36 protein-coding genes and 1 pseudogene (1 of these 37 running past the window's edge) are annotated in these 57,671 nt (G+C 62.2%); 22 read left to right on the top strand and 15 right to left on the bottom strand.

Going from position 1 to position 57,671, the window contains the following annotated elements; all coding sequences use genetic code 11:
* Window positions 1-178 carry the end of a response regulator transcription factor gene (locus HX875_RS00650; protein ID WP_177040867.1) on the top strand. It extends 488 nt beyond the left edge of the window, so only the last 178 of its 666 coding nucleotides appear in the window; its start codon lies beyond the left edge, outside the window; its stop codon occupies window positions 176-178.
* 29 nt (window positions 179-207) lie between these two features.
* Here HX875_RS00650 and HX875_RS00645 read toward each other — a convergent pair whose 3' ends face one another.
* The 3 genes from HX875_RS00645 to HX875_RS00635 are packed head-to-tail and all read right to left on the bottom strand — an operon-like array spanning window position 208 to window position 2,665.
* Complete coding sequence (locus HX875_RS00645) at window positions 208-1,023, bottom strand: sulfite exporter TauE/SafE family protein (protein WP_177040866.1); 816 nt, start codon at window positions 1,021-1,023, stop codon at window positions 208-210.
* A 9-nt stretch (window positions 1,024-1,032) separates the two neighbouring features.
* On the bottom strand, window positions 1,033-2,277 hold the full coding sequence (locus HX875_RS00640) for an NAD(P)/FAD-dependent oxidoreductase (RefSeq protein WP_177040864.1): 1,245 nt from the start codon (window positions 2,275-2,277) through the stop codon (window positions 1,033-1,035).
* Between the two features lie 52 nt (window positions 2,278-2,329).
* Entirely contained in the window at window positions 2,330-2,665 is a 336-nt protein-coding gene (locus HX875_RS00635; RefSeq protein WP_010166774.1) for an ArsR/SmtB family transcription factor, read from the bottom strand.
* Window positions 2,666-2,751: 86 nt separating this feature from the next.
* Between HX875_RS00635 and HX875_RS00630 the strand changes: the two genes are divergently transcribed.
* Window positions 2,752-3,615, top strand: a complete 864-nt coding sequence (locus HX875_RS00630; protein WP_177040863.1) for an MBL fold metallo-hydrolase — start codon at window positions 2,752-2,754, stop codon at window positions 3,613-3,615.
* A gap of 141 nt (window positions 3,616-3,756) precedes the next feature.
* On the opposite strand, the gene bkdR is transcribed toward HX875_RS00630, so the two are convergent.
* Window positions 3,757-4,242: a Bkd operon transcriptional regulator BkdR gene (gene bkdR / locus HX875_RS00625; RefSeq protein WP_003212855.1), complete on the bottom strand. Its 486-nt coding sequence runs from the start codon at window positions 4,240-4,242 to the stop codon at window positions 3,757-3,759.
* A 195-nt stretch (window positions 4,243-4,437) separates the two neighbouring features.
* Between bkdR and HX875_RS00620 the strand changes: the two genes are divergently transcribed.
* The 5 genes from HX875_RS00620 to HX875_RS00600 all read left to right on the top strand — a co-directional run bounded on the left by HX875_RS00620 (window position 4,438) and on the right by HX875_RS00600 (window position 10,656).
* The gene (locus HX875_RS00620) at window positions 4,438-5,673 is read left to right on the top strand and encodes a 3-methyl-2-oxobutanoate dehydrogenase (2-methylpropanoyl-transferring) subunit alpha (protein ID WP_177040861.1); all 1,236 of its coding nucleotides are present in this window, start codon (window positions 4,438-4,440) and stop codon (window positions 5,671-5,673) included.
* A 1-nt stretch (window position 5,674) separates the two neighbouring features.
* Window positions 5,675-6,733 carry an alpha-ketoacid dehydrogenase subunit beta gene (locus HX875_RS00615; RefSeq protein ID WP_010166768.1) on the top strand — a complete coding sequence of 353 codons (1,059 nt, stop codon included), beginning with the start codon at window positions 5,675-5,677 and terminating at the stop codon, window positions 6,731-6,733.
* Window positions 6,734-8,011 (top strand): dihydrolipoamide acetyltransferase family protein, encoded by a 1,278-nt coding sequence (locus tag HX875_RS00610; RefSeq protein ID WP_177040859.1) that lies wholly within the window; start codon window positions 6,734-6,736, stop codon window positions 8,009-8,011.
* Between the two features lie 3 nt (window positions 8,012-8,014).
* The gene (gene lpdA / locus HX875_RS00605; protein ID WP_177040857.1) at window positions 8,015-9,394 is read left to right on the top strand and encodes a dihydrolipoyl dehydrogenase; all 1,380 of its coding nucleotides are present in this window, start codon (window positions 8,015-8,017) and stop codon (window positions 9,392-9,394) included.
* 242 nt (window positions 9,395-9,636) lie between these two features.
* Window positions 9,637-10,656, top strand: a complete 1,020-nt coding sequence (locus HX875_RS00600; RefSeq protein ID WP_177040856.1) for a branched-chain amino acid aminotransferase — start codon at window positions 9,637-9,639, stop codon at window positions 10,654-10,656.
* Window positions 10,657-10,820: 164 nt separating this feature from the next.
* Here HX875_RS00600 and HX875_RS00595 read toward each other — a convergent pair whose 3' ends face one another.
* Window positions 10,821-11,717 (bottom strand): GNAT family acetyltransferase, encoded by an 897-nt coding sequence (locus HX875_RS00595; RefSeq protein WP_177040854.1) that lies wholly within the window; start codon window positions 11,715-11,717, stop codon window positions 10,821-10,823.
* Between the two features lie 298 nt (window positions 11,718-12,015).
* Between HX875_RS00595 and ctlX the strand changes: the two genes are divergently transcribed.
* From ctlX to HX875_RS00560, 7 genes are all read left to right on the top strand, one after another.
* A complete protein-coding gene (gene ctlX, locus HX875_RS00590; protein ID WP_177040852.1) occupies window positions 12,016-12,942 on the top strand; it encodes a citrulline utilization hydrolase CtlX in 927 nt (308 codons plus the stop codon).
* Between the two features lie 11 nt (window positions 12,943-12,953).
* Window positions 12,954-14,000: an ornithine cyclodeaminase gene (locus HX875_RS00585; RefSeq protein WP_177040850.1), complete on the top strand. Its 1,047-nt coding sequence runs from the start codon at window positions 12,954-12,956 to the stop codon at window positions 13,998-14,000.
* A 291-nt stretch (window positions 14,001-14,291) separates the two neighbouring features.
* Complete coding sequence (locus tag HX875_RS00580) at window positions 14,292-15,071, top strand: ABC transporter substrate-binding protein (protein ID WP_010166754.1); 780 nt, start codon at window positions 14,292-14,294, stop codon at window positions 15,069-15,071.
* A gap of 178 nt (window positions 15,072-15,249) precedes the next feature.
* Window positions 15,250-15,951: an ABC transporter permease gene (locus HX875_RS00575; RefSeq protein WP_010166737.1), complete on the top strand. Its 702-nt coding sequence runs from the start codon at window positions 15,250-15,252 to the stop codon at window positions 15,949-15,951.
* Window positions 15,948-16,661, top strand: a complete 714-nt coding sequence (locus HX875_RS00570; RefSeq protein ID WP_177040848.1) for an ABC transporter permease — start codon at window positions 15,948-15,950, stop codon at window positions 16,659-16,661. Before HX875_RS00575 ends, HX875_RS00570 begins: the two co-directional genes overlap by 4 nt.
* A gap of 3 nt (window positions 16,662-16,664) precedes the next feature.
* Complete coding sequence (locus tag HX875_RS00565) at window positions 16,665-17,510, top strand: ABC transporter ATP-binding protein (protein ID WP_256348011.1); 846 nt, start codon at window positions 16,665-16,667, stop codon at window positions 17,508-17,510.
* Window positions 17,511-17,522: 12 nt separating this feature from the next.
* Window positions 17,523-18,020: an Lrp/AsnC family transcriptional regulator gene (locus HX875_RS00560; RefSeq protein WP_177040846.1), complete on the top strand. Its 498-nt coding sequence runs from the start codon at window positions 17,523-17,525 to the stop codon at window positions 18,018-18,020.
* Between the two features lie 114 nt (window positions 18,021-18,134).
* On the opposite strand, the gene HX875_RS00555 is transcribed toward HX875_RS00560, so the two are convergent.
* The 5 genes and pseudogenes from HX875_RS00555 to HX875_RS00540 all read right to left on the bottom strand — a co-directional run bounded on the left by HX875_RS00555 (window position 18,135) and on the right by HX875_RS00540 (window position 22,316).
* Entirely contained in the window at window positions 18,135-18,968 is an 834-nt protein-coding gene (locus HX875_RS00555) for a TIGR03915 family putative DNA repair protein (protein ID WP_177040844.1), read from the bottom strand.
* Window positions 18,965-20,185 carry a putative DNA modification/repair radical SAM protein gene (locus tag HX875_RS00550; RefSeq protein WP_177040842.1) on the bottom strand — a complete coding sequence of 407 codons (1,221 nt, stop codon included), beginning with the start codon at window positions 20,183-20,185 and terminating at the stop codon, window positions 18,965-18,967. The genes HX875_RS00555 and HX875_RS00550 overlap by 4 nt, the downstream gene beginning before the upstream one ends.
* A 65-nt stretch (window positions 20,186-20,250) precedes the next feature.
* Window positions 20,251-20,337, bottom strand: a pseudogene (locus HX875_RS32675) (outer membrane lipoprotein carrier protein LolA); the annotation flags it as partial.
* A 31-nt stretch (window positions 20,338-20,368) separates the two neighbouring features.
* Window positions 20,369-21,706: a lysine N(6)-hydroxylase/L-ornithine N(5)-oxygenase family protein gene (locus HX875_RS00545; RefSeq protein WP_177040840.1), complete on the bottom strand. Its 1,338-nt coding sequence runs from the start codon at window positions 21,704-21,706 to the stop codon at window positions 20,369-20,371.
* 127 nt (window positions 21,707-21,833) lie between these two features.
* Window positions 21,834-22,316, bottom strand: coding sequence for a sigma-70 family RNA polymerase sigma factor (locus HX875_RS00540; RefSeq protein ID WP_177040838.1), 483 nt, complete (start codon window positions 22,314-22,316; stop codon window positions 21,834-21,836).
* Between the two features lie 321 nt (window positions 22,317-22,637).
* On the opposite strand from HX875_RS00540, the gene HX875_RS00535 reads away from it, so the two are divergent.
* The 3 genes from HX875_RS00535 to HX875_RS00525 are packed head-to-tail and all read left to right on the top strand — an operon-like array spanning window position 22,638 to window position 27,180.
* On the top strand, window positions 22,638-23,810 hold the full coding sequence (locus HX875_RS00535; protein ID WP_177040836.1) for an efflux RND transporter periplasmic adaptor subunit: 1,173 nt from the start codon (window positions 22,638-22,640) through the stop codon (window positions 23,808-23,810).
* A complete protein-coding gene (locus HX875_RS00530) occupies window positions 23,811-25,781 on the top strand; it encodes a MacB family efflux pump subunit (RefSeq protein WP_177040834.1) in 1,971 nt (656 codons plus the stop codon).
* A 7-nt stretch (window positions 25,782-25,788) separates the two neighbouring features.
* A complete protein-coding gene (locus HX875_RS00525) occupies window positions 25,789-27,180 on the top strand; it encodes an efflux transporter outer membrane subunit (RefSeq protein WP_177040832.1) in 1,392 nt (463 codons plus the stop codon).
* 30 nt (window positions 27,181-27,210) lie between these two features.
* Here HX875_RS00525 and pvdP read toward each other — a convergent pair whose 3' ends face one another.
* Complete coding sequence (gene pvdP, locus HX875_RS00520; protein WP_177040830.1) at window positions 27,211-28,827, bottom strand: pyoverdine maturation tyrosinase PvdP; 1,617 nt, start codon at window positions 28,825-28,827, stop codon at window positions 27,211-27,213.
* 186 nt (window positions 28,828-29,013) lie between these two features.
* On the opposite strand from pvdP, the gene pvdM reads away from it, so the two are divergent.
* From pvdM to HX875_RS00495, 5 genes are all read left to right on the top strand, one after another.
* Window positions 29,014-30,378 (top strand): pyoverdine-tailoring dipeptidase-like protein PvdM, encoded by a 1,365-nt coding sequence (gene pvdM / locus HX875_RS00515; protein WP_177040828.1) that lies wholly within the window; start codon window positions 29,014-29,016, stop codon window positions 30,376-30,378.
* 2 nt (window positions 30,379-30,380) lie between these two features.
* Complete coding sequence (gene pvdN, locus HX875_RS00510) at window positions 30,381-31,670, top strand: pyoverdine-tailoring periplasmic protein PvdN (protein ID WP_177040826.1); 1,290 nt, start codon at window positions 30,381-30,383, stop codon at window positions 31,668-31,670.
* Window positions 31,671-31,719: 49 nt separating this feature from the next.
* Window positions 31,720-32,622: a dihydropyoverdine dehydrogenase gene (pvdO, locus tag HX875_RS00505; RefSeq protein WP_177040825.1), complete on the top strand. Its 903-nt coding sequence runs from the start codon at window positions 31,720-31,722 to the stop codon at window positions 32,620-32,622.
* Window positions 32,623-32,763: 141 nt separating this feature from the next.
* Window positions 32,764-34,413, top strand: a complete 1,650-nt coding sequence (locus tag HX875_RS00500) for a cyclic peptide export ABC transporter (protein WP_177040822.1) — start codon at window positions 32,764-32,766, stop codon at window positions 34,411-34,413.
* A gap of 98 nt (window positions 34,414-34,511) precedes the next feature.
* Complete coding sequence (locus HX875_RS00495) at window positions 34,512-36,959, top strand: TonB-dependent siderophore receptor (RefSeq protein WP_256348010.1); 2,448 nt, start codon at window positions 34,512-34,514, stop codon at window positions 36,957-36,959.
* Window positions 36,960-37,024: 65 nt separating this feature from the next.
* Here HX875_RS00495 and HX875_RS00490 read toward each other — a convergent pair whose 3' ends face one another.
* The 4 genes from HX875_RS00490 to HX875_RS00475 form a co-directional block, all read right to left on the bottom strand.
* The gene (locus tag HX875_RS00490) at window positions 37,025-37,975 is read right to left on the bottom strand and encodes an alpha/beta hydrolase (protein ID WP_177040820.1); all 951 of its coding nucleotides are present in this window, start codon (window positions 37,973-37,975) and stop codon (window positions 37,025-37,027) included.
* Between the two features lie 58 nt (window positions 37,976-38,033).
* On the bottom strand, window positions 38,034-49,838 hold the full coding sequence (locus tag HX875_RS00485) for a non-ribosomal peptide synthetase (protein WP_256348009.1): 11,805 nt from the start codon (window positions 49,836-49,838) through the stop codon (window positions 38,034-38,036).
* Window positions 49,835-56,359 carry a non-ribosomal peptide synthetase gene (locus tag HX875_RS00480; protein WP_177040818.1) on the bottom strand — a complete coding sequence of 2,175 codons (6,525 nt, stop codon included), beginning with the start codon at window positions 56,357-56,359 and terminating at the stop codon, window positions 49,835-49,837. The genes HX875_RS00485 and HX875_RS00480 overlap by 4 nt, the downstream gene beginning before the upstream one ends.
* Window positions 56,360-56,372: 13 nt before the next feature.
* A partial coding sequence (locus HX875_RS00475; RefSeq protein ID WP_177040815.1) for an AMP-binding protein occupies window positions 56,373-57,671 on the bottom strand: 1,299 nt, incomplete at its 5' end.

Raw genomic sequence — 57,671 nt, 5'->3', positions numbered from 1 at the left:
GCTGGAGCGGATGACCAAGGGCGACTCGAACAAGCAAATTGCCTATAGCCTGGAAATTGCCGAGACCACGGTGAAGGCCCATGTCTCGGCGATCTTGCGCAAGTTGAATGTGCACAATCGGGTGCAGGCGATTCTCAGTGCCGGGGATATCGACTTCAGCGCCTATCTGCGGCGCTGATACCGCAGTACCTGGAAGTTGAGCCTGTTTCAAGGCGCCTGGATGAGGGCCCGCACCAACATGCCCACCGCCACCAGCACACACAGGGTGGCGAAGCCCACCTGCAGGGTGCGCGCCTTGATCACCGAGCACAGGCGCCGGCCCGCCAACATGCCGACGATGCTCGAGCCGATAAACACCCAGCCCATCGGCTCGATACGGACCCCGGCATGAAACGCCCCGACCACGCCGACCAACGAGATCAGGCTGATCACCATCAGCGAGGTGGCGACGATGCCGCGCATCTGCACATCGGTCAGTTGCTTGAACGCCGGCACGATCAGAAAGCCGCCGCCCACGCCGAGCAGGCCCGACACCGCGCCGGTCACTGCGCCAAGGGCCGCCAGGGTGGCGGTGCACTTGGCGGTCCAGGAGAAGCGCCCGGTCTGCTGGTCGAGCATGCAGTTCTTCTGGCCCCAGGACGCGGTACCGTGGTCGCTTGGCCCGGCCTCAATCTTCTCCCGCTGCAGCATGCGCCAGGCCACCAGCACCATCAGCGCGCTGAACAGGCCCATCAGGACCTTCTCCGGCATCTGGTGGGCGAAGAACACCCCCAGCGGCGAAAACAGCGCGCCGAGCAGCGCAATCAGCAGCGCCGCGCGGTAACGCACCAGGCCATGGCGCAAGCCGTCGGCTGCACCCACGGCCGCAGCCGCACCCACGGCGAACAACGACACGGGCGCGGCCTGGGTCATGGTCAGACCCAGCCCCAACACCAGCGCCGGGACGCCAAGAATACCGCCTCCGGCACCGGTCAAGCCCATGACCAAGCCCATCAACACACCCAGCAAACTTGCCAGCAGCATAGGGTTGCCTCAATCCACCTTGGCCAAACGGGTCAGCCACTCGCGGCCCTTGAGCATGCCGTTCCAGTAGAACCACGGCAGGAAGCTCGCCTTGAGGAACCACGCCGAACGCCGCGCCACGGTCGGGTCGAGGGGAAAGGTCGGCAGCAGCTTGCCGCCGTAGCCGAACTCGGCCAGCACCACCTTGCCCTTCTCCACCGTCAGCGGGCAGGAACCATAGCCGTCGTACTTGAGAGGCAAAGGCGCCTGTTTGCGCAGGGCCAGCAGGTTTTCCGCCACCACCACGATTTGCTTGCGCACCGCCGCGGCGGTTTTCGCGTTGGTGGTGGAGCACACATCGCCCAGGCCGAAGATGTGCGGGTAACGCAGGTGTTGCAGGCTCTGGGGATTCACTTCGCACCAGCCGGCGGCATCGGCCAGGGGGCTGTTGCGGATAAAGTCCGGGGAGACCTGCGGCGGGACCACGTGCAGCAGGTCGAAGGTTTTCTCTTCGACGCGCACGTTGCCGTCGGCGTCCTTGATTTCAAACCAGGCCTTGCGCGCCGGGCCGTCGACTTTGACCAGGTTGGAGTTGAAGGCCAGTTGCGCCGAGTACTTTTCAACGTACTTCATCAGCGGCGGCACGAAGGTCGCCACGCCAAACAGGGCAGCGCCGGCCAGGTTGAATTCGACCTTGATGTTTTTCAGGTCACCCTGCCTGAGCCAGTGATCGCACGACAGGTACATGGCTTTTTGCGGGGCACCGGCGCATTTGATCGGCATGGCCGGCTGGGTAAAGATCGCCTTGCCCTGCTTGAGTTGCTGCACCAGTTGCCAGGTGTAGGCGGCATGTTGGTAGCTGTAGTTGGAGGTCACACCGTGCTGGCCGAGGGTCTCCGGCAGGCCTTCGATTTTTTCCCAGGCCAGGCGCAGGCCCGGGCACACGATGAGGTTTTTCCAGCTGACGCGCTGGCCGCTGTCGAGCACCAGGGTTTGCTCCTCGGGCAGCAATTCGCTGACCGCCGCCTGGATCCAGGTGACGCCGTTGGGCAGCACGTCGGCCATGGGGCGCACGGTCTTGGTAACGTCATAAGCGCCGCCGCCCACCAGGGTCCAGGCCGGCTGGTAGTAGTGATGGTCGCTGGGTTCGATCAGGATGAGGTTCAGGTGCGGGTCGCGCTTGAGCAGGCTGGCCAGCAGGCCGATGCCCGCCGAGCCGCCACCGATGACTACGATATCGCCACTGATGGTAGGGCCCCAGTGTTGGTCGTTCATGGTCTATGGCCTTTCTTTTAAAAGTGCACACAAGGGTCGTTGCCGTACGGCGTCACGCCCAGCTTTTTATCACTGCACCGCAATACAGCCCGGACAGCGTCTTCATCACTTGAATCACTTCGTGGCTGGCCAGCCCGTAGAAAATGTATTTGCCTTCCCGACGGGTGGCTACCAACCCTTCGTCCCGCAGGATGCCCAACTGTTGCGACAGCGTGGGCTGGCGCACGCCGGTCATGGTTTCCAGCTCGCCGACGTTGCGCTCGCCCTGGGTCAACTGGCAGAGAATCAGCAGCCGGTCTTCATTGGCCAGGGCCTTGAGCAAGGCGCAGGCCTTGGACGCGGAGGCACGCAATTGCGCGACTTCGCCTTCACTCAGGTTCGATTCCATTTGCGTGTGGCTCTCTCTGTCACTTAAGCTCAAAACATTATGTGTAAACGTAAAGTGATTGTAACTACTTATTTAGGACATCCGTCATGGCCGCGTTGATTCAATCCTTTCTGGACGAGGCGTCGTCGACCTACACCTACGTCGTCTATGAAACGGACGGTGGCCCCTGCGCCATCGTTGATTCGGTGCTCAACTACGACCCGGCCTCCGGGCGCACCGGCACCGGCCAGGCAGACCAGGTGATCGCGTTTGTGCGCGAGCATGGCTTGCAGGTGCAGTGGTTGCTGGAGACCCACGCCCATGCGGATCATTTGTCGGCTGCGCCGTATCTGCGTCGGCAGTTGGGCGGCAAGATCGCGATTGGCGAGTCCATCAGCAAGGTGCAGGGGGTGTTCAAGAACCTGTTCAACCTGGAGCCGGAATTTCGGGTGGACGGGTCGCAGTTCGATCATCTGTTTGCGCCGGATGAGGTTTTTCACATCGGCAAGCTGAAGGCCCAGGCGCTGCATGTGCCGGGGCATACGCCGGCGGATATGGCTTACCTGATTGAAGACTCGCTGATTCTGGTGGGCGATACGCTGTTCATGCCGGATGTGGGAACGGCACGTTGCGACTTTCCTGGTGGGGATGCGCGACAGCTCTTTGCGTCGATGCGCAAGTTGTTGGCCTTCCCGCCTGAAACCCGCCTTTATGTGTGCCATGACTATCCGCCTGAAGGCCGCGCGGCCAAGTGCCTGACCACGGTGGCGGAACAGCGGGCGGGGAATATTCATGTGCATGACGGGGTGGATGAGGCGGCGTTTGTAGCAATGCGCACTACGCGGGATGCCGGGTTGGGCATGCCGACGTTGTTGCTGCCGGCGATCCAGGTGAATGTGCGGGCCGGGGTGATGCCGCCGGCGGAAGAGAACGGTGTGGTGTATCTGAAGATTCCGCTCAACCAACTCTGAAATGCATTATTGACAACTGTGGGAGCTGGCTTGCCTGCGATGGCGGAGTACCAGCCGCCAGATGGGGTGTCTGACACACCGCTATCGCAGGCAAGCCAGCTCCCACAGTTGGGCTGTGTTGTTGTTTAGGAACAGGGCTCTTTAACCGAGGTTGATGCCGTTGGCCGGCAGCGGCAGCGCAGTTTTGTAGCGCACTTGCTTGAGGGCGAAGCTGGAGCGGATGTTGGCGACGCCCGGCACTTTGGTCAAAAAATCCATCATGAAACGCTCCAAAGACTGGATGGTCGGCACCAGCACCCGGATCAAATAATCCGGGTCGCCGGCCATCAGGTAGCACTCCATCACTTCGGGGCGATCCGAAATCGCCCCTTCAAATTGCTGCAATGCCAGTTCGTTCTGTTTTTCCAGGCTGACATGGATGAACACATTGACGTGCAACCCCAGCAGGTCGGCGTCCAGCAGCGTCACCTGGTCGCGAATCAGCCCCAGTTCTTCCATGGCCTTTACCCGGTTGAAACACGGGGTGGGCGACAGGTTGACCGAGCGGGCCAGGTCGGCGTTGGTGATGCGGGCGTTCTCCTGAAGAGCGTTCAGAATGCCGATATCGATACGGTCCAGTTTGCGCATGAGACAAAACCACCTGTTTATTATGTTTATGCAGTTTTTTTATCCCCAAATGATCTCCAACGCAACGAAACAGAGATAAATATTCTCCTGAGCCGAGCCTATGATTGTTGTAGGACAAGATTTCTTCTACCCGAAGAAGGACTGTCAGCTACCGCGCCCACTACAAGAAATTCACAAGATAGAGCGTAGAAAGCCATGACTCAGCAGTATGAACCACTGCGCCTGCACGTTCCCGAACCCTCGGGCCGCCCAGGCTGCAAGACCGACTTTACCTACCTGCGCCTGACTGACGCAGGCACCGTGCGCAAACCCCCTATCGACGTAGAACCGGCCGACACCGCCGACCTGGCCAAAGGCCTGATTCGCGTGCTCGACGATCAGGGCCAGGCCCTCGGCCCGTGGGCCGAAGGCGTACCGGTGGAGATTCTGCGCAAGGGCATGCGTGCCATGCTCAAGACGCGGATCTTCGACAACCGCATGGTGGTCGCCCAGCGTCAGAAGAAGATGTCGTTCTACATGCAAAGCCTCGGCGAGGAAGCCATCGGCAGCGCCCAGGCCCTGGCCTTGAACATCGACGACATGTGCTTCCCCACCTACCGCCAGCAAAGCATCCTGATGGCCCGGGAAGTGCCGCTGGTCGACCTGATCTGCCAACTGCTGTCCAACGAGCGTGATCCGCTCAAGGGTCGCCAGTTGCCGATCATGTACTCGGTAAAAGACTTCGGTTTCTTCACGATTTCCGGCAACCTCGCCACCCAATTCGTACAGGGCGTGGGCTGGGGCATGGCCTCGGCGATCAAGGGCGATACCAAGATTGCCTCGGCCTGGATCGGCGACGGCGCCACCGCCGAATCCGACTTCCACACCGCCCTCACCTTCGCCCACGTGTACCGGGCGCCGGTGATCCTTAACGTTGTGAACAACCAGTGGGCGATCTCCACCTTCCAGGCCATCGCCGGCGGTGAAGCCACGACCTTTGCCGGACGCGGCGTGGGTTGCGGAATCGCTTCCCTGCGGGTGGACGGCAACGACTTTGTCGCGGTGTACGCCGCCTCTGCCTGGGCCGCCGAACGCGCCCGCCGCAACCTGGGGCCGACCCTGATCGAGTGGGTGACCTACCGCGCCGGCCCGCACTCCACCTCCGATGACCCGTCCAAATACCGTCCCGCCGACGACTGGAGCCACTTCCCGCTGGGCGACCCGATTGCGCGCCTCAAGCAGCACCTGATCAAGATTGGCCAGTGGTCCGAAGAGGAACACGCGGCGGTCAGTGCCGAGCTTGAAGCCGAAGTGATCAAGGCGCAGAAAGAAGCCGAACAGTACGGCACCCTGGCCGGTGGCCAGATTCCAAGCGCCGCGACCATGTTCGAGGACGTTTATAAAGAGATGCCGGAGCACTTGAAGCGCCAGCGTCAAGAGTTGGGGATCTGACATGAACGATCACAACAACAATATCCAGCTGGAAACCGCCATGACCACCACGACCATGACCATGATCCAAGCCTTGCGCTCGGCCATGGATGTGATGCTTGAGCGAGACGACAACGTGGTGGTGTTCGGCCAGGACGTCGGTTACTTCGGCGGCGTGTTCCGTTGCACCGAAGGCTTGCAGAACAAGTACGGCACCTCGCGGGTGTTCGACGCACCGATCTCCGAAAGCGGGATCGTCGGCGTGGCGGTCGGCATGGGCGCCTACGGCCTGCGCCCGGTGGCCGAGATTCAGTTCGCCGACTACGTGTACCCGGCCACTGACCAGATCATTTCCGAAGCCGCCCGCCTGCGTTATCGCTCGGCCGGCCAGTTCACCGCACCGTTGACCATGCGCATGCCCTGCGGCGGCGGCATCTACGGCGGTCAGACCCACAGCCAGAGTATCGAAGCGGTGTTCACCCAGGTCTGCGGCCTGCGCACAGTGATGCCGTCCAACCCTTACGACGCCAAGGGCTTGCTGATCGCCTCCATCGAAAACGATGACCCGGTGATCTTCCTCGAACCCAAGCGCCTGTATAACGGCCCGTTCGACGGCCACCACGACCGCCCGGTAACCCCGTGGTCGAAACACCCCCAAGCGCAAGTGCCGGACGGTTATTACACCGTGCCGCTGGATGTGGCCGCCATCGCCCGCCCAGGCAAGGATGTGACCATTCTCACCTACGGCACCACGGTGTATGTGTCGCAAGTCGCCGCTGAAGAAACCGGCATCGATGCCGAAGTCATCGACCTGCGCAGCCTGTGGCCGCTGGACCTGGAAACCATCGTCAACTCCGTGAAGAAAACCCGTCGCTGCGTGATCGTTCACGAAGCCACCCGTACCTGCGGGTTCGGCGCCGAGCTGGTGGCGCTGGTGCAGGAGCATTGCTTCCACTACCTGGAGGCGCCGATCGAGCGCGTTACCGGTTGGGATACCCCGTATCCCCACGCGCAAGAGTGGGCGTATTTCCCTGGCCCGACCCGAGTGGGCGCGGCTTTGCATCGGGTTATGGAGGTCTGAATGGGCACGCACGTTATCAAGATGCCGGACATCGGCGAAGGCATCGCAGAAGTTGAATTGTCGGTGTGGCACGTCAAGGTCGGCGACCTGGTGGTAGAAGACCAGGTGCTGGCGGATGTGATGACCGACAAGGCCATGGTGGACATTCCTTCGCCGGTGCACGGCAAGGTGATTTCCCTCGGCGGCGAGCCCGGCGAAGTCATGGCAGTGGGCAGTATCCTGATCAGCATTGAAGTGGAAGGCGCCGGCAATACCCGGGAGTCGGCGTTGTCAGCGGTGGTTGAAGACGTCGCGCCCGCTCCTGCTGCGAAAGTTGAAGCCAAGGCCGCGCCAGTGGTTGAGCCCAAGCCGGCAGCCAAGCCCGCGGTGGCGGCTGCACAAGCCCCCGTGGCCCGCGAGGCCGATGACCGCCCACTGGCCTCCCCGGCCGTGCGCAAACATGCGCTGGATGCTGGCATCCAGCTACGACTGGTCCAGGGTTCCGGCCCGGCCGGCCGGATTCTGCATGAAGATCTGGACGCTTACTTGCTCCAGGGTCCGGCGAAAAATTCCGCTGCCTCCAACCCGTACGCCGAGCGCAACGACGAGCAACAAATTCCGGTGATCGGCATGCGCCGCAAGATCGCCCAGCGCATGCAGGACGCCACCCGGCGCGCCGCGCATTTCAGCTATGTGGAAGAGATCGACGTCACCGCCCTCGACGAGTTGCGCGTGCACCTCAACGAGAAGCACGGCGCCACCCGCGGCAAGCTGACCCTGTTGCCGTTCCTGGTACGGGCCATGGTCGTGGCGCTGCGGGACTTCCCGCAGATCAACGCGCGTTATGACGACGAAGCCCAGGTGATCACCCGCCTCGGCGCGGTGCATGTGGGCGTCGCCACCCAGAGCGATGTCGGCCTGATGGTGCCGGTGGTGCGGCATGCCGAAGCCCGCAACCTGTGGGGCACGGCGCAAGAAATCAACCGTTTGGCCAACGCTGCGCGCAATGGCAAGGCCAGTCGCGATGAGCTGTCGGGTTCGAGCATTACCCTGACCAGCCTGGGCGCCTTGGGCGGGATTGTCAGCACACCGGTGCTGAACCTGCCGGAAGTAGCCATCGTGGGGGTCAACCGGATTGTCGAGCGGCCGATGGTGATCAAGGGCCAGATCGTGATTCGCAAGATGATGAACCTCTCCAGCTCCTTCGATCACCGGGTGGTCGATGGCATGGACGCGGCGCAATTCATCCAGGCCATCCGTGGCCTGCTCGAACAACCCGCCAGCCTGTTCCTGGAGTAACCCATGTCTCAAACATTGCACACCACGCTGCTGATTATCGGCGGCGGGCCTGGCGGTTATGTGGCGGCGATTCGCGCTGGCCAACTGGGCATCCCGACCATCCTCGTGGAAGGCCAGTCCCTGGGCGGCACCTGCCTGAACATCGGCTGCATTCCCTCGAAAGCACTGATTCATGTGGCCGAACAGTTCCAGCAAACCGTGCACCACAGCCTGGGTTCACCGTTGGGCATCGAAGTTGATGTGCCGACCCTGAACATCGGCAAAAGCGTGGAATGGAAAGACGACATCGTCGACCGCCTGACCACCGGCGTTGCGGCGCTGCTGAAAAAGCACAAGGTGCAGGTCATTCAAGGCTGGGCCAAGGTCGTCGATGGCAAGACCGTCGACGTCGGCGACCAGCGCATCCAGTGCGAGCACCTGCTGCTGGCCACCGGTTCGAAAAGCGTCAACCTGCCGATGCTGCCGATTGGCGGGCCGATCATCTCCTCCACCGAAGCCCTGGCGCCGAAACGCATCCCTAAACGCCTGATCGTGGTGGGTGGCGGCTATATTGGCCTGGAGCTGGGGATTGCCTATCGCAAGCTCGGTGCCGAGGTCAGCGTGGTGGAGGCGCAGGACCGGATCCTGCCGGCCTACGACGCCGAACTGACCCAGCCGGTGGCCGAGTCCCTGAAACAGCTCGGGGTGAAGGTATTCCTGAAGCACAGCGTCACCGGCTTTGAGAACAGCACCCTGCAAGTGCGTGACCCCAGCGGGGATACGCTGTCGCTGGAAACCGACCAGGTATTGGTTGCCGTTGGTCGCAAACCCAACACCCAGGGCTGGAACCTCGAAGCGCTGAACCTGGACATGAACGGCTCTGCGATCAAAATCGACAGCCGTTGCCAGACAAGCATGCGCAATGTGTGGGCGATCGGCGACCTGAGTGGTGAACCGATGCTCGCCCACCGCGCCATGGCCCAGGGTGAAATGGTGGCCGAACTGATCAGCGGTAAAACCCGCGAATTCAACCCGGCAGCGATCCCGGCCGTGTGCTTCACCGACCCGGAACTGGTGGTGGTCGGCAAGACCCCGGACGAGGCCAAGGCCGCCGGGCTGGACTGCATCGTGTCGAGCTTCCCGTTCGCGGCCAATGGCCGGGCCATGACCCTGGAGTCGAAAACCGGCTTCGTTCGGGTGGTGGCGCGCCGCGACAATCACCTGATCGTCGGCTGGCAGGCGGTGGGCGTTGGCGTCTCGGAATTGTCCACGGCCTTCGGCCTGAGCCTGGAAATGGGCTCACGCCTGGAAGACGTGGCGGGCACCATCCACGCCCACCCGACCCTCGGCGAAGCGGTACAGGAAGCGGCGCTGCGGGCCCTGGGGCATGCATTGCACCTTTGAGACCGCGGTGGCGCCATCGCAGGCAAGCCAGCTCCCACAAGGGATCGACATTCGACAGGGCAACTCGGTCGAATGTGGGAGCCGGGCTTGCCCGCGATGACGGTGGATCGGCCAACCAGGATGTCGAATGGTCCACCTACCCCGCTCCCACACAAGCCAAGAATGAAGTATTGTTGCGCCCATCCAGAAATAAACCATAAGCCTGCCTTCGACCAGGCGGTTGACCAAAGATAGAGGGTGTCATGGGTAACGAAAGCATCAATTGGGACAAGCTGGGTTTTGACTACATCAAGACCGACAAGCGTTTCCTCCAGACCTGGAAAGACGGCGCCTGGCAAGAAGGCACCCTGACCGACGACAACGTGCTGCACATCAGCGAGGGCTCCACCGCCCTGCACTACGGCCAGCAATGCTTCGAAGGCCTTAAGGCCTACCGCTGCAAGGACGGCTCGATCAACCTGTTCCGCCCGGACCAGAACGCCGCGCGCATGCAGCGCAGCTGTGGCCGCCTGCTGATGCCACAAGTGCCGACCGATACCTTTATCGAAGCCTGCAAGGAAGTCGTCCGCGCCAACGAACGCTTCATCCCGCCGTACGGCACCGGCGGCGCGCTGTACCTGCGCCCGTTCGTGATCGGCACCGGTGACAACATCGGCGTGCGTACCGCGCCAGAGTTCATCTTCTCGATCTTCTGCATCCCGGTAGGCGCCTACTTCAAGGGCGGCCTGACCCCGCACAACTTCCTGATCTCCGGTTACGACCGTGCGGCGCCAAACGGCACCGGCGCAGCCAAGGTCGGTGGCAACTACGCCGCCAGCCTGATGCCCGGCTCCCTGGCCAAAAAAGCCAACTTCGCCGACTGCATCTACCTCGACCCGGCCACCCATTCGAAAATCGAAGAAGTCGGCTCGGCCAACTTCTTCGGGATCACCCACGACAACAAGTTCGTCACCCCGAACTCGCCGTCGGTGTTGCCAGGCATCACCCGCCTGTCGCTGATCGAGTTGGCCAAATCCCGCCTGGGCCTGGAAGTGGTTGAAGGCGACGTGCTGATCGACAAGTTGTCGGACTTCAAGGAAGCCGGCGCCTGCGGCACCGCGGCCGTGATCACCCCGATCGGCGGCATCGAATACAAAGACAAACTGCACGTGTTCTACAGCGAAAAAGAAGTCGGCCCGGTCACCCAGAAGCTCTACAAAGAGCTGACTGGCGTGCAATCCGGCGACGTCGAAGCGCCTGCAGGCTGGATCGTCAAAGTCTAAGCAACACCGCAACACCAGCAACACCAGCAACACCACAAAACCAATGTGGGAGCTGGCTTGCCTGCGATAGCGGAGTATCAGTCGACATGTTTATTGACTGACCCACCGCCATCGCAGGCAAGCCCGCTCCCACATCTAGTTTCCAGCGTTTGGAAAATCGGGCTTCAGGCCTTACCCGCCGGGATATTTTCCAGAATCTTCTTGCCCATGCTGATCCGCGGCTCGGCGCCATAACCCAGCGCCTCATAAAACCCCATCACCGCATCATTGCCGCTGGTGATCTGCAAATTGATCTTCATGCAACCCAACGCAGTCAACGCCTGCTCCGCATGCCGCACCAGCGAGGCGCCCAGGCCCTGACGGCGATAGTCGTTATGCACTGCCACCGAATACAGCCAGCCACGATGCCCGTCGTAGCCGGCGAGGATGGTGCCGATCACCGCCTTCTTATCGGTAGCCACGAAAAACAGCCCATCATTGACCGCCAGCTTCTTGTCGATCGCCAGGTTCGGCAGGTTGTGCGCCGCGTCATAACCAAACGCCGCCTGCCACAGCGCCACCACCTGTGCCCTATGCGCCCGGTCGCGATAGCCGCCGATGGGATGGCGGGACGACAACCCCTTCTCCATCACCAGCGTGCGCTCATTGCCATGGTAGACATCGCGCACCGTGTGAAAACCCAGCTTGGTGTAGAACGGCTCGGCCGTGAGTGAAGACGGCACATGCAGCGTCGTCACGCCTGCCTCCCGGGCGCGCAACTCGAGCTCAATCATCAGCAAGCGCCCAATGCCCTGCCCTTGCAGCGCCGGATTGACGAACACCGAGCGCACCACGTTGGCATCCAGCGCGGCAGTGGCAACGATCACCTCATCCTGGACGGCCACCAACACCGTTCGACGCGCCAGCAATCCCACCACCGCCTCAGGGGTAAAGTTGCTCGCCACCCGCGCAATCACATCCGCCGGGTAATCCCGCGCGTTGCTGTCATGCAGGGCCGCCAGGATGACCTGACTGATGCCCTCGGCATCGGTGGTTTGGGCGAGACGAACTTCAGTGGGCATGGGCACTCCTTAATGACGGACTCAATTCCTGCAGCCCCCCCATACTAATGTGGGAGCTGGCTTGCCTGCGATAGCGGTCTGTCAGTCGATACTTGATTGACTGACAGACCGCTATCGCAGGCAAGCCAGCTCCCACAGTTGATCAGCTTTGTTCCTTCAATCGCGCCCGACAGCCGATTCGGCTGCCCCACCCCACTTTTCAGCTTTCCCGGCTGAGCCGCCCCCTCACTTCAGCCGGGATTCTTCCTTCACACCGCACAAAATAGCCTCACTGCCCAACCCATGGACCCGTGCACCCATGCAAACCACCAACACCGTCCTGATGATCCGCCCGGCGCACTTCGCCTTCAACCCGGACACCGCGATCAACAACCGCTTCCAGCGCGCGCCCCTCGACCCGTTGGCCGCACAGCAGAAAGCGCTGGAAGAATTCGACGGCTACGTCGACACCCTGCGCCATCACGGCGTTGAAGTGCTGGTGGTCCAGGACACTCCCGCGCCCCACACCCCGGATTCAATCTTCCCCAACAACTGGTGGAGCAGCCACGCCGACGGCAGCCTGGTGCTGTACCCGATGGAAGGCCAGAACCGCCGCCTGGAGCGCGACAAAGGCGTGCTGCAAGTACTGGAGCAACGCTTCGCGATCCACAACACCATCGACTTCAGCCACCTCGAACAACAGAACATGTTCCTGGAAGGCACCGGCAGCATGGTCCTCGACCGCCAGCACCGCATCAGCTACGCCTGCCATTCCGGGCGTACCCATCAGGACGCCCTGCGCCAGTTCGCCGAACGCCTGGACTACCAGGTGTGCGTGTTCCACGCCGTCGACCGCCACCAAGCGCCGATCTACCACAGCAACGTGATGATGAGCGTCGGCTGCGACCTCTCCGTGGTGTGCCTGCAAGCCCTGCCCGACGACCACGAGCGCCAGGCCCTGGAACGCTCCCTGCGCGACACCGGCAAAGACATCGTCGCCCTGGACTTCGACCAGCTGGAAGCCTTCGCCGGCAACATGCTGGAAGTCCACGACCGCGACGGCCAGCCGCTGCTGGTGATGTCGGCCAGCGCCTGGGGCTCGCTCAAGCCGGCCCAGCGCCAGCACGTGGAACGCCACACCCGCCCGGTGGTGGTGAACATCGACAACATCGAACGAATCGGCGGCGGCAGTGCCCGCTGCATGTTGGCGGAAGTGCACCTGCCCGCCCGCCCCTCATTTCAATAAGGAGTCTTCCCATGACCCGCTATATCGACGTCAACGACTTGAGCTACCTGGTTTCGCAAAAAGGCCTGCAAACCTGCATCACCGAGATGGCCGAGTACATCCGCGCCGACTACCTGCGCTGGCAGGACTTTGAAAAATGCGCACGCCTGGCCAACCATTCCCCCGAGGGCGTGATCGAGCTGATGCCGGTGTCCGACGCGTCGCTGTACGCCTTCAAATACGTCAACGGCCACCCGAAAAATACCCAGAGCGGCATGCTCACCGTGATGGCCTTCGGCGCCCTGGGCGATGTGGACACCGGCAAACCGGTGCTGCTGGCGGAAATGACCCTGACCACCGCGATCCGCACCGCCGCCACCTCGGCCCTGGTGGCGCGCTACCTGGCCCGGGACAACAGTCGCAGCATGGCGCTGATCGGCAACGGCTCCCAGAGCGAATTCCAGGCCCTGGCCTTCCACGCGATGCTGGGCATCAATGAAATCCGCCTGTTCGACATCGACGCCAAGGCCACCGCCAAGCTGGCCGCCAACCTGAAAGCCTTCCCGGCGATCAAGGTGATCCTGGCCGGCAGCGTGGCCGAAGCCGTGAAAGGCGCCGACATCGTCACCACCGTGACCGCCGACAAGGCCTACGCCACCATCCTGACGGACGAGATGATCGAACCGGGCATGCACCTGAATGCCGTGGGCGGCGACTGCCCGGGCAAGACCGAGCTGGACCGACGAATCGTCGAACGTGCGCGGGTGATCGTCGAGTACGAACCGCAAAGCCGCATCGAAGGCGAGATCCAGCACATGCCGGAAGATTCGCCGGTCACCGAACTGTGGCGAGTGATCAACGGCCAGGCCCCGGGCCGCGAAAATGCGCGCCAGGTCACCCTGTTCGACTCGGTGGGTTTTGCCATCGAAGACTACTCCGCCCTGCGTTACGTGCTGGACGTGGCCAAGGCGCTGGACGTGGGCAGCGAACTGGAACTGGTGCCGGACCTCGCCGACCCCAAAGACCTGTTTGCCCGCCTGGCCCAAGCGCCGGCTGCACAGCAGAAAAAGCGCGCCTGAGACCGCTCTGGCCTGCCGCTTTGCGTGAGGGGCAGGCCGGAAAAAACCAATCGACAAGCCGATTTAGCGGGTGTCGCAGCCGTTTCCGCTGCCGCTCGCGTTTTAACAGCACATTCCGCGCGCCGCAGCGGGGGTAAACGACACAAAAAACGCACCATCTTGAAGCATTCTCTCTGCCAAGAAACAGCCCAATGTGGAGAGGGAGCTTGCTCCCTCTCCACAAAAGCCAGCTCGCCTTAGCTTTCAGCTTTCTACTGCCCTGACATCAATTACAAAATATAGGGAATACACATGACTCCGCTCCGATCACTTTTCGCTGCGCTGCTCCTGCCATTGGCCGCCACCGCTGCCCAGGCCCAGGAATGGAAAGAAATCCGCTTTGGGGTCTTCCCCGAATACCCACCGTTTGAATCGGTCGCCGCCGACGGCAGCCTGCAAGGCTTCGACATCGACCTGGGCAACGCCATCTGCGCCAAGCTTGAAGTCAAATGTGTGTGGGTCCACAACGAATTCGACGGCATGATCCCGGCCCTGCGCGCGCGCAAGTTCGACGCCATCATGTCCTCCATGGCCGTGACCCCGGCCCGCCAGAAAGTCATCGACTTCAGCGACCGCCTGTTCCTCAGCCCGACCTCGGTGATCACCCGCAAAAGCGCCGACTTCGGCGACACCCCCGAGTCCCTGAAAGGCAAACAGGTCGGGGTACTGCAAGGCTCGCTGCAGGAAGCCTACGCCCGTGCGCACCTGGCCAAGCTTGGCGCGCAGATCAAGGCGTACCAGTCCCAGGAACAGAACTACGCCGACCTGCAAAACGGCCGGCTCGACGCCACCCTGACCGACAAGCTCGAAGCCCAGCTCAACTTCCTGTCCAAGCCTGAAGGAGCCGACTTCAAGACCGGCCCGGCGTTCAAGGACCCGACCCTGCCGCTCGACATCGCCATGGGCCTGCGCAAGAACGACAAGGACCTGGTGGAGCTGATCAACAAAGGCATCGCCGCCGTCCAGGCCGATGGCACCTACGCACAGATCCAGAAGAAATACTTCGGCGATCAGGACATCTACAACGAGTAAAAACAACGCCCCCCCCGTAGCAGCTGTCGAGCGCCAGCGAGGCTGCGTTGGCCGCACTGCAGCCCTCGAGCCAAGCCAAGTACAGAGGCGCGCCTGACGCAGCCTCGCTGGCGCTCGACAGCTGCTACGGGGGGGTAGTTAGAGATGCGTTGTTTCACCCCACAGAGATCTCCCCTCCATGAATGAATTCCTCAACTTGCAAGGCTTCGGCCCGCTGCTGGCTCAGGGTGCCTGGATGACGGTCAAGCTGGCGTTCCTGGCACTGGTGCTGAGCCTGTCCCTGGGCCTGATCGCCGCCGGCGCCAAGCTGTCCAGCGTCAAGCTGCTGCGGGTTCCGGCCACGCTCTACACCACGCTGATTCGCAGCGTGCCGGACCTGGTGCTGATCCTGCTGATTTTCTACAGCCTGCAACTGTGGCTGAACGACCTGAGCGAAATGCTCGGCTGGGCCTACTTCGAAATCGACCCGTTCACCGCCGGCGTCATCACCCTCGGATTTATCTACGGGGCGTATTTCACCGAGAACTTTCGCGGGGCGATCCTCAGCGTGCCCGCCGGCCAGCTGGAAGCCGCCACCGCCTACGGTCTGAGCCGATGGCAGCGCTTTCGCCTGGTGCTGTTCCCGCAGTTGATGCGCTTTGCCCTGCCGGGCCTGGGCAATAACTGGCTGGTGCTGCTCAAGTCCACAGCCCTGGTGTCGATCATCGGCCTGTCGGACCTGGTCAAGGCCGCACAGAACGCCGGCAAGACCACCAACGACCCGTTGTATTTCCTGATCCTCGCGGGCCTGGTGTACCTGGTGATCACCACCCTCTCCAACCGCATCTTCAAGCGCCTGGAACGACGCTACAACGTGGGCATCAAGGGGATGGCGCGATGATCGAACTGATCCAGCAATACGGCCAGGCCTACCTGTTCACCGACGGCAACGGCTTTTCCGGGGTGGCCATGACCCTGTGGTTGTTCATTATCTCGGTTGTACTGGGCTTCTTCCTGTCGATCCCGCTGGCCATCGCGCGGGTGTCGGAGCACTTCTGGATTCGCTGGCCGGTGGAGGTCTACACCTACCTGTTTCGCGGCACGCCGCTGTATATCCAATTGCTGATTTGCTACACCGGCCTCTACGGCCTGGACGTGGTGCAGGACAACGCCCTGCTCAACCAGTTTTTCCGCAATGCGCTGAACTGCACACTGCTGGCGTTTGTGCTGAACACCTGCGCCTACACCGTGGAAATCTTCGCCGGGGCGATCCGCAACATCCCCCACGGCGAGATTGAAGCGGCCAAGGCCTACGGCCTGCACGGCTGGCGCCTGAACCTGTTCGTGGTGGTGCCCGCCGCGCTGCGTCGCGCATTACCGGCCTACAGCAACGAAATGATCCTGATGCTGCACGCCACCTCCCTGGCGTTCACCGCCACCATCGCCGACATCCTCAAGGTGGCCCGCGACGCCAACGCCGAGACGTTCCTGACGTTCCAGGCCTTCGGCATCGCGGCCCTGCTGTACATGCTGCTGTCCTTTGCACTGGTGGGCCTGTTTCGACTGGCCGAACGTCGCTGGATGCGTTTTCTTGTTCCTACCCGAGGCTAACCCATGACTCAGTCCGCGCAGGCCCTGGCCGCTTATCCCACCGATGTACGCCCTGCCGCCAAACCGGTGGCCGTGGCCGAAAACGCCAACGTCAAACTCCAGGTCGAAGGCCTGCACAAACGCTATGGCGACCATGAGGTGCTCAAGGGCGTCTCCCTCAACGCACGCAATGGCGATGTGATCAGCCTGATCGGCGCCAGCGGCTCCGGCAAAAGCACAATGCTGCGCTGCATCAACTTCCTCGAACAGCCGGACGCCGGGGTCATCACCCTGGACGGCATCAGCATCGAAATGCAGCAAGGCCGCGCCGGCACCCGCGCGCCGCACCAGGCGCAGCTGCAGAACCTGCGCACCCGCCTGGCCATGGTGTTCCAGCACTTCAACCTGTGGAGCCACATGACCGTGCTGGAAAACATCACCATGGCCCCGCGCCGGGTGCTGGGGGTGAGCGCCGCCGAAGCGGAAAAACGCGCGCGCCTGTACCTCGACAAGGTCGGCCTGCCGGGCCGCGTGGCGGATCAATACCCGGCCTTCCTGTCTGGCGGCCAGCAACAGCGGGTGGCCATCGCCCGGGCCCTGGCGATGGAACCGGAGATCATTCTGTTCGACGAACCCACCTCGGCTCTCGACCCTGAACTTGTAGGAGAAGTCCTTAAAGTCATACAGACGCTGGCTGAGGAAGGTCGTACCATGCTCATGGTCACCCACGAAATGGGCTTTGCCCGGCAGGTGTCCAGCCAGGTGCTGTTTCTGCACCAGGGCCGCGTCGAGGAACAAGGCGCAGCGGAAATCCTCGACCAGCCGAACAGCGAACGCCTGCAGCAATTTCTTTCCAACCGATTGAAGTGAACACCACACACCATGGATACCAAGGCCACCGGATCGAACGCCTCCCCTGTGCTGGACCGCATCGATGAAGCCATCATCGACGTATTGCGGCACCAGGGGCGCATCACCTACGAAAAACTCTCGTCGCTGGTGCACCTGACACCCAGGCCGTGCCTGGAACGGGTGCGTAAACTGGAGCGACGCGGGGTGATCCGGGGGTATGGGGCAATCATCGATGTACAGATGGTTTCGCCGGGGTTGTCACTGCTGGTGCTGGTGGCCCTCTCCAACCAGAGCGGGCGCTCGGCGCAGAAGGCCTTCGAGGCCTGCGTCAAAGCCTGCCCGCAAGTGTTCGAATGCCAGTTGATCAGCGGGCCGTTCGACTACAGCCTGCGCATGCGCTGCCGGGACATGGAGCACTATCGGGTGCTGACGGAAACCTGGTTGAACAACGACGAATTGCACATTGATAAATTGGTGGCACATCCGGAGTTGGCGGTCGTAAAAAACACCGCGACTGAACTGGCCTGAACCTACCCCGAAACACCGAAGATCAACTGTAGGAGCTGGCTTGCCGGCGATAGCATCACCTCGGTCTAACTGAAATACCGAGCCGCCTGCATCGCTGGCAAGCCAGCGCCTACATTAACCGTGCCCGCTTGAGATTCTCTTGCCCGGCCTGGCCCCAATCATCTTCGCCTGCCCATCCCGCTGCTTGCCCGTACGCGCTTCGCTGATCAACCCCGGAATCAGCTTGCCCTCCGGCAGATTCTTCCAGAACCGGCTCGGCAAGTGCCCTTCCATCACCTTGGGATTCAACCGCGCCGGGTTAAAGATATGGCTGTAATACGTCAGCCACATCGCACTGTGGGGATCCTCGACATTCTGCGCCAGTTGCTGCCACTCCACCGGGCATTGCCTCTGGTGAACCAACTGCTCCCCATCGTAATAAACCCCATCCAGCGGTGTAGCGATCATCCAGCGATGGCGCCCCATGCGCCCGACAAAATGCTGACTGGCCACCTTCAAGATATCGTGAGCCGGCTCATGCCAGGCCACATACTCCGGCAACTCCACCCCCGCCCCCGCCGGCAATGCGATAAACCGCACAAACGCATGCAGGTGATGGGCCTCGCGCTGCACCTGCTTGATCCGCCGCTGCAACTCGCTGCCCAGCTTGTCACCCGACATCATCGCCGTGCGATCACCATGGCTCACGCGCCATAACACCTCATACAGCAGGCTCCAGCGCTGCTCACCGTGATAACACGCGGCAGACTCCAGCAGCTCCAGCAGCGCCTTGGGAATCCGCGCCTGGAACGGCCCGCACTCGGCCGGGTACTGCTCGTCGGTAGCAAACAGGTCCGCCACCTCGGCCATGCCCCAACTCACATGGCTTGGGTCAATCTGATGGCTGAGCAACCAGCGCGCCTGTTCGCGCCAAGTGCTGAACAGGTTGTCGCACTCCAGGCTGATCATCCCCAAAGCCCCATCTGCTGCGGCTGCGGGCGATCCCGCAGTTGCTCACGCAGCAGCACGCTGGTGCTTTCCGCCTGCTGCGGGTGGTAGTCGCTGGTGATGAAAAACGGCTTGGCCTTGGTCAGCACACAACGCATGCGCGCCAGGTCTTCGAAGCGGATCTTGCGCTGGCGGCGCAGGTCCACCAGCCGCTGGGTGGTGCGCAGGCCGATCCCGGGAATACGCGCAATCAGCGTCGCCTCGGCGCGGTTCAGGTCCAGCGGGAACACCTCGCGGTGCTCCAGAGCCCAGGCCAGTTTCGGGTCGATATCCAGGGCCAGGTCACCTGGCCCTTCGAACAGTTCATTGGCGCTGAACCCGTAGCTGCGCAGCAGGAAGTCCGCCTGGTACAAGCGGTGCTCGCGCATCAACGGTGGCGCGGCCAGGGGCACGCTTTTCGGGCTGTTGGGAATCGGGCTGAACGCCGAGTAATACACCCGGCGCAACTTGAAGTTGCCGTACAACGCCTCGGCGCTGTGGAGGATGGTGCTGTCGTCGGTGTCATCGGCGCCGACGATCATCTGCGTGCTCTGCCCCGCCGGCGCAAAACGTGGTGCGCGGGGTTCGTTGAGTACGGTCTGTTCACCGGTGTAGATGGTTTGCATCGCCTGTTTGATCGAGAAAATCTGCTTCTCGGGCGCCAGGGTCTGCAGGCTCTTGTCGGTCGGCAACTCGATGTTCACGCTCAGGCGATCGGCATAGCGCCCCGCCTCGGCAATCAGCGCCGGGTCAGCTTCGGGAATGGTCTTGAGGTGGATATAGCCGCGAAAGTCATGCTCTTCGCGCAGCAGTTTGGCCACCCGCACCAACTGCTCCATGGTGTAGTCGGCCGAACGGATGATGCCGGAGCTGAGAAACAGCCCGCTGACGCAGTTGCGCCGGTAGAAATCGAGGGTCAGGGTCACCACCTCCTCCGGGCTGAAGCGTGCACGGGGCACGTCGCTGGAGCGGCGGTTGACGCAGTATTGGCAGTCGTAGAGGCAGAAGTTGGTCAGCAATACCTTGAGCAAGGATACGCAGCGACCGTCGGGCGTGTAGCTGTGGCAGATGCCCATGCCATCGGTGGAACCCAGCCCCGCCTTGCCCTCCGAGCTGCGCTTGGGCGCGCCGCTGCTGGCGCAGGACGCGTCGTACTTGGCGGCGTCGGCGAGGATGCTGAGCTTTTCGATCAACTGCATGGGGCTTCTACCGATACTGGTTTTTTGTACAGTATCAGCAGCTGCGCGCCAATTCCAGTGCCGTCTGTAGGAGCGAGCTTGCTCGCGAAAAACCTGAGAGCGCCGCGTTGAATCAGGATGCCAGCGTTATCGTTGGCGACCTTCGCGAGCAAGCTCGCTCCTACAGTGGGCAGTGGGCGGTCCTCAGCTAGCGGTCGCCAGTAAGAGGTCCTGCACCGAACGGCTCTTGCCGCGGTTGCGGTCGTGCTCGTACAGCGACGCGGCAATTTCGTCGGCACGGATCGGCAGGATCGACAGCAAGGTGTCGCTCAAACCATGGCTGGCCTGGCTGAAGCCCTGCATGTAGATGCCGGCCTTGCAGCGCTCGTCGGTGACGATGCGATAGTCGCGGCTGACTTCGAAGTCGCCCATGTAGTCTGCCAACGGTGCCAGCAACTGGCGATGCATCTGGCGTTCGTAACCGGTGGCCAGCACCACGGCATCGTAGTGGTTGAGGCTGGTTTCGCCGGTGGCGTTGTTGCGCAACGCCAACTCGACACCCAGCGGCCCGGCCGTGGCTTTTTCCACGGTGGTCAGGGTGCGGAACGCATGACGGGCGATGCCGGAGACTTTCTGGCGGTAGAAAATCCCGTAGATGCGCTCGATCAGGTCCAGGTCCACCACCGAATAGTTGGTGTTGTGGTACTCGTTGACCAGCCGCTCGCGCTCGCTGCCGTTCTGCTGGAACACCAGGTCGGTGAATTCCGGCGAGAACACTTCGTTGACGAATGGGCTGTCGTCCGCAGGCTTGAGGGCCGAGCCACGCAGGATCATGTCCACCTGCACCGACGGGAAGCTGTCGTTCAGATCAATGAAGGCCTCGGCCGCGCTCTGGCCGCCGCCGATGATCGCAATGCGCATCGGCTTGCCGTCCACACACGGCTGCTGGGCCATGCGCTCCAGGTACTGGGAGTGATGGAACACCCGCCCATCCTCCTTGAGCGCCTTGAAGGACTCGGGAATACGCGGCGTGCCACCGGCGCTGACCACCACCGAACGGGTGGTGCGCACATGCTGCTCACCCTGGGCATCCCGGGAAATCACCCGCAGCGCCTCGACCTGCTGCTGATGCAGGATCGGCTCGATGGCCAGCACTTCCTCGCCATAACGGCTCTGCGCCTGGAACTGCCCGGAAACCCAGCGCAGGTAGTCGTTGTACTCCATGCGGCACGGATAAAAGGTGCCCAGGTTGATGAAATCCACCAGGCGGCCGTGGGCTTTCAGGTAATTGACGAAGGAATACGGGCTGGTGGGGTTGCGCAGGGTCACCAGGTCCTTGAGGAAGGAAATCTGCAATTCGCTCTGGGTCACCAGGGTGTTGCCATGCCAGCGGTAGTCGGCCTGCTTGTCGAGAAACAGCACGTCCAGCTTGCCCTGGGCTTTCTCGCGTTCCTGCAGGGCGATGGCCAGCGCCAGGTTCGAGGGGCCGAACCCGATACCGATCAGGTCGTGAACGGCGGGCGATGCAATTGCCTGTGTCATTCCAGTGTCCTCTGGATAAGCCCCGTGGCAGTGGGGCGGGAAAGCCTCAGAGACCTGAAGGCACAGCAACAGGTCGTGTGTTGATAGGAGACGAGGACAATGAAAAAAAATTTAGCTGGCGCTGGAATCAGTGCGCATCCCACTCACGCATGCGCGCTCGGCAATGCTTCATGGCATTGACGATGTGTTTTTCCACCAGCGCGCGGGAAATACCCAGGCGCCCGGCGATTTGCAGGTGGGACAGACCATCGATCTTGCGCAGCAGGAAACTGTCACGGCAGAGCGCCGGCAGCTCGGCCAGCGCGCGCTCCAGCATCTCCAGGCGCTGGTCGTGGTCCAGGCAGTGATGGGGTGAAGAAAGCGCAAAGCGCTCCTCGCTGTCGAGTACTTCCAGAGGTTCATCCTGGCGCAGGGCGTTGCGTCGATGACCGTCGATCACCAGGTTCAGCGCCGTGCGATAGAGAAACGCCCGGGGCTGCTCGATCGGAACCTCACTGGCGCGCCCCAGCACCCGCACATAAGCGTCATGCACCACATCTTCGGCCACCTGGCGGTTGCCCAGCTTGGCGTTGAGGAAACACACCAGCTCGCGATAGTAGTTTTCCAACATGACTCCCGACCGCCTGGGGGCGGCATTAGGTCCTTTGAGTACGAAGATAACGGCCGATTCGGTGATGCAGCACGATGATGGCAGTTTGAGGCATGTGTAATTTATAGTAATTCTCATCTAGTTTTAAACAAGACTTGCATAAACGACCCAATAATTTATCTCCAGCACCTGTAACCGCATATGTAACAGCCTAAATTTCCGGGCAAATTCCTCGTTTACCTTGCAGCTTCCCGCACCTGTTGCTTGATCGGCGGCCCCAGGCTTGTGTCCTGAGGCTACCCGAGTGAGTGGCAGCCCGACCGTCCCTGGCTGGAACCCTGCATGAACCGTCCCCGACAAACCCGGCGCGCCCTGGTTGTGGCACTTTGCCTGATCCCGATGATGGCCGTCGCTGCCTGGCAATTCATACCGCCCGGGCGCGACAAATTCGCCACCCTTGAAGTGCGCCGCGGCGATATCGAAAGCAGCGTCACCGCCCTCGGTACCTTGCAGCCCCGGCGCTATGTCGACGTCGGCGCCCAGGCCTCCGGGCAGATCCGCAAGATTCATGTTGAAGCCGGCGCCCAAGTCAAGGAAGGCGACCTGCTGGTGGAGATCGACCCCTCCACCCAGCAAGCCAAGCTCGACGCCAGCCGCTTCTCCGTGGAAAACCTGCAAGCGCAATTGCAGGAGCAGCGCGCACAACATCAACTGGCCCGGCAGAAGTACCAGCGCCAGCAGCGACTGGCAGCCGGCGGTGCGACCCGCGAAGAGGACGTACAAACAGCCCAGGCGGAGCTCGACGCCACCCAGGCGCGCATCGACATGTTCCAGGCACAGATTCGCCAGGCCCAGGCCAGCCTGCGCAGCGACCAGGCCGAACTGGGCTATACACGCATTTACGCGCCTATGTCCGGTACCGTGGTCGCCCTTGATGCGCGCGAAGGCCAGACCCTCAACGCACAACAACAGACGCCACTGATCCTGCGGATTGCCAGGCTATCGCCAATGACCGTCTGGGCCGAAGTCTCGGAAGCCGATATTGGCCACGTCAAGCCGGGCATGACGGCCTACTTCACCACCCTCAGCGGCGGCAACCGGCGCTGGACCAGCACGGTGCGGCAGATCCTGCCGGTGCCGCCCAAACCACTCAACGAAACCAGCCAGGGTGGCGGCAGCCCGAGCAGTTCGAGCAAGAGTGGCAGTGGTCGCGTGGTGCTCTACACCGTGTTGCTGGATGTGGACAACGCCGATAACACGTTGATGGCCGAAATGACCGCCCAGGTATTTTTTGTCGCCAGCCAGGCCAGCGACGTGCTGACCGCGCCCGTTGCCGCACTGCAGGTAGGCGCCCACGCTGACAGGCAGCTCGCCCGGGTCGTGACCAGGGATGGCAGCATCCAGGAGCGCGAAGTGCGAGTCGGCATCAGCGACCGCCTGCGGGTGCAGATCCTCGACGGCCTCAATGAAGGTGACCACCTGCTTATCGGCCCCGCTGATGGCAGCGGAGGTTGAATGTTGCCCCCTCTGATCGAACTCAAGGACATCCGCAAATCCTACGGTGGCGGCGACAGCCCGCAAGTCGACGTGCTGCGAGGGGTCGACCTGTCGATCCACGCCGGTGAATTCGTGGCGATTGTCGGCGCCTCCGGCTCCGGCAAATCCACACTGATGAACATCCTCGGCTGCCTCGACCGCCCCACCGCTGGCGACTACCTGTTTGCCGGGGAAAACGTCGCCCACCTGGGCAGTGACGAACTCGCCTGGCTGCGCCGTGAAGCCTTTGGTTTCGTATTCCAGGGCTACCACCTGATTCCCTCAGGATCAGCCCAGGAGAACGTCGAAATGCCGGCGATTTATGCTGGCATCAGCGCCGCTGAACGCCACGCCCGCGCCAGCGCCCTGCTTACCCGGCTGGGGCTGGCAGAGCGCACAGGAAACCGCCCTCATCAGCTGTCGGGCGGCCAGCAGCAAAGGGTATCCATCGCCCGGGCACTGATGAACGGCGGCCATATCATCCTCGCCGACGAACCCACCGGCGCCCTCGACAGCCACAGCGGCGCCGAGGTCATGACCCTGCTGGACGAGCTAGCCAGCCAGGGCCATGTGGTTATCCTCATCACCCACGATCGTGAAGTGGCGGCACGGGCCAATCGCATCATCGAAATCCGCGACGGGCTGATCATCAGCGACAGCGCCGACACCTCGCACACCAAGCCCGCGCTCACCTCGGGCGCCTTGCAAGCGGTAGACCTGCGCCAGCGGCTGGCCAGCGGCGCCGAGCACAACGGTGCGTGGAAGGCCGAACTGCTGGACGCCGTGCAAGCGGCCTGGCGCGTGATGTGGATCAACCGCTTTCGCACCGCACTGACCCTGCTGGGCATCGTGATCGGTGTGGCCTCGGTGGTCGTGATGCTAGCGGTAGGCGAAGGCAGCAAGCGCCAGGTAATGGCACAGATGGGCGCCTTTGGCTCGAACATTTTGTATGTCAGCGGAGCGGCGCCCAACCCGCGCACCCCGCCTGGCATCATCACCCTTGGCGATGTCGCCGCCCTCGCCTCGCTGCCTCAGGTCAAACGCATCATGCCAGTCAATGGCGCCGAAGCCGGTGTACGGTTTGGCAACGTTGACCATATGGCCTATGTCGGCGGCAATGACACCAACTTCCCGGCGATTTTCAACTGGCCAGTGGTCGAGGGCAGTTACTTTACCGAGGCGGATGAGCACGCCGCCGCCACCGTGGCGGTCATCGGCAAAAAGGTCCGTGACAAATTGTTCGGTGACGCCCGCAACCCCATCGGGCAGTACATCCTGATTGAAAACGTACCCTTCCAGGTAGTGGGCGTGCTTGCCGAGAAAGGTGCCAGCTCCGGCGACAAGGACAGCGACGACCGCATCGCCATTCCCTACTCCGCCGCCAGCATTCGACTGTTCGGCAGCTACAACCCCGAGTACGTAGTGATCGCCGCGAGCGACGCGCGGATGGTCAAGGAAGCGGAGCAGGCGATTGACCAGCTACTGGTGCGGCTGCACAACGGCAAGCGTGATTTTCACCTGACCAACAATGCCGCGATGATCCAGGCCGAAGCCAGGACCCAGAACACCCTGTCATTGATGCTCGGCGCAATTGCCGCGATTTCGCTGCTGGTCGGTGGGATCGGCGTGATGAATATCATGCTGATGACGGTGCGCGAACGTACCCGTGAAATTGGTATCCGCATGGCTACCGGTGCACGCCAACGCGATATTTTGCGCCAGTTTCTGACCGAGGCAGTGATGCTGTCGGTGGTCGGGGGCATAACCGGGATTGGACTGGCGCTGCTGGTCGGCGGCGTGCTGATCCTCAGCGACGTGGCAGTCGCCTTCTCGCTGGTGTCGGCTGTCGGCGCCTTCGCCTGCGCCCTCGTCACCGGCGTCATCTTCGGCTTCATGCCGGCCCGCAAGGCGGCTCGACTTGACCCGGTCACGGCCCTTACCAGTGAATGAACGCCCTATGAAAGCACACTTGACGCTCCTCGCCGCCAGCCTGCTGCTCGCGGCCTGCAGCAACCCTGCACCACGCCCGGACAGTGGCTTGCAAGCACCCGTTGCCTGGAACGAAGCCGCCGACAGCCGGGTACGCGACAACCGGCAATGGTGGATGAGCTTCACCAGCCCTCAGCTCAACCGCCTGATCGAGCAGGCGCGAACCGGCAGCTACGACCTGGCGAGCGCCGCCGCCCGCGTGCGCCAGGCTCAGGCCAGTGCCGTGATCGCAGGCGCACCGTTGCTGCCTGAACTCAAGGGTGGGCTGAACGCCAGCCGCCAGAAACTGTTGCATGGCAAGGGCTACAGCCAACTGAGCGCCGACAGCGATGACAGGGCCGTGGATTACTTCGACGCCAGCCTGACCGCCACCTATGAGATCGACTTCTGGGGGGGCAAGCGCGCTGCCCGTGACAGCGCCTTACAAGAGGTGCGCGCCAGCGAGTTTGACCAGGCCACCGTGGAACTGACCCTGCTCAGTGGCGTCGCCACCCTTTACACCCAAGTGCTGGCACTCGGCGAACAGTTGCATATTGCCGAACTCAACCTGGCCAATGCACAAGACGTACTGGCGCTGGTGCAGACCCGCTATGACTCGGGGTCTGCAACGGCCCTGGAGTTGGCGCAGCAAAAGAGCCTGGTGGCTACCCAGCAGCGACAACTGCCGCTGGTGCGCCAGCAAGCGCAGGAAGCCCGGGTCAGCCTTGCCGTCTTGCTGGGCCAGCCGGTCCAGACGCTGACCCTGGACCCGCAACCCTTCAATCAACTGACCTGGCCAGACATCGCGGCCGGTGTTCCCAGCGAACTGTTGAGCCGACGCCCGGACATCGCCAGCGCCGAGGCGCGACTGGCAGCGGCCCAGGCCAATGTCACCGTCGCACGCGCTGCCATGCTGCCCAGTGTGACCCTCACCGCCAACCTGGGCTCGGGTGCCGACCGAGCCGCCGACATCCTGCGCAGTCCGTTTTACAACCTCACGGGCGGCCTGATTGCCCCGATCTTCAACAATGGACGCCTCAGTGCCGAGCGCGACAAGGCCAGCGCGCGCCAGGAAGAGCTGCTGCAAACCTATCGTGGCGCGATCATCAACGGCTTTGCCGACGTGGAAAAGGCCTTGAGCAACATTCGCGGACTGGACGAACAACGCCAATGGCAGGACGAGGAGTTGCGACAGGCCCAGACCGCCTTCCAGATTGCCCAGAGCCGCTATCAGGCCGGGGCCGAGGACCTGCTTACAGTGCTCGAAACCCAGCGCACGTTGTATGCCGCCCAGGACCTGAACGTGCAATTGCGCCAGTCACGGCTGACGGCCAGCATCGCCCTGTATAAGGCACTCGGTGGCGGCTGGCAGGTACGCTGAGACCTGCCAGACCTGCGCGAGCCTGCTGACCTAAAGGATCTTCAAGTGGCGCGCGTACCACGGACGGCGAGGCACCTTGCGAAACAGCTGCGCGAGTTTGTCTTCGTCGGCGCTGAAGGTGATACGCAGCGCAAGCTTCATGGTTTCCGGGTCCATCTCCATCGACTTTCCCACTTGCAACCCTGGCGTCGTGCTGCACCCGTGCGTCACCGGGCCCAGCCACGGGTCGTCGACTTCCACCCAGCGTCCCGGCGCAAACCAGGGCACACCATTGACGTGCAAGCGGCTGACTTCTCCCGGGTGAAAGCGCTCGTGAGCCCGGAACCAGTCTTCAATACGGTCGTCGATCCAGCCATGAAAATGCCAGAACACCGGATTGACGTGGGACGAGAACGGATCACCCAGAAAGTCATTTTCGGCGGCGTACCAACGCGGTGAGAAGTCGTCCAGTTCACGCGCCAATGGCACGGGTGCGCCATTGGAAGGATCACGCGGCACCGAGGCCCAGCGCATGTGCAGCCAGTCGTGCAAGCCCAATTCGATTTCAGAACCGAACTGACCCAGGGTCAGTCGCGACAGGTAACGAGGGTCGGTGTACCGCGATTCCCAGACCTGGAAATTGCCGTGAAAGGTATCCGCCTGCTTGATATCACTGATCCAGCGGGTGAACGCTGCATCCCCGGGGGCCGTCCAGGTCGGCGGCAAGGCGAAGCCATCATGATTATCAAAGTAACGCGCAAAGCCTTCACGGTCGCGGTCCAGCTCTGGCTGTGGCGTGGGAAAGCACGGCCACGACGGCAAGTCCTGCATGGACCTCGCCGTACCCAGCATGTGCCGGTGCATGAAAAAGAAGTCGACACCTGAGCCGTTACGGTCCTTGTGCACGCCCCGGGCGTCGCGCTCGGTGTCGCGGGGACCAGGCTGCCAGCCGATACCGCGCAACGCATTGCGTTTGTCTTCAGGCAGGGTGTGCCACTTGTCCCGGGACGCATGCCAGAGCTGATGGAACAGGCGATGTTCGGGCGAAACCAGCCAGGCGAGCAGGGGCGGGTTCAAACCAATGCGCTGGCGCGCCTCGGGGAACAGCCGCTTGGTGGCGACAAAACGATTGGCCAGTGCCGGCAAGGACAGCGGCCGATCCAGTGGCGCGATGTGCCCGCTGAGGGTACCGCTGCCCGCATTGCCGAACTCGGCCCACACCTCGTCGTGTTTCACGCTCAACTCATAGACCGGCACGGGTACCCCGGCCTCGGTACGCAGGAGTCGCCAGTACAGTTCAGGCGCGCCCGGCTCGGCCAGCTCGCCACGCACCTGGTAGCGCGGCGTTGCACCGCTGCGCAAGACCGCGGCAGTATCCAGCCAGCCGCTCAGGCCTCGGCCACGCGGGGCAACATCAAGAAACAGCTCCAGGCCTTCCAGGGGTAACCCCTGCAGCCCGGCATCCGCGCCGTCGAAACGAATGTCCCAGATGCCACGCAACTGATTGGCCAGGTGCTGGCCAGGGGCATCCGCCAACTCGACTGTCGCCTCGCCGGGCGTGATGGGTTCTTCCTCCCGGGTCAAATGCCGATGTGCATAGTAAGCCGCCGGCACTGCTGCACCCGTCACCGCCAGACCTGCAATAAATCCCCGCCGCGAAATCGTCATTGCCCTACCTGTTTCAGCCATGGAGCAGGCCTTATCCAAGCTAAAACGTTTAGCCGCCGGGCAAATTTACCGTTCACGCGCGCGCCGATGCGCCCGAGCTAAATTTCTGCCCGGGCCACTCGTTCTTCCCTGATAGCAAAGGCCCCCTGTGCCTGGACCTTGACCGCGAACCTGACAGAGATGGCAATGATAAAACGACGTTCGAAAAAAGCCCTGTTCATCGGCCTGCCCCTGGTATTTGCGATCAGTGCCGGCGCAGGTTTCCTGGCGTGGGAATACGGTTTTGGAACCGGCCCGGGCTACCCCCTCAAACTGATGAAGCAGGCTGACGAGCTGCAGGACCGGATCATTTCCTTCGACAGCCATATCACGGTGCCTCTCGACTTTGGCACCGAAGGGCACGAAGCCGACAAGGACGGTCCTGGCGAATTCGACCTGGCCAAGGCCGCACGCGGAAGACTCTCGGCGGCGGCCCTGACGATTTTCGGTTGGCCAGAGTTGTGGAACGGCCCCAACGCGCCCCACAAACCAACCGCCGGCTTCGTCGAAGAGGCCCGCAACCAGCAGGAAGTTCGCTACAAGATCATCAGCGCCATGGTGCGCGATTACCCAAACCAGGTGGCGATCGCCTACACCCCGGATGACATGCGGCGCCTGCATGGCGAGGGCAAGTTCGCGATTTTCATCAGCATGCTCAATGCCTACCCCTTGGGCCATGACCTCGACCTGCTGGATCAGTGGGCAGCCAGGGGCATGCGCATGTTCGGGTTCAGTTACGTCGGTAATAACGACTGGTCCGACTCCTCCCGCCCGCTGCCCTTTTTCAACGACTCGCCGGACGCCCTTGAAGGGCTTTCCGACATCGGCAAGCAGGCCGTACACCGCCTCAACGACCTGGGTGTGATCATCGATGTGTCGCAAATGTCGACCAAGGCCCTGATGCAAGTCGCTCAGTTGAGCCGCACCCCCATGGTGGCCTCGCACTCGGCCCCACGGGCCATGGTGGACATCCCGCGCAACCTCAGTGACAAGGAGCTGCAACTGATCAAAAACAGTGGCGGCGTGGTCCAGGTGGTGGGCTTTTCTGCCTATCTACGCCCATTGACCCAGGCCACCCAGGACAAGCTCAACGCCCTGCGCGCCCGCTTCGACCTGCCACCGCTGCCCAACCAGGCCGTGGCCCTGATGCCCGGCGACCCGATCATTGCTGCCTGGCCTGAACAGAAGTTCGGCCAGTATGCCCAGGCGCTGTACGCGATCCTGGACGAAGAACCGAAGGCAAGCCTCAAGGACCTTGGCGACGCCATCGATTACACCGTCCGCAAGATCGGCATTGACCACGTCGGCATCGCGTCCGACTTCAATGACGGCGGCGGCATCAAGGGCTGGAAGGATGTCAGTGAGGCGCGAAATGTCACCGCCGAACTGCTCCAGCGCGGCTATTCGGAAGCGGACGTTGCCAAATTGTGGGGCGGCAACTTCCTGCGGGTGTGGGACCAGGTGCAAAAAGCAGCCAAACCCGCCAGCCCCATTGCCGGGATAAGCCATTGATCATGAATGACCGTCGTCGCTTTCTGAAACAGGCCGGCCTGATCGCTGCTGCACTGCCTTTGGGCTGCACCCTTGCCCAGGCCAACCAGGGCGCCCCGGCCGCCAGCCCTGCGTCCACCGGACACGACCGCTGGAGCCAACTGCGCCAGCTGTTCCTGCTGGACCCGGATTACCTGCACTTCTCGAACTTCCTGATCACCTCCCATCCCACCCCGGTACGCGATGCGATCGCGCGGCACCGTGCCGACCTGGACCGCAACCCGGGCCTGGCGATGGACTGGGACCTCGAGGAAACCTGGAAACGCGAAGCCCAGGTTCGGCATTGGGCCGGACAGTACCTGGGGGCCAGGCCCGGGCAAATCGCCTTGACCGGCAGCACCACCCAGGGCCTGGCGATGATCTATGGCGGGATTCACGTACGCGCCGACCAAGAGATCCTCACTACCGAACACGAGCATTTCTGCACACAGAGCATTTTGGAATTTCGCACCCAAAAGGAAGGCACAGCGGTGCGCAAGATCAGGTTGTTCAAGGACCCTCACCAAGTGTCCACCGACGAGGTCATTGCCTCGATCGCCAGCAACATCCGCCCTAACACCCGCGTGCTGGGCATGACCTGGGTGCAATCAGGCAGCGGGGTGAAACTGCCACTTGCCGAAATCGGTGCCCTGGTGGATGAACATAACCGCAACCGCGACGACAAGGACCGCATTCTCTATGTGGTGGATGGCGTCCATGGGTTTGGCGTCGAAGACCTGAGCTTCAACGCCATGAACTGCGACTTTTTTATCGCAGGTACCCACAAGTGGATGTTCGGGCCCCGCGGCACCGGCATCGTCTGTTCACGCTGGGAGGAGGCAAAGTACGTGACGCCCAGTGAGCCGACCTTTTCCGAAGACACCAACTTTGCCACCTCAATGTCCCCTGGCGGCTATCACGCCTTCGAACATCGCTGGGCACTGGACGAGGCCTTCAAACTGCACCTGGGGCTTGGAAAACCCCAGGTGCAGGCACGCATTCACCAGCTCAACGACTATATCAAGCACCGTTTGCAAGAGCTGCCGGCCGTTGAACTGGTCACGCCGCTGAGCCCCGAGCACTCCGCCGGCTTCACGTTTTTTCGGGTCAAGGGCCGCAAAAGCGATGAAATCGCAGCGCGCCTGATGGCCCAGCGGGCCGTGGTGGACGCCGTGCACCGCGATGTCGGCCCGGTGATTCGAACCGCCCCCGGCCTGCTCAACAACGAAGACGAGATCGACCGTTTCATGGCGCTGCTGAACAAGCAGGTGTAAGCCATTACGCCGCCAGGATGATGCCCTTTTTTTTTCGACGAGGTGACCCATGAACAACAACCTGCCACGCCCCCACGGCCATTCTTCTGCCAGGGTGCTGCGCGCTGTGATCCTGGCTGCACTGTGCAGCTCTCTGCTACCGGGAATCGCACAGGCCGCCAGTGCCAGCCTGGCTCCGGGAAAAGTGTTCAAGGACTGCAAGGACTGCCCGGAAATGGTGGTGTTACCCACCGGCACCTTCACCATGGGCACACCGGAGGACGAAGCCGGCCGCCAGCCCGATGAAGGCCCGATGCATGAGGTGACCTTCAGCAAACCCTTTGCCATCAGCCGCTTTCAGGTTCTGCAGGGTGAATGGGATGCCTACATTCGCGATACCGGCTATGTAATGCCCGACGGCGACACTCGCCCCGGACGCGAATGCAAGGCGGGCAAGCCGCGCTACCCGCAGAGCCCGAAGCAACCGGCGGTGTGCATGGACTTTGCTGAAGCCAATGCTTATATCGCCTGGCTGTCAAAAAAGACGGGCAAGGCGTATCGCATGGTCAGCGAATCGGTTCGCGAGTACGCCGCCCGCGCGGGTAGCAGCGGACCGTTCCCGTTCCCGTTTGACGAGGGCAAGGAATACAGCATCGCCAAGCACGCCAACACCTACGGCGCGGCAGACGGTTACAACTACACCTCGCCAGCCGGCAGCTTCCCGCCTAACGCGTTCGGGGTATACGACATGCACGGCAACGTCTACGAGTGGGTAGCCGATTGCGCACACCGCAACTACATCGGCGCCCCTACCGACGGCAGTCCATGGCTGGAAGCCAATTGCACACTGCAGCAGATCCGCGGCAACGACTACGGCGAAGCGCCCATTTTCTCTCGCTCCGGCAACCGCAACGACCTGTTCCCCGCCGAGCGCGGCGACTGGATCGGCTTTCGCGTCGAACGTGATCTCTAAGCCATCAAGCCCTGGCGACCACCGTCTGGCGGTCGCCTTAAATTAGCGTGTGCCCTGGTCGTTCCTACAGGACAGGCATCGCCGCCAGGCACCGCCCCAACGCCTCCCTACCCCTCTTTTACCTGAAGCGGAACGACGCCCATGACCAGCACCTCACGCGGAGCCCTCAGTGAACTGTTTGCCCTGCTCAAGCCCTTTTGGCCCATCGTGGCGATTTCCATCGCCCTGGGCATGGTCGGTGGCCTGAGTGTCACCGCCCTGTTGGCCACCATCAATAATGCGCTGCACGCTGACGCCAACCTCACCCAGGGGGCAATGATGGGCTTTGCCGGCTTATGCCTGCTGGCGTTGATCAGCGCGATTTGCTCTGACATCGGTACCAACTATGTGGGGCAAAACATCATTGCCAGGTTGCGCAAGGAGCTGGGGGAGAAGGTGCTCGCCGCGCCCATCGACCAGATCGAGCGGTACCGCAGCCACCGGCTGATTCCGGTGCTGACCCACGACGTCGACACCATCAGCGACTTCGCCTTCGCCTTCGCCCCCCTGGCCATCTCCATGACCGTTACCCTCGGTTGCCTGGGTTACCTGGCCATGTTGTCCTGGCCGATGTTCTTGTTGATGCTGGTGGCGATTGTCATTGGCACCGTGGCCCAATTCATCGCCCAGGCCAGTGGCGGCCGGGGGTTTGAAGCCGCGCGCGCCTCCGAGGACGAGCTGCAGAAAAACTACAACGCCATCGCTGAAGGGGCCAAGGAGTTACGCATCCACCGCCCCCGCCGCCACCGGATGTTCGTCCACGGCATACAGGCCACCGCCGACTTCATCTGCAAGACACAAATCCGCGCAATCAATACTTTTGTCATCGCCAAGTCGTTTGGTTCGATGCTGTTCTTCGTGGTAATTGGCATGGCCCTGGTCATGCAGTCATTCTGGCCGAGCCAGGACAAGGCCGTGATGAGCGGTTTCGTGCTGATCCTGCTGTACATGAAAGGCCCGCTGGAACACCTGATCGGCACCCTGCCGATCGTCAGCCGCGCGCGCATCGCATTCCGCCGTATTGCCCAATTGTCGGAGCAGTTCTCTTCCCCCGAGCCACACTTGCTGCTCAGTGGCAGCGTAGAAAAACCGGCACCGGTACACACCCTGGAATTGTCCAACGTCGCCTACGGCTTCGCCCCGGTAGAAGGCAGCGAACCGTTCCACCTCGGGCCCGTCAACCTGCGTATCGAACAAGGGGACATCATCTTCATCGTCGGTGAAAACGGTTGTGGCAAAACCACCCTGATCAAGTTGCTCCTGGGCCTTTACCCACCGCAACAAGGCGAGATCCGCCTCAATGGCCAGCCGGTCAGTGCAGTGAACCGCGATGACTACCGACAGTTGTTCACGACCATTTTTGCCGACTACTACCTGTTCGACGACGTGGTCCAGGGCGACCAGCAGATTCCTGCCGACGCCAACAAGTACCTGCAACGCCTGGAAATTGCCCACAAGGTCAGCGTGCGCGATGGCGCCTTTACCACCACCGACCTGTCCACCGGTCAACGCAAGCGCCTGGCCCTGATCAACGCCTGGCTGGAAGACCGGCCAGTGCTGGTGTTCGACGAATGGGCCGCAGACCAGGACCCGACCTTCCGGCGGATCTTCTACACCGAGCTGCTGCCGGACCTGAAACGACTGGGCAAGACCATCATCGTGATCTCCCACGATGACCGTTACTTCGACGTGGCGGACCAGTTGGTGCGGATGAAAAACGGCAAAGTCACCGCGGAATTGGTGGGCGCCTGAAAAGCGCCCTGATTTTTTCCGGTTTTGGTTCTCAGGTGCGTCTCATTATCAATAACAACGAGAACACCTCCCAACCTTCATCACAATGAGCATTTCGGATGTCGCCACGTCACTCACTTACACCTCTGGCAACGCTGGTCATGCGCTGCACACTGAACCTCAAGACATTGCCTCGGCTGTCCTTGCTGATAGCGTTGCCTTTTGCCACACAGGCCCAGGCGCAAGACATCAGCTTTGCGATCCCCGCACAGCCGATGGCCAGCGCGCTGCAAGCATTTGGCCAACAGAGCAAGTTGCAGGTGCTGTACAACCCGCAGGACCTGCAAGGGTTGACCAGTAACGCATTGAACCAGCGCCTCTCACCGACCAACGCACTGGGGGTGTTGTTGAGCGGTTCGGGGCTTAGCTTCAACCAACAGGACAATGCGGTGGTCCTGGTTTCGAAAAGGTCAAACGGGGCCGGCCTGGAGCTGGGAGCAACCACCATCAGTGCCGCGGGTGCGAGCGAAAGCAGTGAGTCAACGCATTCGTATACCGTCGGCAAGACCACCACGGCCACGAAGCTGCCCATGTCGCTGCGCGAAACTCCGCAGTCCGTCACCGTGGTCACTCGTCAGCGCATGGACGACCAGGCCATGAAGAACCTGGACGATGTGATGCAGAACGCTACCGGCATCACCATCGTCAAAAACGGTGCTGAACGCTCGCTGTATCAGGCTCGGGGCCAACTGGTCGATACCCTGCAAATCGACGGTATCCCGACTAACGTCAGCAACGCCTATTCCATGGATGCCATTTCCAAACCGACGACCGATATTTATGACCGTGTAGAGATCGTACGCGGCGCAACCGGTTTGATGGAGGGCGCAGGCAACCCGTCAGCGGCCATCAACCTCGTGCGCAAACGCCCAACGGCAACGCCCCAGGCCCTGATCGAGACGTCCGTAGGCTCGTGGGATGACTACAAGACCATGGTCGATCTGTCTTCCCCACTGAACCAGGAAGGCACACTCCGTGGGCGTACCGTACTGACCTACAACAACGCCAACAGCTACATGGACACGGCGAAAAAAGAAAACCAGGTGTTCTACAGCATCCTGGAAGCCGACCTGGCGGAAAACACCATGGCGACCCTGGGGTTCACCTACCAGAAGGACCGCAACTCCGGTTATGACTGGTCGGGTTTGCCGACGCGAGCAGACGGTGGTTTCTATCCACTGTCGCGCTCCACGTCACTGACCGGTAAATGGAACCACCTGGACAAGCGCAACACCACGGTCTTTGCCGATATCCAGCACTACTTCGACAACGATTGGAAACTGGTAGTCTCGGCCAACCAGACCTGGGCCAAATCCGACTTCCTCGGCAACTTTACCCAGCGTGTGAGCGGGACGGATGACAGCTTCCGCCTGCAACCACGACACTTCCGCTACGACGACACCCAGACTGGGGTGGATACGTACCTGTCAGGCCCTTTCCAGTTCCTGGGCAAGCAGCATGACTTCGTCGTCGGGAGTAACGTGCGGGTCGATGATTTCGACTATCACGGCGGTAACGACACCACCTACAACTACGTCTTCGACATCAACAACCCGAATGCCTTCGACCCACCGAAGCCAACCGCGTTGAACGTCAGCAAATGGAAGTACAACCAGACCCAGAAACAGGCCGGTGTGTATGCGGCGAGCCGCTTCAGCCTGACCGACTCGACCAAATTGATCCTGGGCAGCCGGGCCAGTTGGTTCAAATCGGAAAGCCTGACCAATGTGACGCGCCCCATCCGCGGGGAATACACCAAGAAGGGCGAGATCACACCGTACGCCGGGCTCGTGCAGGAGCTGAATGAAAACTTCTCGGCCTATGCCAGCTACACCGAGATTTTCAAACCGCAGAGCAACCTCGACGCCAGCGGCAAGACGCTCAAGCCAATGACCGGTTCCAACTATGAGTTGGGCTTGAAGGGCGAGTTTCTCGACAAGCGCCTGACCACGGCCATTGCCTTGTTCCAGTCCGACCAGACCGGACGCGCAGAGGCCGTCAGCGAAAGCGAAGCAGAGATCATTTGCCCGAATGGCTGCTACCGCGCCTCGGAAAAAGTCCGCAACCGCGGGATCGACCTGGAGATCAACGGAGCCCTGACGTCAGACTGGAACGTATCGGGTGGCTACACGTACACCCAGTCCAAATACATCTCGGGCGAACAGAAAGGTGATGACTTCTCGGCCTCCTCCCCGCGCCATCTGTTCAAGATCGCCACGGACTACCGTCTGCCAGGCGTGCTGAACAAAACACGCGTGGGCGGCAGCATCTTTGCCCAAAGCAAGATGACCCAGACCGAAGTGGGCGAAACCTACAAAATCCAGCAAGGCGGCTACACCCTGACCAACCTGCACGCGATCTACGAGATCAACAAGAACCTGGAAGTGCAGTACAACCTGGACAACGTCTTCGACAAGAAGTACATCCAGACCACGGGCAACACCAACTACTGGAACTTCTACGGCGAACCCCGCAACTTCAACCTGGCGCTACGGGCCAAGTTCTAAGCAAAAAAAAGACAGGGTGCCCGGCACCCTGTCTTGTTTTCTCCCGCCTTTAAACCCTCCCCCGACTAACCCAGATAGCTCTTCAGCGCCTGAGCAATCAGCGCCTGTGCGTCTTGTGCCTCGTCCACCAGCGCATCCATGCGCAAGAAGTCATGGGTCATGCCTTCAAACACCTGCATATCCACGACCACCCCGGCCTCGCGCAAGCGTGCGGCATAAGCCACGCCCTCGTCGTGCAGCGGATCACACTCGGCGAGTACCAACAACACCGGTGCCGCCTGGGCGTTAGGGGCTCCCAGCAGAGGTGAAAAACGCGGGTCCAGGCGGTCCTGAGGGGTGCGCTCATAATGCTGGTAGAACCACTGCAAGGTTTGCGCTTCCAGCAGGTGGCCGGTGGCATAACGCGCCGTCGAGGCGGTGCTGGCACTGGCATCCGTCACCGGGTAGATAAGCACCTGCACCCTTGGCTGGTGCGCCCTGTCGCAACCGTTGGCCACCACCGTCGCCAGGCTGCCACCGACGCTGTCTCCGCCGATCGCCAGTCGCGCCGGGTCGATGCCCAGGGACGCAGCATGATGGCGCAACCAATGCCAGGCGTCCTGCGCATCCTCGACGGCAGTGGGAAATCGCCATTGCGGTGCCAACCGATACGCCACCGACAGCACCACGCAATCGGCCAGCTCAGCCAGTGTGCGGCACAACGCGTCATGGGAGTCGAGACTGCCCACGACGTAACCGCCCCCATGGAAATAGAGCAAGGCCGGCTGCGGCGCATCCAGGGTCGGTGAACGACGGCTGTAAAGACGCGCCGGCAACAGGCTGGCGTCACGTGTCGGTACTTGCAGTTCTTGAACATGCTCAAGCTCGTCACTGGCGATGCTCATCAACAAGGAAGACTGGTCGAAACCCACCCGGGCGTCTTCCGGAGTCGATGCGTGCATCGGCACGGTCTTGCCTTCGGCACGCGCATTGTTGACCAGCTGCAGGTAGGCCGAAATATCGGGATTTACAGACATGAATTACCACTCCAGGCCGGTCCCCCTATGGGACCGGCCGATTGACAATCAAAAAGGATCAGCAGGTCACTGCCGAGGTATCCAGCTCAGCCAGGGCACTTTCCAGAGCCAGGACAAACGCTTCGTCACGGGGGATTTCAAAGTGCCCGCAACGCAAGACAGTGCCCTCCAGCGGTTGACCAATCTGGGAAGCCAGCACCTGGCGCTCCGCTTCGCGGCCCGGCGTCCACCAACTCATCGGCGTGACACTCACCGGCGTGCAGCAAGCCAGCTGAATCGACAGCCGCTTGAGCCGCCGTGCCACACTGAACACATTGGCCAGCTCTTCGCCGCCCAAGGCGGCGTAAGCCGAAGAGTCCGGGCCCTGGCTCGCCGCCTCGGCCATTGCCGCGTCCATCACTTGGCGTATCCCCCCGGGGCTTTCCTCCAACGGGATCGGACCCGGGTTGACGCCCGGCAGCAGCACCGCCAGGAACTGCTGCACGTCTTCCTGCCAGTCATCCACCTCGACACGCTCCATGGGCACAAAGCTGTCAACCAGCCCCACGAACGCAACCTGCTGCCCCTGACGCTCCAACTCTGCCGCCATCAGCAACGACAGCGTTGCGCCCAGTGACCAACCCGCCAAGTGATAAGGCCCTTGAGGTTGCTTCAGCCGGACATCGGCCACGTAGTCCCGGGCCATGCTGGCAAGGGACTCATCCTGCCAGGCCGGGTCCAGCAAGGTACGGTTGCCGATGGCAATCACCTGGCGCTGGCCATTGAGCTGCCTGGCCAAGGTTTCGTAGTCGAATACGGTGCCGAAGCCTGCATGGACGCAGAATAACGGCGGGGTCTCACGCACTTCGGTATTGAGGCTCAACAGCGCCGACACGGCCGGTTGCCGAGCCTGCGCGCCGACACTGGCCGTTAGTTCGGCAATGGTCGGTTTCTGCACCAGGTCCCGCAACTTCAAGCGCAGACCGTGGGACTGCAAGCCACGAGCCTTGGCCACCACTTGCAGGCTGAGGATCGAGTCACCGCCCAATTCGAAGAAGCTGTCGTGGATACCCACTTGCGGCACCTTGAGCACCTTCTGCCAAATCTGCGCCAACGCGCTCTCGAGCTCCGTGCGCGGGGCCACATAGGTGTGGGTGCCTTGTACCGCGTCCGGTGCCGGCAAGCCTTTGCGGTCCAGCTTGCCATTGGGGGTCAGCGGCAAGCGCTCCAGTACGACCAAGTGGGTGGGCACCATGTAGTCCGGCAAAGTGCGTTTGAGCTGTTCGCGCAAGCGCTCGCACAACACGTGCGGCGCAATCAAGGCGTCGTCCTGGACCACATAGCCTGCCAACTGCTTGCCGCTGCCACCCTCCCGGGCGACCACCACGGCGTCGGCCACGCCTTCGGCCTGGCGCAAGCGCGCCTCGATCTCACCCAATTCGATGCGAAAGCCACGGATCTTGACCTGGTTGTCTATGCGCCCAAGGTAATCAAACGTGCCATCCAGCCGCTGGCGCACCAGGTCACCGGTGCGGTACAGGCGTGCGCCGCTGGCACTGAACGGGTCTGCCACGAAGCGTTCGGCTGTCTGCCCTGCACGGTCGAGGTAGCCCCTGGCCAGGCCTTCGCCCCCCAGGAACAGCTCCCCGGCGAGGCCAACCGGCAACGGATTGAGGTCCAGGTCAAGGACATACGCGGTGCGCGCACCGACGACACTGCCGATCGGCGCGTAGGCCGCCCCGCAGTCGGTGTCGACCGACGCCTTCCAGAGCAATGGCGTGACCACCGTTTCTGTCGGCCCATAACCATTGATGATGAACTGCGGCCGCAGCGCGCGCCTGGCCAGGTCATAACTGGCCTGCGGTACCGCATCCCCACCAAAGCAGTAGATCCGCACCGGTGGCGGGTTACCGTCCTGCTCGGCGTGTTCGGCCAGTTGCTGCAGGTAGGCCGGCGGGAACGCCGCCACGGTCACCCCATGGCGATGCATGGCCTGGTAGGTCTGTTCCGGCGTCCACAGGCTGTCATCGCGCAACAGCAGGCGGCCACCGTGGGAAAGCGTCGTCAACCAGCGCTCATGAGCACCGTCGAAGGCAAACGACATGAAGTGCAGTTCACAATCCTGCGGGCTCATGCCGTAGCGCTCGCCAATCGCCTGACAGTGCATTGCCAGCGGCCCATGACTCACGGCCACACCCTTGGGCTGGCCACTGGAACCGGAGGTGTAAATCACATACGCCAGGTTCTCGGGCTGCACATGGCAGGCCGGTGCCGTCTGCGGCTGGTCGCTCACGTCCAGGGTGTCCAGCGCCAGCACCTGCAGGGTCTGAGGGATCGGTAACTGTGGCAGCGTCGATGACGCGGTCAGCAACAACGCGATACCCGAATCCGCAATCAGATAGCTCAAGCGTTCGCGGGGGTAGGTTGTGTCCAGTGGCACATAGGCCCCGCCGGCCTTGAGTACGGCCAGCAAGGCCACCATCAGCTCGGCATCGCGGGGCAAGGCCACGCCCACCCGAACTTCGGGACCGACGCCCTGGGCAATCAGGCAATGGGCCAGGGCATTGGCACGTTGTTCAAGCGCTGCAAAACTCATCTGCTGCTCACCGAACAATACGGCGGGGTGCTGCCCGGCTTCCACCGCCCACCGGGCAATGTGCTGGTGCACCAACGGCAGTGCTGGCGCTGGCGGGTGTTCGAGCACGCTCGCCCTGCGGCCGCTTGGCAAGCCGATTTCGCCCAACGGCCGGGCGGCGTCGCTGGCCAATTGCAACAACAGGCCTTCCATATCCTGGCGCAAGGTATGCACGGCCGACTCGGGGAAATGTTCACGCAGGAACATGTATTCGATCACCAACCCTTCTTCCAGGGTCACCATCAGGTCCATCGGGAAGTTGGTCAGGCCGGCGCTGTCCATCTCGCCAAAGCGCAAGGACTCGCCGCTCCACTCCCGCAAGGTACGGTCTACCGGCTGGTTTTCAAACACGATGATGCTGTCGAATAACGATTGGCCATTGCGCCCGGACCAACGCTGGATATCCGTCAGCGGTGTGTATTCGTACTCGCGCATTTGCAGGTTGTAACGTTGCAGCGCGCGCAGCCACTCGCCCACCGATTGCCCGGGTTCGATAACCTGGATCACCGGCAAGGTGTTGATGAACAACCCCAGAATCTGTTCCGACTGTGGCAGGCTCGCGGGGCGCCCGGCCATGGTTGCACCGAAGGTCACGCTGCGCTGGCCGCTGTAGCGGCTGAGCAACAAGGCCCATGCGCCCTGCACCAGGGTATTGAGCGTGATCTGCTGAGACCGGGCAAAGGCCTTGAGCCGCTCGGTGCCCGAGGCATCCAGGCGGGTGTACAGCGCCTGGTGCCCACGCCCTTCGCCGCTGGCAACCGCATCGGCCAGGTAGGTCGGCTCATCGAGCATGGACAATTGCTCGCGCCAGAAACCTTCGGCACTCACCGGGTCCTGCTGGTTCAACCAGCCGATGTAGTGGTGATAAGGCACCGGCGCCTGGAGGGCCTGGCCCGAATAATGGGCCAACAACTCGCCCATCAGTGCGGAGGTGCTCCAGCCGTCGATCAGAATGTGGTGATAGGTCCAGATCAACTGATAACTGTCATGCCCCAGGCGCACCAGGAGGATACGCTGCAGCGGCGCCGACTCCAGGGCAAAACCGCGTTCGCGCTCGCTATCGGCCAACGCTTGCAGACGCCCTGCGCTGCAATCCTCATCGCGCCAGTCAAGTTCGCTCAACGGCACCGGCAAGTCCTTGAGGACAAACTGCAACGGCTCTTCCAGGTCTTGCCAGAGGAAACCTGTACGCAGCACCGAATGCCGCTCGCACACAGTTTGCCAGGCCGCCTTGAAGCGTGCGCTGTCGAGTCCATGGACATCAATGCTCAACTGGTTGACGTACATGTCGTCCTGCGGAGCATTCAACCCAAGGAACAGCATGCCTTGTTGCATCGGTGAAAGGCGGTACAGGTGCTCCACCTGGTCGTGTGGCAACGGCAAGGCCAGGCGTTGAGCCTCGCTCAGGCCGTGCAGCACCTGCGCCACTGGCATGGCCGGCGCCGGTTCAGGCTGCGCGGCCGTGCAGCAGGCGGCCAGTTTTTCAATGGTCTGCTGTTCGAACAGGTCCTTGGGACTCATCTGCAACCCGGCCTGGCGAGCACGGCTGACCACCTGGATTGAAATGATGGAGTCACCCCCCAGCGCGAAGAAATTGTCCGTCACCCCCACTTGCTCAAGGCCCAGCACCGCTTGCCAGATACCCGCCAATGTGTGTTCGGTGGCGGTACGCGGCGCCAGATAAGTGGCCTGCAACGCGCTGACATCGACCTTGGGCAGCGCCTTGCGGTCGAGCTTGCCGTTGGGGCTCAACGGCATCTGCGCCAGCAGTACGGTCTGGCTCGGCACCATATAGTCGGGCAAGCCACTCAACAGTTGCTCGGCCAATTGCTGGTGGAACCCGGCGCTGTCCTGAACCGCTTCGTCACTGGGCACCACGTATGCCACCAACCGCTTGCCACCGTTGACGTCCACGGCCAGTACCACGGCTTCACGCACGCTTGCCTGCTCCAGCAAGGCCGACTCGATCTCCCCCAGCTCAATGCGCAAGCCACGGATCTTGACCTGATGGTCGCTGCGGCCCAGGTAGTCGATGACCCCATCCGGACGATGACGGCAGAGGTCACCCGTGCGGTAAAGGCGCTCGCCCGGCACAAACGGGCTGGCAACAAACCGCTCTGCGGTGAGACCGGGACGACGATGATAACCACGGGCCAGGCCAACGCCGGCCAGGTACAGCTCGCCGATCACACCCGCCGATACGGGCGCAAGCTCGGCATCAAGGATGTAGGTGCGCAGGTTGGCAATAGGCTGCCCAATCGGCACGCTTGCGGCCTGCTCGGCCACGCAGGTCCAGTGGGTGACGTCGATCGCGGCTTCGGTGGGGCCATACAAGTTGTACAGGCCGGCCCCCGGCAAGCGGGCAAATACCTGCTGCTGGGCATCCACGGGCAGTGCCTCGCCGCTGCAAACAATGCGCTTGAGGCTGGAGCACCGCTCTACCGTCGGGTCCTGCAAAAACGCCTGGAGCATCGACGGGACAAAGTGCAGGGTGCTGACCTGGTGATGCACAATCAGCTCGATCAGCTTCAGCGGGTCCCGGTGATCTCCGGGGGCGGCCATCACCAGGCGCGCACCGATGATTAATGGCCAGAAAAACTCCCAGACCGACACGTCGAAACTGAACGGGGTTTTCTGCAAGACCCCGTCCTGGGGCTGCAACCCATAGGCCTGTTGCATCCAGTACAAGCGGTTGCTCAAGGCCACATGACGGTTGCCGGCGCCCTTGGGCTGCCCGGTAGAACCGGAGGTATAGATTACGTACGCCAGGTTGTCCGGCGCCACGGGCACCAGGGCATTGCCCGCTTCGGCACCATCGTCCGGCAGTTGATCGAGCAACAGCGTCTGCACGCCCTCGCTCAGGGGCAGGCGATCAACCACGGTGACCTGGGTCAGCAGCAACCCGATGCCGCTGTCGTCAATCATGTAGGCCAGGCGATCCCGCGGGTAATCAGGATCGAGGGGCACGTAGGCGCCCCCTGCCTTGAGTACCGCCAGCAGGCCCACGACCATTTCCAGGCTGCGCTCCATGGCAATGCCCACCAACACGTCCGGCCCGACGTTGAGTTCGATCAAACGCTGGCTCAGGCGATTGGCCCGCCGGTTCAGCTCGGCATAGGTCAATTGATGGGTGCCGAACACCAGGGCAATCGCTTGCGGCGTACGGCTGACCTGGGCCTCGAACAATCGTTGTACGGCGTATTCGCCCGGGTAGGTGGTGTCGGTGGCATTCCAGGTGTCCACCTGCTGCTGGTAATCCTCGCGCCCCAAAACCTGCAATTCGCCCACCGGGCGCTCGGCGAAATCGGGCATCTGCAACAGCACCTGCGCCATCTGGTTGCACAAACGTTCAATGGCCTGCGGGCTGAAGTGGCTGCGATTGAAGCTCATGTGCAGCGACAACACTTGACCGAGGCTGACCGCAAGGGTCAACGGGTAATTGGTCTGTTCATGAACGCTGACATCCCCAAACACCAGGCCCTGTGGCTGACCTTGACGCAATGCCTGCGACACCGGGTAGTTTTCAAACACCAACAGGGTGTCAAACAGCGCCTCGCCTTCCAGCCCGGACCAGCGCTGGATGTCGAACAACGCACTGTGTTCATGTTCGCGCAACGCCAGGTTGGCGCCTTGGACCACTTGCAGGAACCCATCAAGACGCTGTTCGCCACGGGGCGAAGCGATCACCGGAAGGGTGTTGATGAACAGGCCGATCTGCTGCTCGATCCCTTTCAGATCGGCTGGGCGCCCCGCCACCGTGGCGCCAAATGTCACGCAATCCTTGCCGGTATAGCGCTGCAGGATCAATAGCCAAGCGGCCTGGACCAATGTGTTGAGGGTCACCTTCTGCTGCCGGGCGAACGTGGCCAGGCGCTCGGTCTGGGCCTCATCCAACACACGGGCATGCTCACCCGCCCCCACCTCATCGGCGTCATGGGCAATAGCCCGGGCCAGGTGAGTAGGCTCGTTCAAGGGGGCCAGTTGCTCTTTCCAGAACCGCTCACTGGCGACACTGTCCTGGCGTTGCAGCCAGGCAATGTAATCACGGAAACGACCCGGTTGGCGCGCCACGCTCTGGTTACAGTAATGCTGGAGTACTTCACCCAGCAGCTGCGAGTTGCTCCAGCCATCCATCAGCACGTGGTGGTTGGTATAAATCACCTGATACCGCGAGGCCTCAGTGCGAACCAGCACCAGGCGCAACAGCGGCGCCGCGGCCAGGTCGAACCCTTCGCGGCGCTGCTGCAGGGCCAGTTCATCCAGGTCTTGCGCCAGTTGCGCGCGCTCGCGCCAGTCGTACACCTCAAACGGCAACCGGGCCTGTTTGTGAACCACCTGTATCGGCCGCTCGAACGCGCCGTGCCAGATGAACCCGGTACGCAAAATATCATGGCCATCGACCATGGCTTGCCAGGCCTCGCGGAAACGCTCGGGATCGAGGCCATCGACATCCAGCCGCAGCTGGTTGATGTAGTGCCCCTGCTCCTGCTCGTAAAGACTGTGGAACAACATCCCCTGCTGCATTGGCGACAACGGATAGATGTCTTCGATCTGCGACGGTGCCATTGGCAGGCTGTCCAACTGAGCCTGACTCAACGACAGCAAGTTGAAATCGCTGGGGGTAACCCCCTGATGGTCGGGCTCGCAGCAATGCTCGATCAACTGACGCAGTTGCCCGGCATATTCATCCGCCAGGTGCTGGATCAGCGCCGGTTCGAAACGCTCGGCACTGAACGCCCAGTTCAAACTCAGCTCGCCACCAAACACTTGGCCATTGAGCGTCAGCCAGTTGCCCAAGGGCGCTTGCGCGCTATGGTCTGCACCGGCATTTTCCGTGGCCGGGGTAAACAACGCGCCTTGCGTATCATCAAAACTGGCGTCGAATTGCCCCAGGTAGTTGAAGGTAATCCGTGGTAACGGCAACTCGCGCAAGGCCTGTTGCGTGGCCTCATCGCCCAGATAACGCAGCACACCAAAGCCGATGCCCTTATCCGGCACCGCGCGCAGTTGCTCCTTGATTGACTTGATCGAAGCGCCAAGATCCTCCTGAGGCACCAGGTTGACCGGGAACACGCTGGTAAACCAGCCCACGGTACGGGTCAGGTCAATGTCTTCGAACAGCGTTTCCCGGCCGTGGCCCTCCAGCTGGATCAATGTCGAGGGTTGCCCCGTCCACTGGCAGATAACCCGGGCCAGGGCCGTCAACAGCAGGTCATTGACCTGTGTGCGATACGCAGCCGGCGCGCCCTGCAACAGGCGCTCGGTCAAGCCTTTGTCCAGGCGGGTCTGGACCGTTCCAGACAAGCCTTGATCGGCGTCACTGGCCTGTTCGCGGCATGGCAAGTCGAGCGGCGAATTGCGCAAGCGATCCTGCCAGCCTTGCACCTCCAGCTGGCGCTCAGGCGCTCGGGCATAGCGCTGTAAACGCTCGGCCCACAGGCGATAGGCGCTGGTCTTGGCCGGCAGGGTGCACGGCTGGCCTTGCAGCGCCTGCTGATAGGCTTGCTGCAGGTCATCGAAAATAATCCGCCAGGACACGCCATCCACCACCAGGTGATGAATGATCAACTGCAAGCGTTGGCTGCCATCGGCCAGGGTCGACAATACGGCACGCAACAGAGGGCCGTGTTCCAGGTCAAGGCTGGCCTGCGCTTCATTGCCCAGCGCTTCAAGCTCGTTAGCGTCAGCAAGGGAGGCTTGCCACAACAGGTTGTCGGCATCGGCCTCGATTGCGCGGTAATTCGCCTGCCCCTGGGCAAAGCCCAGGCGCAATGCATCGTGATGCTTGACCAATGCCGCCAGCGCACGCTTCAGCGGCTCTACCGCCAACGGCTCGGCCGGCTTGAGCAGCACAGACTGGTTCCAGTGATGTCGCTGGGGGATATCCGTCTCAAAAAACGCTTGCTGCACCGGCAGCAGTGGAGACGCGCCGGTGACAGGCCCCTGGTCAATGACCTGGGCACTCGCCCCCGTTTGCGCCACACCGGCCAGCCCCTGGACAGTCTGGTACAGGAACAGGTCCTTGGGGGTAAAGCGAATCCCGGCCTGGCGGGCACGGCTGACCACCTGAATGGAGATGATCGAATCGCCGCCCAATTCAAAGAAATTGTCGGTCAGGCCGACCCGCTCCAGTTTGAGCACCGCCTGCCAGATCCCGGCAATGGCCCGCTCAAGCTCAGTCCGGGGTTCTACGTAGCGTTGCTGTTGCAAGGCGCTGACATCAGGCTTGGGCAAGCCCTTGCGGTCCAGCTTGCCATTGGGCGTCAAAGGGAACTGTGCAAGAAACAGGATATGCGCCGGCACCATGTAGTCTGGCAGGACCGTCTTGAGCTGGCTGCGCAGGTGCTCTCCCAGTCCTTCGTGGCGCAGGTCCTGACGTGCAATAACGTAGCCCACCAGTTGTTTGCCAGACCCACCTTCCTGGGCGATGACCACCGCATCCGCAACCTCAGGCAGCGCCTGCAACCGCGACTCGACTTCTCCCAGTTCAATCCGGAAACCGCGAATCTTCACCTGGTTATCAATGCGTCCCAGGTAGTCAAACGTACCGTCGGCGCGCTGACAGACCAAGTCGCCGGTACGGTACAAACGACCGCCCGCCTGGTCGAACGGGTCCGCCACAAAACGCTCGGCGCTCGCCCCTGGGCGGTCCAGATAACCGCGTGCCAGGCCTTCGCCGCCCAGGTACAACTCGCCCTTGGCGCCAGCCGGCAACAGGTTGAGGTCGGCATCCAGGACACAGGCGCGGCGCTGGCCGATACGGCTGCCGATCGGCGCGTAAGCCGCGTCGCACCGATCCTGCGGTCCTGCCTTCCAGATCAGCGGGGTGACCACGGTTTCGGTCGGGCCGTAGCCATTGATAATGTGCTCGGGCTTAAGCGTGTGCTTGACCAATTCGAAACTGGCATGAGGCACGGCATCACCACCGAAGCAGTAGATCCGTACCGCGGGCGGGTTGCCCACGGCCAGGGCATGCTCTGCCAACTGCTGCAAATAAACCGGCGGAAACGCCGCGACGGTCACGCCGTGGCGATGCATCTGCTGGTAGGTCTGCTCCGGCGTCCACAGGCTGTCATCGCGCAGCAACAGGCGCGAACCGTGGGTCAGCGCCGTCAGCCAGCGCTCATGGGCGCCGTCGAAGGCAAACGACATAAAGTGCAATTCGCAGTCGTCTGCGGTCATGGCGTAACGCTCGCCAATGGCGACGCAATGCATCGCCAACGGGCCATGGGCGACTGCGACACCCTTGGGCTGCCCGGTGGACCCCGAGGTGTAGATGACGTAGGCCAGAGTGTGCGGCGACAGCTCGACATGCGGCGCCGTGGCAGGCTGGTCGGCGACGTCAAACTGATCAAGGGCCAGCACCGCTACACCGGCGGGCACCGGCAATTGTTCGCGCAACACCGAATCACTGAGCAGCAAGCCGATCTGCGCATCACGCATCAGGTATTCCAGGCGCTCACGGGGATACTGGGTATCCAGCGGCACGTACGCCCCGCCCGCCTTGAGGACTGCCAGCAACGCAACGATCAGGTTTTCACCGCGCGGCAAGGCGATGGCTACCCGCACTTCCGGGCCTACGCCCTGCGCCACCAGCCCATGGGCCAGGCGGTTGGCACGCGCATCGAGCTGCGCGAATGTCACCCGTTGTTCATCGATAATCAAGGCAATGGCGGTGGGTGTCTCCCGGGCCTGCTGCGCAATGCGTTCATGCACCAGCGGTAACGCAACTGACGGCGCCTGCTGCCAATCCAGCAACAACGCCTGTTGTTCTTCACGGCCAAGCATCGGCAAGCGGGCCACCGCGCAGCTGGCATCAGCGACCACCCCGTGGAGCAGGTTCACCCAGTGCCGCGCCATGCGTTCGGCGGTGGCAGCGTCAAACAGGTCGGTGGCGTAAATCAGCGTAGCCGCCAGGCCCTGCGGCCCTTCAAGGGTATCGAGGGTCAAATCCAGGTGGGCGGTGCGAACATCCCACTCCAGGGCCTCGACCTGCAGATCCAGGTGCTGGGCGCGAGCGTCCTGTTTGACGGTCTGGTGGTTGTACATGACCTGGAACAACGGGCTGTGGCTCAGGCTGCGTTCCGGTTGCAGCGCCTCCACCAGTTGCTCAAACGGTAGGTCCTGATAATCCTGGGCCTGCAGCGCGGCATCCTTGACCTGTTGCAACAGGTCCAGGAACGGCGTGCTGCCGTCCACATTCGCCTTGAGCACCTGGGTATTGACGAAGAATCCGATCAACCCCTCAGTCTCCACCCGGTTACGGTTGGCCACCGGTACCCCGACACGAATGTCGGGCTGGCCGCTGTAGCGGTACAGCAACGCCTGGAACGAGGCGAGCAGCACCATGAACAAGCTGGCGTTGTGTTGCTGGGCAAGGTGTTTGAGGCCTTCGCTCAACTCGCCATTCAAGGGGATATCCAGACGCGCGCCACGCAGGCTTTGCACCGCCGGACGCGGATGGTCGGTGGGCAATTCCAGCACCGGCGGGTGGTCACCCAATTGGCGGGTCCAGTAGGCCAGCTGTCGATCGCGCTCGCCGGCTTCCATCCAGCGCCGCTGCCAGATCGCGTAATCGGCGTATTGAATCGGCAAGGGCGGCATGTCCAGCGTACGGCCCTGCTGGCTGGCGGCGTAACGCGAAATCAGCTCGTCGACCATCAGGCCCATGGACCAGCCGTCGGAGACGATATGGTGCTGTGTCACTACCAACACATGATCATCATCCGCCAGATGGATCAGCTTGACCCTTATAAGCGGACCGTTCAGCAGGTCAAACGGACGCCGGGTTTCGCTGTCCACCGCCTGGCGAATCTGCTGCAGGCGCTCGGCCGGGTCGGTCGCCGCCGGCAAGGCATCCTGCTCGATGTGCAATTCGCCCTGCGAGGCAATGACCTGATAGACCCCGTTTTCGTCATCCTTGAAGGTGGTGCGCAACGGTTCATGGCGCGCGATCAGTTGATTGAAACTGTGCTGCAGGGCGTCGAGATCAACCGTCCCCCGCAAACGCAGGGCACGCGGAATATGGTAGGCACTGCTTTCAGGCTCCAGTTGCCACAGGAACCATTGGCGCTCCTGGGCAAAGGACAACGGCACGTGTTCAAGGCTGGAACGGGTCTGGGGAATGGGCAGGTTCGCCGGTGATATCCCCTCTTCGAGCATTTTTTGCAGGTACACCTTGCGCTTTTCCAGCGGCAAAAGGATGAAGCGTCCAGCAATCTTCAGTGCAGCCGCGTTATCGTCCATCATGCTTCATCCACCTCATCCAACAAACTTTCCAAACGACTCAACCGGGAGGCATCCAACCGCGCTGCGGGGGCCTCCAGGTGGTCGACAAACTCATTCAGTGTTGGAAACTCAAAGACCAACTGTGCAGGCGCCTTGATCCCCAATTCCAGTTGCAGGCGCGACAGCACCCCCATCACCAGCAACGAATGGCCGCCAAGCTCAAAGAAGCTGTCGCCAAGCCCCACTTGCGGCACGTGCAAGACCTGCTGCCAAATCAGCGCGACCTGTTTTTGCAGGTCGGTTTCGGGCGCCTGGTAGGCCATGCGCACTGCCTGCATATCCGCCGCGGGCAAGGCTTGGCGATCCAGCTTGCCGTTGGCCGTCAGCGGCAGTTTTTCCAGCACCACCACCTGCGCCACTACCATGTGCTCGGGCAGGTGTTCACGCAGGTAGCTCACCACGGCCTCACGCATCGCCAACTGCCGGGACGGCGCCAGGTCCGCCGGATCGCGCGGTACCACATACCCCACCAACTGCTTGCCGTGGACGCCCTCCCGAGCCATGACCGTGGCGTCGCTCAACAAGCCAAGCCCGCGCAGGCACGCGCCGACCTCACCGGGCTCGACGCGGAAACCGCGAATCTTCACTTGGTCATCGATGCGCCCATGGCTTTCAATATGGCCGTCGCGCAGGCCCACTCGGTCGCCGGTGCGGTACAGTCGCTCGCCAGGCATACCAAAAGGGTCGGGCACAAACCGTTCGGCGGTCATGCCCGCCTGGCCCAGATAGCCCTGGGCCAGGCAAGGCCCGCCGAGATAAAGCTCACCCAGCACGCCCGGCGCCACCGCCTGCAAATTCTGGTCAACAACATGCGCCCGCACATTGGCCATCGGCTGGCCCAGGGGCACGATGCACCCAGGCTCAACCCGGCCGACGAGCCCCGCCAGGACACCTACGCACGTCTCGGTAGGGCCATAGTGGTTGAACACCTGACACGCCGGCGCCAGCGCTCGAACCTGGTCAAGCAAGGTGTTCGAACAGGCCTCGCCTCCCAGCACCAGGCAGCGTCGGGGCAAGGCGTTTGCGGGATTGACGGCCTTGAGCAGGGATTCAAGATGGGACGGCACCACTTTGATAGCGTCCACTTCATGGCGGTGCATGTACTCGGCAAAACCATTGGCGTCCATCGCCAACTCCGGATCGAGGACATGCAGGGTCCGGCCGGCACACAGCGCACCGAACAGCACGGTGTAGCCAAGATCGGCAGCGACCGTAGACACCAGCGCCATGCTGCGGATATCCGCCATGGGCAGCAGGTCGAGAATCGAATCAACATAGTCGACCAAGGCCTCCCCGGTGACGACGACGCCCTTGGGTTTGCCGGTTGAGCCCGAGGTATAGACGACATACGCGGGCAACTGTGCCGGGTACACCGGGTAGTTCAGCGGCGGGCACGCCGGACCGCTCACCAGGGCGTCGTGCAGGTCCAGGGTGGGAATCACCGCTACCTGACCGTCCAGTTCTTGCAGCCACTCGCCGGGAGCCATCAGCAAAGCAGCGCCGCTGTCTTGCAGCAAGCCGCCGATACGGCTGCGCTGGGCTCGCGGGTCCAACGGCAGGAACGCCGCCCCTACCCGCAAAATGGCCAACACCGTCGTCACAAACGCACTGCCTCGCTCAAAGCCGATTGCCACCAGGCTGCCCGGGCCAATGCCCAGGGTTTGCAGGCGCTGCGCCAGGCGCTCCGCCCGCTGGTCGAGCTGCTGGTAGGTCAACTGCTCGGCGCCACACACCAACGCAATCGTCTGCGGCACACGTGCGACCTGGGCCTGGAACCGCTGCTGGACACTGTCACCAGCGCGGGCTTCGCGCACCGGGCCGGTACACAGCGCGGCCGCCGCCCGACGGCTGGCTTCGTCCCCCAACGGCACCTCGCCGACGGGCTGGCGGGCATCCGTGACAAACGCCAGCAACAATCGATGCCAATCTTGCAGTTGCTGGCTGGCGGTCCGGCTGTCGAACAAGTCGCGGGCATAGATCCACGACACGCCGATGCCTTCGGCGGTTTCTGTGGTTTCCAGGGTCAGGTCGAACTTTGCCAGGGTGTCATCCCCAACCAACGCTTCGACCGCCAGCCCGCCAGGCAACTGTGAAAAGGCACTGGCTGACTGCACCTGATGATTGAACATCACCTGGAAAACCGGACTGTGGCTCAAGCTGCGTTCGGGCTGCAGCGCCTCTACCAGTTGTTCGAACGGCAGGTCCTGGTATTCCTGGGCCTGCAAGGCGTGCTGCTTGACCTGTTGCAGCAGGTCGACAAAAGACCGCCGCCCCTCGACGTCGGCCTTCAGCACCTGGGTGTTAACGAAGAACCCGATCAGGCGCTCGACCTCAAGACGATGCCGGTTGGCCACAGGCACGCCAACACGGATATCCGACTGACCACTGTAGCGGTACAGCAGCACTTGAAACGCAGCCAGCAGCACCATGAACAGCGTCACGCCCTGCTCTTGGGCCAGACGCTTGAGGGCATCACTCAGGGACGCATCCAACAACAGGTCACAGCGAGCACCACGCTGGCTTTGCTGCGCCGGCCGCGGGCGATCGGTGGGCAATTGCAACACCGTCTGCGGCCCGCCCAACTGCCGGGTCCAGTAGCCCAATTGACGCTCACGCTCGCCGCCGTCCATCCATTGGCGCTGCCAGGCAGCGTAATCGGCGTACTGGATCGCCAGTGCCGGCCGCTGCAAAGACCGCCCCGCGCAACCGGCTTCATAGCCGGCCATCCATTCCTCCACCATGACCTGCATCGACCAGGCATCCGAGGCAATATGGTGCTGGGTCAGCACCAGTACATGGTCGTCTGCGCCAAGACGCAGCAACTCGACACGCAACAGCGGGCCACGCTCCAGATCAAAAGGACGCTGGACCTGCACCTGGGCAAATGCCATGACCTGGGCGTCGCTGGCCTCCTGCCCGGTCCAGTCATGCCGGCTTATGCAAACGCCGGTGTCGACGGCGATAACCTGGACAGGGCCCGTATCGCTGTGCACGAAGGTCGTGCGCAGGGGTTCATGGCGAGCCACCAGGGCATTGAAACTGTCTTGCAAGGCGTCGACATTCAGCGGCCCGCGCAAGCGCAAAACGCGGGGTAAATGATAGGCCGGACTGTCCGGCTGCAATTGCCAGAGGAACCACTGCCGCTCCTGGGCGTAGGACAGCGCCAACGGCTGGTTCCGCGCCACCGCCCGCATCGGCAGGACATGATCAGCCTGCCCCTCGGCCAGCGCCCTGGAAAAAGCCGCGAGGGTGCTGTGCTCAAACAAGCGGCGCAACGCAAGGGTTCGCCCAAGCTCATTGCGTACCCTGGACATCACCTGAGTGGCCAGCAACGAATGGCCGCCCAACTCAAAGAAGTCATCATTGAGCCCCACCCGAGGCACCTTCAGCACCTCCTGCCAGATCGTTGCCACTTGCTGCTGCAAGGGACTCTGTGGCGCCTCGTACGCCACCTGCATCTGGTTGATATCCAGCGGCGGCAATGCCTTGCGGTCGAGCTTGCCGTTGGGGGTCAGGGGCATCGCGCTGATGAACAACAAATGCGCAGGCACCATATAGTCGGCCAGCTCACATTTGAGCCAGGCCTTCAGGGTGTCACGTACCGCCGCCTGGGCCAGCGCATCGCCCTGCACCAGCACGGGTTCACGGGGCACGACATAGGCAACCAACTGATCGCCCGCGGTGCCCGGCAAGGCCACCACGGCCGCCTCACGCACATGCTCGCTGGCCAGCAAGCGGGCTTCGATCTCGCCCAACTCAATACGAAACCCGCGGATCTTGATTTGATGATCCAGCCGCGCGAGGTACTCGATGACGCCATCGGCCCGGGAACGGACCAGGTCACCGGTACGATACAAGCGACCGCCCGCCGGGCCATGAGGATCGGGCACAAACCGTTCGGCTGTGAGGGACGGTCGGTGGTGGTAGCCGCGCGCCAGGCCGTCGCCACCGATCAGCAGTTCGCCGCTGGCGCCGACGGGCACGGGCGAAAAATCCGCCCCCACGATAAACAGCGAAGTGTTGTCGATCGCCCGCCCCAGATAGGGCACGGGCTGCTGGGCCGTGACCTCATGGCAGGCGGACCAGATGGTGGTTTCCGTCGGTCCGTAAAGGTTCCATACCGGGCCGAGGGCCTCGATCATCCGTGAGGCCAACGCCTGCGGCAGGGCTTCGCCACCGCACAGCACCTTGCATCCCTTGAGGCAGCCTATTTCTGGATGGTCCAGCAACATCCGCCAAGTGGACGGTGTGGCTTGTACCGCGGTAACACCCTGCCGGGCGACCAGTGCGAGGATTTCCCCCGGGTCCTGGGCAACGTCCTGGCCGGCGAGCACGATGGTCGCACCCGTCACCAGCGGCAGGTAAATTTCCAGGCCAAAGATATCGAAGCAGAACGTGGTCAGCGACAACACCCGGTCAGTGGCCGAAAGGCCCGGACGCTGCGCCATGCTCTGGACAAAGTTGTTCAGCCCGCCGTGGCGCACCATCACGCCCTTGGGCTTGCCCGTGGACCCCGAGGTGTAGATGACATAGGCCAGGTCATCGGGCGCAACGCTCACCTGCGGGTCCGCCTGGGCATCCAGGCCCAGCCGGGACGGCTGCTGGTCGAGCAACAACAGGCGCAACCCAGGCAGCCCGGCAAACCGCGGTGCCAGGGAGGCCTGGGTCAGCAACAGGCCGATGCCGCTGTCTCCAATCATGTAGTCCAGACGTGCCTGGGGATAAGCCGGATCCAGCGGCACATAGGCACCGCCCGCCTTGAGCACGGCCAGCAGGCCAACCACCATGTCCAGGCTGCGTTGCGCCGCGATACCGACCAGAACGCCGGGGGCCACGCCCTGCTCGATCAGGGTATGGGCCAGGCTGTTGGCCCTGGCTTGCAACGCCTCGAAGGTCAAGGCCTGGCCATCCACCGTCAATGCCTGTGCAGCGGGAGTGCGGCGGGCCTGCTCGGCAATCTGCTGGTGCACGGCCTGTACAGGTACCGGTTTGGCCGACGGGTTGCTGTGATTCAGCAGACGCTGCAACTCCAATGCGTCAAACAGCGGCAGTTCATCCACCGATTGGCCCGGGCAAGCGACAATGCCCTGGAGCAGGTTCAACCAATGAGCCTGCAGCCGCTCGATGGTCGCGACCTCGAACAGATCCGTGGCGAATACCAGCGAGGCCGATAGGCCTTCCCGGGTCTCATAGGTTTCCAGGGTCAAGTCGAACTGCGCCGTGAGGTGAGCCACTCCCATGTTCTCGACCGACAACTGCGGGAGCTGCGCCACCACCGGGTTGGAGCGTTCAAGCCCCTGATGGTTGTACATCACTTGAAACAGCGGGCTGTGGCTCAGGCTGCGCTCAGGCTGCAACAGCTCCACCAATTGTTCGAACGGCAGGTCCTGGAACTCTTGGGCTTGCAACGCCGTCTGCTTGACCTGCGCCAGCATTTGGCTGAAAGGTGCACGGCCGTCAACCAGCGCTTTCAAGACCTGAGTGTTAACGAAAAAACCAATCAGCCGCTCGGTCTGCGCACGACTGCGATTAGCCACCGCCACGCCGACACGCACATCCGTTTGGCCGGTGTAGCGGTACATCAAGATCTGCCACGACGCCAGCAGCAGCATGTACAGCGTCACGCCTTCGCGTTGCGCCAGGTGTTTGAGGCCTGCCGCCAGCTCCGGCGCCAGCACACAGTCCAGACGCGCACCGCGATAGCTCATCATCGCGGGGCGCGGAAAATCGGCAGGCAGTTGTAACGTCGGCTGCTCGCCCCCCAGTTGTTTCTGCCAATAGGCCTGCTGGCGCTCACGCTCCCCAGCCTGCATCCAGTTACGCTGCCACAGGCCATAATCGGCGTACTGGATCGCCAGCTCTGGCAATACCGCAGGTCGCCCGTGCTGAAAACCGGCATAGAGCTCAATCAGTTCCTCGACCATGATCTGCATCGACCAGCCATCGGAAACGATATGGTGCTGAACCAGCACCAGCACGTGCTCATCCGCCGCCAGCCGCAGCAACTTCACCCGCAACAGCGGCCCATGCTCAAGGTTGAAGGCCTGCTGGGTGCAGGCCTCGATGACAGCGTGCAGGGCGGGGTCACTCAAGCCCTGCGTGCTCACATCCTGCAGTTCGATGGTCAGGGCCGCGCTTGCGGCAACCCGTTGCACGGTACGCCCCTGCTCCTCGGCAAACGTGGTACGTAACGGCTCATGGCGAGCAATCAAACTATTGAACGCTGACTCAAGCGCAGGCACATCCAGCGACCCGCGCAGGCGCAGGACCGATGACATGTTGTAGGCGGTACTCTTCGGGTCCAGTTGCCAGAGAAACCACAGGCGCTCCTGTGCGTAGGACAGCAACAGCGGCTCTGACGCATCGCGCTTGAAAACGGGGGTCAAGCCATACAGGTTGATGCCCTTTTTCCCAAGCAAAACGGCGAGCGCTTTTCTTTCTGCCAGAGAAAGCGTTCCCACCGATTCGATTAACTTTTGCACGCCGCAGTCCTCACTAGGAAATCAGATTTTCAAGCTCATCAGCAGATAGACGTTTGAGGGCGGCCAAGGATTTAGCCAACTCGTCTTGAAGAGGTTGAATTTCGGACTGCAGCGTGCGGACTTGCTGGACAAAATCCCCGAGTGTTTCGGTGACAAACAGGGTTTTGAGTGGAACGTCGAGATTTGCCTGGGCGCGAATCTGCATCATCATTTGCGTCGCCAGCAGGGAGTGCCCGCCCAACTCGAAAAAATTGTCGCCCAGGCCTACCCGCTCCAAACCCAGCAGTTGCTGCCAGATCCCTGCAATCTGACAGGCCAGTGCATCCTGGGGCGCCAGGTATTCAGCACGGGCGCGGGCTGTATCCGGGGCCGGCAAGGCCTTGCGGTCGAGCTTGCCATTGGGGCCTACAGGCAAGGCATCGAGCAGCAGAAGCTGAGTGGGCACCATATAGTCCGGCAACCCTTGGCGCAGCGCGGCACGGACGGCGTCCAACCACTGCGGTCGTGCGGTTTCGTCGAGATTCGCCGACGTCGGCACCACATAGCCCACCAGTTGCAGGCCGGCCGGCGTTTCAACCGCCAGCACTGCCGCTTCACGCACGGCCTCCTGCTCCAGCAGTCGGGCCTCGATCTCTCCAAGCTCAATGCGCAACCCGCGCAACTTCACCTGATGGTCGATACGACCGCGGTACTCGATAACCCCGTCTGACCGCTGGCACACCAGGTCACCGCTGCGGTACAGCCGCTCACCCGGCACAAACGGGCTGGCGACAAAGCGCTCGGCCGTCAGGCCCGCACGACGGTGGTACCCACGCGCCAGGCCTTCGCCTCCCAGGTACAACTCACCGATCACCCCGGCCGGCACCAGTGTCAGGTCCGGGCTCAAGACGTAGGTCTGCAGGTTCGCGATCGGCTGGCCAATCGGCACGCTGTCGCGACCTTCTTCGCGGCAGGTCCAGTGGGTCACGTCGATGGCCGCCTCGGTGGGCCCGTACAGGTTGTACAGCCCGGCATTCGGCAGCTTGCTGAAGACTTGTTGTTGCGCGTCCACCTGCAACGCTTCGCCGCTGCACACGATGCGCGTCAGGCTGGCGCACTGGCTGACCTGAGCGTCCTGCAAGAACACCTGCAACATCGAAGGCACAAAATGCAGCGTGGTGATCTGCCGGGCCGTGATCAACTGCACCAGTTTTGTGGGCTCACGATGATCTCCCGGGGCCGCCACCACCAGCCGCGCACCGCTCATCAGCGGCCAGAAAAACTCCCACACCGAGACATCGAAGCTGAACGGCGTCTTCTGCAACACCGCGTC

It is taken from the genome of Pseudomonas yamanorum, from assembly GCF_013386765.1.
Lineage (GTDB): Bacteria > Pseudomonadota > Gammaproteobacteria > Pseudomonadales > Pseudomonadaceae > Aquipseudomonas > Aquipseudomonas yamanorum_A.
This window is presented reverse-complemented; position numbering and strand designations above follow the sequence as displayed.

Coding starts and splice junctions, on each gene's coding strand:
- HX875_RS00585 (WP_177040850.1), top strand. CDS start 12,954: ATGACCCGCTATATCGACGTCAACGACTTGAGCTACCTGGTTTCGCAA.
- HX875_RS00545 (WP_177040840.1), bottom strand. CDS start 21,706: ATGACACAGGCAATTGCATCGCCCGCCGTTCACGACCTGATCGGTATC.
- HX875_RS00540 (WP_177040838.1), bottom strand. CDS start 22,316: ATGTTGGAAAACTACTATCGCGAGCTGGTGTGTTTCCTCAACGCCAAG.
- HX875_RS00595 (WP_177040854.1), bottom strand. CDS start 11,717: ATGCCCACTGAAGTTCGTCTCGCCCAAACCACCGATGCCGAGGGCATC.
- HX875_RS00575 (WP_010166737.1), top strand. CDS start 15,250: ATGAATGAATTCCTCAACTTGCAAGGCTTCGGCCCGCTGCTGGCTCAG.
- HX875_RS00635 (WP_010166774.1), bottom strand. CDS start 2,665: ATGGAATCGAACCTGAGTGAAGGCGAAGTCGCGCAATTGCGTGCCTCC.
- HX875_RS00620 (WP_177040861.1), top strand. CDS start 4,438: ATGACTCAGCAGTATGAACCACTGCGCCTGCACGTTCCCGAACCCTCG.
- HX875_RS00525 (WP_177040832.1), top strand. CDS start 25,789: ATGAAAGCACACTTGACGCTCCTCGCCGCCAGCCTGCTGCTCGCGGCC.
- HX875_RS00560 (WP_177040846.1), top strand. CDS start 17,523: ATGGATACCAAGGCCACCGGATCGAACGCCTCCCCTGTGCTGGACCGC.
- pvdO (WP_177040825.1), top strand. CDS start 31,720: ATGAACAACAACCTGCCACGCCCCCACGGCCATTCTTCTGCCAGGGTG.
- lpdA (WP_177040857.1), top strand. CDS start 8,015: ATGTCTCAAACATTGCACACCACGCTGCTGATTATCGGCGGCGGGCCT.
- HX875_RS00530 (WP_177040834.1), top strand. CDS start 23,811: ATGTTGCCCCCTCTGATCGAACTCAAGGACATCCGCAAATCCTACGGT.
- pvdM (WP_177040828.1), top strand. CDS start 29,014: ATGATAAAACGACGTTCGAAAAAAGCCCTGTTCATCGGCCTGCCCCTG.
- HX875_RS00580 (WP_010166754.1), top strand. CDS start 14,292: ATGACTCCGCTCCGATCACTTTTCGCTGCGCTGCTCCTGCCATTGGCC.
- HX875_RS00485 (WP_256348009.1), bottom strand. CDS start 49,838: ATGATGGACGATAACGCGGCTGCACTGAAGATTGCTGGACGCTTCATC.
- HX875_RS00565 (WP_256348011.1), top strand. CDS start 16,665: ATGACTCAGTCCGCGCAGGCCCTGGCCGCTTATCCCACCGATGTACGC.
- HX875_RS00610 (WP_177040859.1), top strand. CDS start 6,734: ATGGGCACGCACGTTATCAAGATGCCGGACATCGGCGAAGGCATCGCA.
- HX875_RS00500 (WP_177040822.1), top strand. CDS start 32,764: ATGACCAGCACCTCACGCGGAGCCCTCAGTGAACTGTTTGCCCTGCTC.
- HX875_RS00600 (WP_177040856.1), top strand. CDS start 9,637: ATGGGTAACGAAAGCATCAATTGGGACAAGCTGGGTTTTGACTACATC.
- HX875_RS00615 (WP_010166768.1), top strand. CDS start 5,675: ATGAACGATCACAACAACAATATCCAGCTGGAAACCGCCATGACCACC.
- bkdR (WP_003212855.1), bottom strand. CDS start 4,242: ATGCGCAAACTGGACCGTATCGATATCGGCATTCTGAACGCTCTTCAG.
- HX875_RS00495 (WP_256348010.1), top strand. CDS start 34,512: ATGTCGCCACGTCACTCACTTACACCTCTGGCAACGCTGGTCATGCGC.
- HX875_RS00570 (WP_177040848.1), top strand. CDS start 15,948: ATGATCGAACTGATCCAGCAATACGGCCAGGCCTACCTGTTCACCGAC.
- HX875_RS00490 (WP_177040820.1), bottom strand. CDS start 37,975: ATGTCTGTAAATCCCGATATTTCGGCCTACCTGCAGCTGGTCAACAAT.
- HX875_RS00640 (WP_177040864.1), bottom strand. CDS start 2,277: ATGAACGACCAACACTGGGGCCCTACCATCAGTGGCGATATCGTAGTC.
- HX875_RS00535 (WP_177040836.1), top strand. CDS start 22,638: ATGAACCGTCCCCGACAAACCCGGCGCGCCCTGGTTGTGGCACTTTGC.
- ctlX (WP_177040852.1), top strand. CDS start 12,016: ATGCAAACCACCAACACCGTCCTGATGATCCGCCCGGCGCACTTCGCC.
- HX875_RS00550 (WP_177040842.1), bottom strand. CDS start 20,185: ATGCAGTTGATCGAAAAGCTCAGCATCCTCGCCGACGCCGCCAAGTAC.
- HX875_RS00555 (WP_177040844.1), bottom strand. CDS start 18,968: ATGATCAGCCTGGAGTGCGACAACCTGTTCAGCACTTGGCGCGAACAG.
- HX875_RS00645 (WP_177040866.1), bottom strand. CDS start 1,023: ATGCTGCTGGCAAGTTTGCTGGGTGTGTTGATGGGCTTGGTCATGGGC.
- pvdP (WP_177040830.1), bottom strand. CDS start 28,827: ATGACGATTTCGCGGCGGGGATTTATTGCAGGTCTGGCGGTGACGGGT.
- HX875_RS00630 (WP_177040863.1), top strand. CDS start 2,752: ATGGCCGCGTTGATTCAATCCTTTCTGGACGAGGCGTCGTCGACCTAC.
- pvdN (WP_177040826.1), top strand. CDS start 30,381: ATGAATGACCGTCGTCGCTTTCTGAAACAGGCCGGCCTGATCGCTGCT.